The sequence below is a fragment of the Xanthomonas sp. 3793 genome, from assembly GCF_024806835.1.
GTDB lineage: Bacteria > Pseudomonadota > Gammaproteobacteria > Xanthomonadales > Xanthomonadaceae > Xanthomonas > Xanthomonas arboricola_F.
In genome coordinates this window covers 1-57,156 of sequence record NZ_JANTYU010000006.1, presented here as the reverse complement: position 1 = coordinate 57,156, position 57,156 = coordinate 1, and the positions used below count along the sequence as shown (strand labels likewise).

The window sequence follows — 57,156 nt, the reverse complement described above, 5'->3', positions numbered from 1 at the left end:
TGTGCGCTTTTTCGAGCAGGACGACGGCCTGGGCCCGCATCCCATCGACGCCGACCCGCTGTCGCAGACACAGGCGCAACACGCATTGGGCGAGCTGTTGCAGCTGTATCGCCATGGCCTGCACATGCCGCTGGCGTTCGCGCCCTACAGCAGCTGGAAATACCACCAGGGGGCACGCAGCGATGATCTGGACAAGGCCATCAAGGACGCCGCCGGGCAGTGGCAATCCGGTTTCGGCTGGAGCGAATCGCATAGCCCGGAACTGCGCCTGGTCCACCGCGGCCGCGACCCGTTCGCCGATGCGCAGCGCTTCGCCGAGTTCGCCATCACCAGCCATCGCGTGTACGACTTGCTCGAGCGCGGCAACGCCGACGCCACGCTGGAGCCGGAGCGTCTGATCGAGAGCTGGCGCCACTGGCACGGCGCGCAGGAAGACGCCGAATGAGCGCCAACCCCGTCACCGACCCGTACCTGCACCTGCCGCTGCATGGCGTGCGCCTGATCGAGGCCAGCGCCGGCACCGGCAAGACCTTCACCCTGGCCACGCTGTTCACCCGGCTGGTGGTCGAGCGCGGCCTGCGCATCGGCCAGATCCTCGCCGTCACCTTCACCGAGGCCGCCACCCAGGAGCTGCGCCGCCGCATCCGCGAGCGCCTGGTGCTGGCCGCGACCCTGGTCCCCAACGCCCCCGTAGGAGCGGACCCGGCCGCGACCGACCAACCCACAACGCCTGCGCCTAATGGCGCATCGGCTCGTGTAGGAGCGGCCTCGGCCGCGACCGACCTCGCCAACGGCCCGTCGCAGCCAAGGCCGCTCCTACAGGAGCCGCCCGACGTCCTGCTCACCCGCGCTATCCTCGCCACCCACCTGGCCAACGGCACCGAAACACCCACCGCCCTGCGCCGCCGCCTGCAACAGGCGGTGGAAGAAATCGATCTGGCCGCGGTGTTCACCATCCACGGCTTCTGCGCGCGCGTGCTGCGCGAGCATGCGCTGGAAAGCGGCCAGGCCTTCGCCGCGCCAGAGCTGCTCGCCAACGACCGCGAACTGCTCGGCGAAATCGCCGCCGACCTGTGGCGCCAACGCGCGGCCGATGCGGTGATGGCCGAAGACCTGATCGCGTTGTGGTCGGGCGGCCCGCCGGCCTTGGCCACCGACCTGCGCGCCTTGGTGCGGCATCCGGCGATCATGCCGGCAGCGTCCGACGCTGGCAGCGACGATGCCGACGCACTGCTGCAGGCCGTGCACGATGCAAGCCGCGCGCTGGCAAGTGCGTTTCACGCGCAGGGCACCGCGTTTTTCGAATCCATCATGTCCGCCATCGACGGTGGCATCCTGAGCAAGGTCAGCTACAAACCCGAGTGGCTGGCCTCGCTGTGGCATTGGTTCGACAGCTTCGCCGCCGCGCCATCGGTCAACACCGCCCCGCACCCCAAACTGATCAAGTTGACCGCCGCGGAACTGGCCGCCGGCACCAACAAGAAGTTCGTCGAGCGCACCCCGGCCTCGCCGCTGAGCCACGAGATCGACGGCTATCTCACCGCGCTGGCGCGTGTCGAAGATTGGCGCACGCGCCGACGCATCCGCCTGCTGCACGCCCTGCGCGAGGATGCCATCGCGCGGCTGGCGCTACTCAAGCGCCAGCGCCGCGTGCAGACCTACGACGACCTGGTCGATGGCGTGGCGCACGCGCTGGAAGGCGCGCAGGCCGATGCGCTTGTCACACGGCTGCGCGCGCAATACGCCATCGCGCTGGTGGACGAATTCCAGGACACCGACGACCGCCAGTGGACGATCTTCTCGAACGTGTTCGGCGAGGGCCCGCTCGCACGTGCGGCCGGCCTGGAACCGGCGCTGTTCCTGATCGGCGACCCCAAGCAGGCCATCTACGGTTTCCGTGGCGGCGACGTGCGCACCTATCTGGCCGCCGCCGTCACTGCCGAACTCGCCCCGCCGCTGGGCCACAACTTCCGCTCGCGCCCCGGCGTGCTGGCGGCCATCGACGCGCTGTACGCGCAGGCCGGCTACGGTGACGCCTTCCTCACCGATGGCATCGCCTTCCACCCGGTGCGGCCCGGCACCAAGCGGGTGGATGCCGACCTGCAGCGCGATGGCGCCACCGCCCCGGCGCTGACGCTGTGGCGCGCGCCGGAACCGCCGCCGCCTGCGAAAGGCAAGCCCAAACCCTGGAGCGCCGGCCGCGCCCGCGAGCTGGCCACCGCCGCCTGCGTGGCGGCGATCCGCGGCTGGCTGGCCGGTGGCCGCGACGGCACTGCCACCGTCACTGGCCGCCCGGTGCAGGCCGGCGATATCGCCGTGCTGGTGCGCAGCCACGGCGAGGCCACGCGCATGCAACAGGCGCTGGGCGCGGTGGGCATTCCCGCCGTGGCGGCCGGCAAGCAGAGCCTGTTCGCCACCGACGAGGCGCTGGAACTGCTGGCCCTGCTGCAGGCCTTGCTCGACCCGGGCGACGACAGCCGCCTTCGCGCCGCGTTGGCCACCGTGCTGATCGGCGCGGACGCCGCCGCCATCGCCGCGCTCGCACACGATGGCGAGCGTCACCGCCGCTGGCAGCAACACGCGCTGGACTGGCGCGAGCGCTGGCAGCGCGGCGGCCCGCTGGCCTTGATCGGCGAACTGGGCGCCGCGCACGGGCAACGCCTGCTCGCGCTGGTCGATGGCGAACGCCGCCTCACCAACTACCTGCAGCTGGCCGAACTGCTGCAGGAGGCCGACGCCCGCGCACTCGGCCCGCACGGCCTGGTCGACTGGCTGTCGCGCCGCATCGCCAATGCCGACGACAACGACGAAGCCCAGCAGCTGCGGCTGGAATCGGACGCGCGCCGCGTGCAGATCGTCACCCTGCACAAGAGCAAGGGCCTGGAGTATCCGCTGGTGTTCCTGCCCTATATCGGCATCGGCCGCAGCGACAAGGGCGCCGGCCGCCATTGCGTGGTGCATGCGCCCGAGCTCGGCCGCCAGCTGCACTGGAAGACTGATAAAGAGGACCCAAGCTGGAGCGCCGCCGAAGCCGCCTGGAAGCAGGAACAACGTGCCGAAGACGCGCGCCTGCTCTACGTCGGCCTGACCCGCGCCGAGCACGCGCTGTGGATCGCCAGCGGCCCGTTCCACCAGCACGAGCGCACCGCCCTGTCCGGCATGCTGCGCGCGCTCGACGCGCTGCAGGGCGCGGCCGGCGAGGGCGCAGTGGTGGTCGACACGTCCACGCCGCCCACCAACCTGCCGCGCCTGCCGCCGCCGATCGAGGCGCAGGTGCCGCCCGCGCGCACCCCGCAGCGGCATATCGCCCCGGACTGGTGGGTCTACAGCTTCACCCAGCTGGCCAACGCCGATGCCGGCGCCGCCAGCGACCCGATGGCCAGCGCCACGGTGGTCGGCAGCGGCGGCAGTGACGAGCCGGCCGGCAGCGAGGCGGTGGCAGTCGCCGCTGCCACCGAGGCCGAACCGTTCGACCCGCGCTTTGCCGGCAATCGCTTCGGCGTGGTGATGCACGACGTGTTCGAGCGCTGCGACTTTGCCGCCTGGCACGCGTGGCAGCCCGGCCAACCCGCGCCCGAGGGCCAGGCCGCGCCCATCGTCGAGGCCCTGCAACGCGGCGGCTATGCCCAGGACGAACTCGACGACGGCCTGCGCTTGCTCACCGCGCTGATCGGCCACACGCTCACCGTGATGTTGCCCGAAGGCACCCCCCTGGCCGCCATGCCCGCGCCGCAGCGCCGCAACGAGATGGAATTCCATTTCGCCATGCGGCCCACCCGCGTCGAGGCACTGCTCGCGTTGCTGCACCGGTTTGGCGTGGTCGGCGACCGCCAGGCCTTCGGCGCGCGCCAGCGCCTGGAAGGCCTGATGACCGGCCTGATCGACCTCACCTACACCGTGGACGGGCGCTGGTACGTGCTCGACTACAAGTCCAACCGCCTGCCCAGCTACGACGCCGACGCTCTGGCCCGCGCCATGGCGCACAGCGAGTACGCGTTGCAGGCGCTGATCTACACGGTCGCGCTGCACCGCTGGTTGCGCTTCCGCCTGGGCGACGCCGCCGACGGTGGCGGCTACGACTACACCCGCGACTTCGGCGGCGTGCGCTACCTGTTCTGCCGCGGCCTGGACGCGGCGGCCTCCACCGATCCCGGCACCCCGGCCCCCGGCGTCCACGCCTGGCGTTTCGACCCGATCCTGGTCGACGCCCTGGACGCCCTGTTCGCCGGCAGCGCCCCGGAGCCGATATCCAGCAACCCAGGCACGCCCGATGCCCACTAGCGCACAGCTCGTCACCGCCGACGCACCAAGGCCGCGCTCGCACCGGGAGAGTGCACACCCGGTCAGCGCCGACGCACCAAAGCCGCTCTCCCCGCGGGGCGATAAGGCACTGGTTGCGCGCCACTGGCGCGCATGCCTTGGAGCGCCCGCACCGCTGGCGCGGGCTGGGGCGCGGAGCGGGGGTTGGGGTGAGGGTCCGTCCGCCCGTCAGGCCTCCACCTCATGAATCACCCAAACCTCTTCAGCGCGCTGATCAAGGCCGACGCACTGCGCACGCTGGACCTGGCCTTCGCCCAAAGCCTGCAACGCCTGGCCCCGGAGACCGACGCCCTGGTCCTGGCCGGTGCCGCCCTCGCGTCCCTGGCAGTCACCAGCGGCCATGCCGGGCTGGACCCGGCGCGCGCCAGCATGCTGCTGGACCAACGCGACGGCCCGGCGCCCCCCCTGCCAGACCCGGCCGACTGGCAACGCGCGCTCGCCGCCTCGCGCTGGGTCGACCAACCGAACCCGGAAGACCCCGCCGCTGCGGACTGCCCGCTGGTCCTCGAACACGGCCTGCTCTACCTACGCCGCTATCGCGAGTACGAACGCCGCCTGGCGCTGGGCCTGCAGCGCATCGCCGCCCAGTCGCCGCCGCCCTTTGACGCGGCCACGCTGGCCCCGCTGTTCGCACAGCTATTCCCAAACCCCTCGATCCCTCTCCCGCCTGCGGGAGAGGGTGCCCGAAGGGCGGGTGAGGGCACGGCCCCGCCCAAGCCATCCGTCTACCAGAAAGGCACGGGCCGACCCGAGCCATCCGTCTACCAGGAAGGCACGAGCCTACCCAAGCCATCCAACCATCAAGACGGCACGAACCCACCCGCCCCGTCCCACTCCCCAGACCGCCAGGCCCAGGCCGCCGCCCTGGCCCTGCGCCGCACTTTGCTGCTGATCACCGGCGGCCCCGGCACCGGCAAGACCACCACCATCGCGCGCCTGCTGCTGTTGCGCATCGCGCAAGCGCACGCATCCAACATCCCGGCCCCGCGCATCGCCCTGGCCGCGCCCACCGGCCGTGCCGCCGAGCGCATGGCCGAAAGCCTGCGCACCGCGGTTGCGCGCGCCATCGCCGACGGCATCCAACTGCCACCCACTCCCAGTGCAGCCCCGCACGGGCAAGTGCAGCAGTCACCAAACCCCGTCGTTTCCCCTCTCCCGCAAGCGGGAGAGGGTGCCCGAAGGGCGGGTGAGGGCCAGCCGCCCCCCTGGGAATCCCTCCTCCCCACCGGCGCCAGCACCCTCCACCGCCTGCTAGGCGTCATTCCCGATTCCCCGAACTTCCGCCATAACGCAGACAACCCGCTCCCATTCGACCTGATCGTGGTCGACGAAGCCTCGATGGTCGACCTGCCGCTGATGTGCAAGCTGGTCGAAGCCGTGGCCGACGGCACCCAGCTGATCCTGCTCGGTGACGCCGACCAGCTGCCCTCGGTGGAAGCCGGTGACGTGCTCGCCGCCATCCTCCAGGCCGCCGGCCCCGGCGACACCCTGCAGCCGCAGGACGTACAGGCGCTGCAAGCGCTACTCGGCAACGCGCCCAGCGATACCACGCCCGCCGCCACCCACAGCGGCGGCTTGGCCGGCCACCGCGTGCACCTGCTGCGCGGCTACCGCCAGGCGCACGACTTCGCGCTCGCCCCGTTGGCCGACGCCGTGCGTGCCGGCGATGCCGACACCGCCCTGGCCCTGCTGCGCAGTGGCGAGCTGGCCGGCGTGCACTTCCACGAAGACGGCGAAGACCCGCTCACCCTGGGCCGCGATGCATTGCTCGCGCACTGGCGCGCGCTGGCCGACGCGCACGACCCGGCCGCCGCCCTGCGCGATGCCGCGCGCCTGCGCCTGCTCACCGCCGTACGCGCCGGCCCGCAGGGCGCACGCGGCCTCAATGCCCGCATCGAACAACTGCTGGCCGAAACCGGCTCCGGCGCCCGCCGTCTCGGCAGCGCCTCGCCCTGGTTCCAGGGCCGCCTGCTGCTGATCACCGAAAACAGCTACCGCCACGGCCTGTTCAACGGCGACGTCGGCATCTGCCTGCGAAGCGATGCGAGTCCCTCTTCAGGGCGCAGCGACGAAAGCCCTCCTTCAGGGCCAGACCAGTCCGGCAGCACCACCAACCACCACACCGACAGCCGTGCCCAGGGCCCATTGGTGGCCTGGTTCGAAGGCGACGGCGACGGCCAGGTGCGCGGCTTCCACCCCGCCGCGCTACCCGCGCACGAAAGCGCCTTCGCCATGACCGTGCACAAGGCCCAGGGCAGCGAATTCGACACCGTCTGGCTGCAACTGCCCACCCGCGACGCCCGCGTGCTCAGCCGCGAACTGCTCTACACCGGCATCACCCGCGCCCGCCGCGCCCTGCACCTGGCCGGCAGCGAAGCGGTCATCCGCGCCGCGCTCGCCCGGCATGCCGCACGCATCTCGGGCCTGGCGTGGCGGCTGGGTGCGCAGCAGCAGGCGGCACCCGCTACGCAAGCAGCAGAACCATCCACTGTCATGCCCGTGCAGGGGTCGTTGTTCTGATGGACGTGAGCCGGCGCAATGGCAGCATCACTTACGGCAGAACGGCACGTTCGCCTATCACCGTCATCGGGCGCGCCCGGATAACCTCGTGGCCGAAGAACGCCTGGTTGTGCGGTATCGCCAGCATGGGAGGCATCGATGGCGAAAAAGCATGAAATTTCGCTCGTCCGCTCGTCCGCGGCCGAATACCTGACCTTCGTGGCCGCCGCAGGCGAGGGCGGCGTACAGGCGGCGTATGCCGACGAAAACGTCTGGCTGACGCAGAAGATGCTGGCCCAGCTCTACGATGTCGAAACCCACACCATCAACTACCACCTGAAAAAGGTGTTCGCTGACAACGAGTTGCAGGCAGATGCAGTTATTCGAAATTTTCGAATAACTGCCGCCGACGGCAAGAGCTACGACACCAAGCACTACAACCTCGCGGCCATCATCGCCGTGGGCTACAAGGTCAATTCAGAGCGCGCGGTGCAGTTCCGCAAGTGGGCCACCTCCATCATCGAGTCCTTTACGATCAAGGGCTTCGCGATGGACGACGAGCGCCTGAAGAATGATGGCACGGTGCTCGGCAAGCGCTACTTCGAAGAGCAGCTGCAGCGCATCCGCGAGATCCGTCTCTCCGAGCGCAAGTTCTACCAGAAGATCACCGACATCTACGCCACCGCCCTGGACTACGATGCCACCGCGCAGGCAACCCAGCGGTTCTTCGCCACAGTGCAGAACAAGCTGCACTGGGCCATCCATGGGCGCACCGCGGCGGAAGTCGTCTACCACCGTGCCGATGCCGGCAAGCAACACATGGGTCTGACCACCTAGGCCGATGCACCACGTGGGAAGATCCAGAAGTTCGATGTGGCCGTCGCCAAGAACTACCTGACCACCGGCGAGATGGCGCAGTTGCAACGCCTTGTATCGGCCTATCTTGACCTGGCCGAGGACATGGCATTGCGGCAAATTCCGATGACCATGCAGGATTGGGAAACACGTCTGAATCGCTTCATCGAAGCGACCGACCGGCAGGTGTTGCAGGACACAGGGCGCGTCACCGCTGAGATCGCCAAAGCTCATGCGGAAAGCGAGTTCGAAAAGTACCGCATCGTGCAGGACCAGCTGTTCGTGAGCGATTTCGATCGCGTGTTGCAGCAGCTTGATGCAGGAGACCGGGTGGACGGTACCAACGAGGACTTGCGCGAAACGGAGGCGGTGCAGGAAGTGCCGAAGCGTCAGGTCCCCAATAGAAAACGCGAGCCAAAGCCATAAATCGGTCGCGGTCCAACCATTTGTGCGTTATCGGGAGCAATCGGAATCAAAAAGTAAAAGCACCTCAGCCGATATGGTGTCTCTGAAGACTGCTACATCCAACATCCTTGAGATCACACCTCGATAGGTCAGCGATGTATAGGCGAACCTGGCCTCGCCCGGCCTATTGAGATGTGACTGATGATTCCGCGTAGATCGGCTTCGCCTGCGTCGGTAAGGACTTAGCCATGCATCAGCCGCGACGGCTCTCGGCCAACTCTTCATCCAGGATGGCGCTGACGCTCTTGGTGGAAAACTTGCCGGCAAGGCCTTCCTCGACGCGTCCCTCAAGCAGGTTTTCCAACTCCCGCCATGCCTGATCGGCGCTCGCTTCGCCAGGAAAGAGACGTTCAAGCGCGTATTGTCTGATGGTCTTGCCCTGCAGAGTGGCCAACGCCTTGAGGCTCTGGTGCTGCTGGGCGCTCAGAACAATGATCAAACGGCCCATGACGAGCTCCTAAATCCACAAACCCACATTAGCGCATCTGGGCTGGTTGACCGATTGCAGAGCTTTGGGACGCCAGCGCGGGTGACGCTGTGCCGTGTTTTGACGGAAACTGCGCTCCCGGAACAGGACCGCACCGATGGACCGACGTCGCCACAAACGGATGGAACGCTATTGGGCGCGTGCAGAAGCCAAGGCACGTGCAGCGGTCGACCGGTTGGATCCGGAGAGCTGGTTCGATCTGTGGCATACGCATCTGGACTGGGACGGTCGCGGCCGCGGCTCCGCGGAAGATCGGCAGATGGTGAACGCGGTTGCAGTGCGTGTGCTGTGCTACCTGGAGGAACGTCTGGCGCATCGTGGGGCAGCGGGGCAGCTGTGGGCAGACCTCAATTCGGACACGATGGACACGGGCATCTACGCGCACTCTGCCAATCCGAACGGCACGACCTTCCCTGCAACCTTCCCTAACCTGGATTGGCAGCAGGCTCTGCCTGTCGAGGTTGCAGCGATACTGCCCGCCACGCATCAGGCTGGCACCGCGTCATGCGATGGCAGTACTTGGTATGTCGTGCAGCGTCAGCCCGCCATGGTCGGCGCGGAGGTCCGCCAGTGAGTTCCACCGACAAAGCGCATCGCACCGCATTGCGTTACGCAGTCGGTGCCCGCCAGCCCCGTCTCGCCAAGGCGCCCGTCACCGGCGCCACCTATCGGCTGGCGCACGCCTGCTTCGGTTGCCGCAGAAGTTTCAAGATCGCTCCGCGCGAGCAGATGGCTCCGTGTCCCGGCTGCGGTAACGCGCTGTGCGTGATGGGGCGTTCGTTCAAGGCACCCGCGGCCCGCAACCAGGCGCAATGGCGCAAGGTCGAGCGCCTGTATCGCGCAGGCTTTCGGTTCTTCAGTTACCGCAGCCACCCGTGCGCCGCGCTCCCGGCCAAGCTGTCGGAGGTCGATCGCTTCATCCGTGAGAACCCTGAGCACCCATTACGCCTGGGGGGGCATTGAGGTTGGCACGGCGCCACACCGCGAGGCCAGGCCTGCGCCTGACCTCGTCTGCCGTCTGGCAGGCCGGGCGGCTTACTTGCCCTTCTTTTCCTGCTTGGCCGCGCGCTTTTCCTTCAGCGTCTTGGTCGGCTCTTTCTTCTGGCTCTTCTTCTGGTCCATCCCCTTGCTCATGACACCCTCGTAGTTGCTGGATTGATCGGTCGGGCAGCGCCATGACCCTGGCGTGCCTGCGCACTGTAAGGCACGCGCGGGGTGGAAGGCAGCGGCAGCGCCGGGCCGGGCGACGGGCGCTGCGCCCGGCCCGGCGTTTGATCAACGTAGCAAGCGCCAGCAGCCCCTCGGCGCGGCCGGCAGGGCCGCAAACGCAAACGCCCGCGTGCGACCGGCAAGGTCCACACGCGGGCGCTGGCGGCAGCAGCGGCCCTACTTGGCGGCCACGCGTTGGTACTGCTCGCCGCCGGTGTTGAGGTGGCCGTTGGCCGCGTCGATGGCGAAGTTCACCGTCTCGCCATCGTTGGTCACCTGCAGTGCCCCATTCTTGTAGACCGCCGGGTAGCTCTCGGTCTTGGGCTTGCGGCTGAAGAACTTCGGCGTGGTGCTGCGGACCATGAAGGTCTCGCCATTGCGCTCGATGTCCATCGTCTCTTCCTGCGTCTGCACATTGACCCAGTGGCCAACGAACTTCTCGCCCTCCTCCTTGGCACAACCGCTCACCAGCAATGCCGCGGCCAGCGCGGTGCCCATCCACTTCATCATCGTGTGTCTCCAGTTGAGTCTGCGGCGAGGATGGCGGGTGGGGGATGTACGGCAGGTCAAGAGCCAGGAGTGCTCCCAGGGAAAAACCACCGCCGTCTCGAATGTTTTATTGGCAACGACGCTCCGCCCGGTCTGATGACGTGCCAAAACCGATCTGACTTGCCAACCCTTCAGGAGCGAGCGGAAGCTAGCGGTGCCCTCGCGAGCCTGATGACGTTCGCCAAGCCGTTGCAAAGACATGCTGTTTCGACCAATCCCCTACGAAGAACAACCGGTGACCTCTCAACTACCGCCACACGAGTCGAAACAACACAAAATGTCGAAGGAGTATCCCTTCAACGACACTCACCCTGCGCATCCATCGTCACCAGCCGACCTGTCGCCAAGGCGGATGAGCTGGCCTCGCATCCTGCGTGTTTGTTTACTTGTTGCATCGTTGCTCGCCATCGTGCTGTTGGCAAAGCCGATCACTTCCTCCATTACAGGATCTGCCGAACAGTCAGCATCACCGTCGCCGCCTGCAGCTCTATCGAAGCAGGACGTGATCCTGATCTGGACAGCAGTCGCTGAGCAGCGGTATCCCGTCTATGCTGGTGCGTCAGAGGTGGACACGTCTCGCATGCGTGCAAAACGCAAACCCGTGGTGTTGCTCGATCGGTCTACCCAGACCTGTCCTGTTGAGAGGCCAGAGCAGGCGTGCGGCTCGAATCTGGATCAGAAGTTACTTTCGTCCACCGCTGCACATAGGTTCGTATCAGCAAAGGCGCGACAGGCGCTATTGCTGGCAAATGCAGCGCAGGTGCAGGTACGGCTGCCCGAGAGCACTTACGTCCGCGGGGCATCTACCGATCACGTCGACGCACTGCTGACGGATATCAACTGGCCCGCCTTCTATCAGGCTTACCCGGGCACAGCCGGATATCTGCAACTCAGTGTGCCGGTCGTCGTCGATGGATCCCACTCCCTGGTGTATGCGGAACAGCGTTGCGACGGACGGTGCGGCACGGGCATGCTCTATCTGCTTGCGCGCACCGGGAAAGGATGGAAGATCACAAAACGGCTTGAGCTATGGGTAAGCTGAGGTGGTCTTGAAGCAGCCGCCGAGACGGGCCTCTCAGATGCCACAGCCATGAATAAAGGAAGAATGATGAGCATGGGTGCCTACCACTTGAATCCATCTATCGCCTTTGCTGCGGTGCTTTGTCTCTCTATGGCGGGATGCACGTCGCCCGCCCAGGCAGTCGCCCCGCAGCGCGAGCATCCGAGGCAGAACGGCAAGCAAGCGTCGGTCGCTTGTCCCTCGAAGGATTTCAGCACTTTCCTTCAGCGCTATGCCGATGTTGCAAACGATGACGTACGTCGCCGTTTCACCAATGATCCGCTGGAGTATGAAGTCCCGACTCACACGGTCGAAGAAGAGACCGCGTCATCACCGGACACGCATATCTCCAGGCAGAAAGGCCCGTCTCGGCTTGAGTTGTTCTCTTACCGATATTTCAAGGATGCAAAAATTTTCGACCAACTAGCCGCTGGAAGAAGCAAGCCTGAGCCAAAAAGTGAGGTTGGTTCACAGCTCTCCGTAGAGGCGACTACTAACGAGGGGCGCAGGGTAAATTTCGGCATGGAATATGAAGTTGATACTTACGTGTTCGAGAAGCGTCAAGGCTGTTGGTATTTAACACGGGCGATTAATCTCAGGGACTGACAAGGAGTAGGGGAGTGGGGCAAGACAGGAAGCTAAGCGGCGAGTGCACACAGAGTTATTAACCTTGCGTGGAGTGCGGAAAGGGAATATTAATAACTCATGCCGTCGGGTCTTCGCTTTAAGGCTGGTGCGAATGATCGGCCATATCGGTGACATGCATCGCCGATCGCAAGCAACTGAGAAATAAGGATGAGCATGGGTGCATACCCCTTGAACACATATGCAGTCTTCACCGCAATGCTTTGCGTCACCATAACTGGATGCACTTCGCCTTCGCAGGCAATTGCGTCGCAGCGCGAGCCGACTCAGCTTAAAGACCAACCTGCCACTGTTGGTTGTCCTGCCAAGGATTTCGCAACATTCCTTGAGCGTTACGCCGATTCTACAGATGATAGTGTGCGTCGCCGCTTTACGGATGACCCGCTGGAATACGAGGTACCAACGTACACAGTGGAGGACATGACCGATTCGTCCCCTCTTACGCACATCTCGAAAATAAAAGGGCCTTCTCGCTTTGAGCTATTCTCCTATCGTTATTTCAGGAATGCCAAAGTCTTCGACCACATCGATCCCGGGGAAGCAAATCCGGAGCCCGAAGGCGACGCCGGATTCCCCTTCACCATCGAGGCCGGGATAGGGGGTGATCACACCGTCTCTTTCGGCATGGAATATGAAATAGATTCGTATCTATTCAAGCGCAGCAAGGGCTGTTGGCGCCTAACGCGTGCGATCAATTTAAGAGACTGACAAGGAGTTGGCACATGTCTGGACAGGAGGCGACGCCCCAGATTCCCTATCGGCTGATGCAGCTCGAATGGGACAAGAATAAGGAATATCACAACGAGGTCGTCGACAACTTCGACGACCTTGTCACTCATCATCCCTACGGCAATCGTGGCGCTAAACTGGAGAACGGTAGCGCTGTTGGTGGTCAACGAGGCCGAACGCTTGGCCTGGTGGGGGGGGAGTTTCAAGAAATCGAGGTTGCCGAGCCTGGAAAAACGCATGGCCTTCGTCCTGACCAAATTCCGCTTATGCCACCCCCATGAATAAAGGAAGAATGATGAGCATGGGTGCCTGTCACTTCAACCCATCTACCGCCTTAGCTACGGTGCTTGGTCTGTCTATGGCGGGATGCACGTCGCCCGCCCACCCAGTCGCCCCGCAGCGCGAGCATCCGAGGCAGAACAACGGGCAAGCGTCGGTCGCTTGTCCCTCGAAGGATTTCAGCACTTTCCTTCAGCGCTACGCCGATGTTGCAAACGATGAAGTGCGTCTGCGTTTCACGGATGATCCGCTGGAGTATGAAGTCCCGACTTACACTGTCGAAGACGTAACGCCATCATCGCCGGCCACGCACATCTCCAAGCGGAAAGGACCTTCTCGCCTCGACCTATTCCCTTTTCGTTATTTCAAGGATGCAAAAGTCTTTGATCAAACTATTCCAGGGGCAAAGGGGCCCGAGCGACAAAGTGAGATTGGATATCCAATATCCATTGAGTCGACAGCCGGTGACGGGCGCAGGGTGGACTTTGGTATGGAATATGAGATGGATACTTATGTCTTCAAGCGAAGCAGGGGCTGCTGGTACTTGACTCGCGTAATCAACCTCAGGGACTGACAAGGAGTTGGTCCATGGCAGCATCAGATGCTAACCAGCAGGTCCCGTATCGCGTCATCCAACTCGAATGGGAAGCTAAGAAGGGACATGTCAACGAGCCTGGGCGCCCTTTACTCACCCTGGCCCCTCATGTTGGTGATCTCAATAATCTCTGTAACTGCAAGAACATGCTTGCAGCGACCGAGGCCACCAAAGCTACCTCTTGGGCCGAGCTTGCCCCGCACGAGAACATGCGAGGTGCCCCACGGACCACTTGCATCTTTGGCAGGAAGCTCAGCCTTCTGCATGGATAAGCCACTGAGGCACCAATCTTCCTCTTTATCGTCCGGAGTGAAGATGGCGTTTTCGAAATTGTAGAAATACTCGCCGCTATAGATAGGACCTTTGGTCTGCCCCGACGTGCAGGATGCCAGCGATGTACCGACCACTATTGCTAGAAAAGCGAATGTCTTCATTGCTACGCCCTAACGCCTGAATTAAGCCCACCCGTGAAGTGGCTTATGTCGCCAACGCTGTATTTATTGGACATCTCAAAGCCCTCATCTAAGTTGCGAAAAGCGGGGTCAGGTTGGTCAGGTTCACCTATGCTGTCCCTCTGCACTCCTGGAACTGACTGCAGCCTAGGAAGCTATCGCCGATATGCCGATTTCTTCTCTGCACAAGCGCGCTGCTGCAGCGCGGGCAGCTTCTGGTGACGGTGGCTGCGGGGGCATTGGACCCAGGTGAAGCAAAGACAGGTTCGACATGTACTGGCGCCGGCGTTGCCTGCGATGTGGCTTGTCGTTGCACCGCTCGAATCATCCTCAATAACTGTTCGCCGCCAATCAATTCAATTGGCTTGCCTTCGGCGAAGCGCTCTGCGTCTTTCGTATAAGTTCCGATACAGGCGATCTTGACTGCGTGGGCTTGGTGATGCGCGAGCAGGCCGAACATTTCGCGCACGACGCTGACGCCAACTTGCTGGCGCTTCCACTGCTTGCATTGCACCAGCGTGCGTCGGCCGTCCTTGCGCAGGATCAGGTCGATGCCGCCGTCGGCACCGCCCAGGCCGGTTTCTTCGACGCTGTATCCCTGGCGGCGAAACGCTTCACCCACCAATAGTTCGAATTGGCGCCAGCCGCCGGCGGCCAGGCTCTCCAGGCTTGTGCGTGTTTCCAGAAAGCGCCGCCGGCTGCGTGCGCCCAGATAGGAGAACAGCGCAGCAAGCCAGCAGACGCCGAGCAGCGTCCACGCCAATGGCGCGAACATTCCACTCGATTGCTGGGCGAAGCCCTGGGACAGCATTCCGCCCTGATGAGAGAACCACCAGCCGATGCCGTAGCGCACCACCAGATAAGCAGCGACTCCCATAACGAAGCCAACCGGCCACGGCAATGCGGCCATCGCTTCAAACGCGCTCTGCTTCTTTCTGCGTCCCATGCAAGAACCCCCGTTCCAGGTTCGAACATAACCGCTGGAACAAGGCTTGTCAGCAAACCAACCGTCGTTGCGATCCGCATCCCATCAAATGTGCCGCATTAAGCGATACGAAGCGGTAGAGCTTGCCGTTACGCTAATGGTTGAGTTTGCTTGTGTCGCTATAGCCACTCTTCGAGGGCCGCAGACTGGGAGTGCCCTGAGCAACAGTGGGATTCTTTGCAACCCATCATTCGCCAGGCTCACGACAGCGCCCAGCAACTTTTCGGTCCGCCACAAACTCCGCAACCGTACTCGCAAAACACTTAGGCGCAGCAAACGCCAGCCAATGCGCACCACGCTCAACGGTGCTGAAGGTCATCGGGCCTGCGGCTTTCAGCAATGTGGCATGCGTCTGCGCGCCGGCATACGGGGTGTTGGGGTCTAGCGTGCCTTGGATGACCAGGGTGCGCGGCAGGGTGGTGGGGCTGCGGCCGAACCAGGCGTCGCGCGGGTAGGTTGGCAGGCTGGCGTCCACCAGCAGGCCGGGGATGGGGCTGACGAACAGGGCGTCCTTGGCTTCGGCCGCGACGGTTTCGCGGGTGAGTGTTGGCCGTGCATTGTTTTCGGACGCGGCGATCAGCATGACCAGCGGCAATGCGGGCTGGTTGTCGCCACCTTGGCCCATCGCTGCAAGCGCTGCCTTCAGATCGGCGATGGTGGTAGTGAGCAACGTGGCGTCGTCGCGGGCCAGGCCATCGATGATCGCGGGGATCCGGTCGCGCAGGGCGGGGAAGTTGAGCAGCATGCCGAGAAAGCGCTTGAGGTCGTTGCCGGGGATTTGCGTGCGCCATGCGGCGCTGTCGCTGCGATCGAGCACGCTGCGATAGGTGGCGATGTGTGCGTCATCCAGCAGCGCGCGCCCAACTGCATCGACCACCGCAGTGCGGTGGCTCAAGTCCCATTGCGTTGCAGTTTCCGGCGGCACCAGTCCATCCAGCACCAGCCCATCTAGCGGCACGGACGCCACTTGCAGGGTGCGCAGTGCCAATTGCGTGCCATAGGACACGCCGTACAGCAGCACCTTGCCCTCGCGTCGCTGTTGGCGGACCAGCAGTGCAAGATCCTGCGCAGCTTCGGTGATGGTGAAGTCCTTGGTGCGTTGCGCGTCGGCATACAGCGCGCCGATGCACGGGCCCCATTCGGCACCAGCCAGGCCCACGCCGTCTGCGCTTTGCGGCGCTTCCTGCACAGGGCACAGGCGGGTGGAACGCCCGGTGCCGCGATGGTCTGGAATGACCAGGTCATAGCCGGGAAATGCCCGCCGGTAGGTGCTGATCATCGGGTACAGCGAGGCGCCGGCTTCGCCCGGCCCGCCCGCAATCAGCCAGACTTCGCCGCGTCGCTTGCGCTGGTCCGGTGTTGGCAAGCGGCGGACGAACAGGTCGATGGTGCCGGCATCCGGTGCTTCGTGACGCAGCGGCACCTGGGCGAGCAGGCATTCGCTACCGGCCAGCGGTGTGTGCGGCGCTGCGTCGGTGCAGGCGGTGAATGACGACGGCGGCGTCTGCGCTGCGGTGGCAAGCGGCGCAAGGAATGCAGCAAGGCAGGCAAGGGCCGCGTAGAACGTAGGACGGCGCATCGAGTTCCCTCTCTCGGCAAAGAGCCGCAGCATTGCCTAACGCGGCGTCGCGCGTATCGCCCGAAAGTCATTCTTCGCCGCTAAGGTGCGCATGTCCTTGCGCAGATTGCGCAACAGTCCAACGCGGGCAAGGTACGATCCAGCCCTATCTGTTTGAGTGCACATCGCTGCCGCCATGGTTCCACCACGCCCGATCCTTGATGGCATGGCCGCTAGCCAGTTCCAGCTCCCGGTGGGAAGCTGGGCGACGGTACTGGAGGCGCTATGCGCGTGTTTCCCAAGCATCGATGCGGCCACGTGGCATGACCGCTTTGCGCGTGGGCGTGTGCTGGACGCGAATGCGCAGGTGCTGGATGTGTCGGCGCCGTATCGCTTGGGTGCAGAAATCTATTATTTCCGCGAAGTAGCGGGTGAGCCGATCATCACGGCGACGGAAACCGTGGTGCATGCCGATGCGCACGTGATCGTTGCCTGCAAGCCGCACTTCCTGCCCGTGGTGCCAGCCGGCGCTTTCGTGCGCGAGACGCTGCTGACGCGATTGGTGCGACGCTTCGATAATCCCGCACTGGTGCCGTTGCATCGCATCGACCGCGATACTGCGGGGCTGGTGCTGTTTTCTGCCAACCCGGCAACACGTGGGGTCTACCAGGCGCTGTTTCGCGAGCGGCGTATCCGCAAGCACTATCTGGCAGTGGCGCCGCCGCTACCTGGGCTGACGTTTCCGTATGTGCATCGCAGCCGGTTGGAGCCGGGCGAGCCGTTCTTCCGCATGCGCGATGGCGTGGGCGAACCGAACAGCGAGACGGTGATCGATGTGGTCGCGCGCGGCGTAGACACGTGGACGTACCGGCTGGAGCCGGTCACCGGGCGCAAGCACCAGTTGCGCGTGCATATGGCCGCGCTGGGCGCGCCGATCCTGCATGACCGTTTCTATCCAGAGCTGGAAGACCAGCGGCCCGATGATCCGGAGCGTCCGCTGCAGTTGTTCGCGCATACGTTGGCGTTCGATGACCCGATCACCGGTGAGCCGCGGAGCTTCACCGCGACAGTCGAACCGACAAGATCGGCCTGAGACACGAGCCTCCGTTTCGCTGGAAATCCAGGCGAAATATCTGGTTTTCAGATATCCGAAAGAGCGCGTTACGCTGGCTTTGCGGACATCCCGTCCGCTCACGTCGAGGACGGACGCCATGACTGCTTCGAAAGCCCTTTCGACTACCGCTCGGCGACGCGCCACGCCAGCAGCCAAGCTGCAACCGCACGCAGAGCCCTTCACCTTCGGCGTCACCCTGCAGCAGATCGACCAGTTCCACACGCTGCTGCGCACCATCACCGCGCAGAGCGACATGGTGGCGGTGTGCAGCGGCAAGCCACTGGATGCCACCAGCTTGTCGGTTCTGGGCGAGAGCATCTTCAATGCCGCCCGTGCAGCGCGCAGTGTCGTGGACGAAATCTATGAGCAGCGGCTCGGCGGCGAGTGGCGGGACCCGGTGCCGCATGACGTGCAGCGGCACGCGTAAGCCTTCGTCCCGCATCGCTCCCAGGATCTGCGCCAGCGCTCCCGCAGCGTGTCCATGCTAGCGTGCCGCTGCCGAGAGCCGGCTGGCCGAAGGAGCGGGGCATGCGGGTCGATCCAATGCGCGACGGTGTTGCGGTTGCTGGTGGCAGGCCGGTCGCCCGCGTGGCGTGGGCGTTGTTGTGGCTTGCGCTGGCCGCATTCGCGGCCGAATTCGTGCGTCACGTGTATCTGAAGTACGCCGCGCTGGAGTCGCCGGCATACGCCATGTTCCTTACTCGGCGCGGCTGGCTGTGGTGCCATCTGGGTGGTGGCGCCGCCGGCATCGCACTGGGCACGCTGCAGTTCCTCACGCAACGCTGGCGCAGGCACGCATGGGTGCACCGCTGCGTGGGGCGTGCCTATTTCGCCGGGATGCTGGTGGCGATGCTTGGCGCCACGGGGTTGATTGCCAGCTCGCCAGCGCCGATGGTCATCCGCGTGGCCTTCGCGGCGACGGAAGCGGCGTGGCTGCTGATGGCCTCCGTCGGCCTGGTGGCCATCCGTCGCGGGCAGGTTGGCCAGCACCAGCGCTGGATGGTGCGGGCGTATCTGGTGACCCTGGCGCCAGTGATATTTCGCATCGCGCTCTATGCGGCGGTGGGGGCCGGCATTGCGCCGTCGCCGGGCACGATCGCGGCGCTGCTATGGGCCAGCTGGGCGGTGCCGTTGCTGATCCATGTGGTGGTGAGCGCAATCGCCAACGCCGCGCGCCGACACATGCGTCTGTCCGCAGCCGCGGCGGGTGCCGGCGTCGGCATGGACGCCGGCTGAAACGGCCCCGGTGCGAGGCGCAGGCGCGGCTTAGCGCACCTTGTACAACACCGCCGCACCCGGCCGGGGCTCGAACATCGGCACGGTCTGCTGCTTGAGCGCGGTGCCCTTGGCATCCCACACCAGCGTCTCGACCGGGTAGTCGTCGTTGCGGGTCATGCTGCCGATCTGCTTGACGATCACCGTCGTGGCGGCGGGCACTTCCGGGTTCCAGGCGAAGACGCCCAGGCGGCCGTAGAACACTGCTGGCGCAGCGGCATCCAGGCGGCGGTCCGGGCACATGACCAGGCCGCGCTCCAGCATCACCCGCAGCGCGCCCACGGGCACGGCCTTGACGGTGGGGCTGGTGCGGTCGGTGCTATGGCCGGGGCAGACATTGGCCGAGCGGGTGATCATGTCTTCGGCGACCTGCCGGTCGGGCTGGGCCAGCGCCGGCATGGCGGCGCTGGACAGGGCAAGCAGGGTAACGGCGGACTTCCAGTTCATCGGCGACTCCTCATGAGATGGCACTCCAGATCCGGCGGCCCGGGTCACCCGGTGCGCCGCCAGCAACGCGCCCAGATGCTAGCAAGGCGTTCGTTAAAGACCGCCGATGGCAATGCCGGCTGACTGACGCCGCGGCTGTCGGGAGACTCCCGATTGAGCGCGGTCATCGGCACCGTTAGCGTGCGCGCAACACCCTGCCGGACTGCACCGTGGAACGCGCCGACCTGATTGACTCCCTGCTCATCGGCATGCGCCGGGCCGAAGCGCTGCGCGCGCAACCGTCCAGCTACAGCACCGCGCACAGCGCACAGATGGCGGCCGACCACGGCAAGGCCGCCGATGCCGAGCTGGTGCTGTCGCTGTTCAAATTCACCCCGGAGCATCTCAAGTTGCTGGGCAGTGCCGGGATCGAGGCGCTGGGCGAGATCGTGTGCCACGCCTGGGCACTGCACGGCGGCAACAACGAGGCGCTGATCCGCTGGTTTCGCGAGCCGATGAACGCGCTGGATGGGCAGACCCCCGCCGCATTGGTGCGCGCCGGCAGCCTCAAGGTATTGCTGCTGGTGTTGCGCCAGCAGATGGAATGGGAGTTGCCCAAGCGCTCGGCGTAGGGGGCGCGGCGATGCTGCGCCGTGGCCAATGCCGCGCTGCGTGTACGTCTGCCCCGGCGCGTTGCGCAGTGGGTTGCAGGCATTGCGATGCGGATGCGCGTTAACGCATGCAGCGGCCGTGCATGCGCTTGCACGAACGCGATGCTGCGCCTGCGGCGTTGCATCGCCGGCACCGGGAGTGCGTCAACTGCCCATGCGAAACTCCTGCGCGTACCGCCGGCACGTCACCGCCGGTACGAAGGTGCCTGGAGCGGCCCATGAACGACTGTGTTCACCGCCAGACGGGTGCGGCCGGTGCTCGGCGCGGCATGTACCCCTCGCACACGCCGGTACCTCCGCGTTGCCTACATCCACCTGGCCACTGTGCGCGACGTTGTAGTAGCCGCTCTTACTGCTTCGGTCGCGCCACGGCGTACATTTCCGCGGCGATCTTCTTCATCAGCGCGCTGCTGTCGTCGCCTTCCTTGTACAGGTCGAAGTGGCTGCGGCCTTCCAGATAGCGGAAGTCGCTCCTGGCGCCCAGCCCGTCCAGCACCGCCTGGAATTTACGTGCCGCGCCATCCAGGTAGAACGTGTCGGCGGTGCCGACGATCAGGTGGATCTTGCCGTCCAGGTCGGGCTTGAGCGTGGGCCACTGCGCAGCCACGCGCGCCGAAATGTCGTAATGGGTGCGCCAGTAGGCCACCACGGCCGGGTCCACTTTGCCGGTGTCGCGGTCGAACATCGGCAGCGGGCGGCCGTCGGGCCCGCGCGGGGAAAACACCCACTCGAAGGAAGTGAGCTGGCCGCCGTACGGGCCGAGCACGCGTTCGAGCTTGGCGAAGGTTTCCAGCTCGGCCACCACCTTGCCCCCATCGCGGACCAGCGGGAACTGGCTGCCGTCCGGGCGCCGGTAGACATTGGCGTTGGGTGCGTACAGGTCCGGCCCGGTGAAGTCGTGGAAGTCGCTCGAGTCGGGCGAGGTGGACCAGGTGCCGCCGAACAGCTTGGGGTAGCGCGTCTGCAGCCACAGCGTGGCCCAGCCGCCGGACGAGTGCCCGGTGAGGAACCGGCCGCTGGCCTTGCCGTCCATCCGGTACTGGCGCTCCAGCGTCGGGATCAGCTCTTCGGTCAGCGCCGTGCCCCAGGGGCCGTTGTTGACCGAGTCGGCGAACTCGTGGGTGCCGGTGGGCGTGGCCTGGTCCAGGAACACCCAGAGCATCGGCGGCATCTGCTTGGCCGCCATCGCGCTCCAGGTGGCGGCGATGCTGCCGGCAAAGCGGTCGTAGTTGCCGCCAAAGCCGTGGGTGACATACACGGTGGGGTAGCGCGTGCGGGCCTTGGCGTCATAGCCGGGCGGGGTGAGCACGCGGGCGCGCAGCGACACCGGCCGGCCCCAGAACGCGCTCAGCGACGGGCTCACCATCGAGGCATCGGTAGTGTGCAGCTTGGCCTCGGGCACGGCATCGCGCACGGCCTGCGGCGCGCGTGGCGACACCTGCCACGGGTCGTCCGAGACAGGCAGCTGCGTGCTGAGCGTCAGTGCGGGTAGCGCTGCGCCTTTGCCCAGGGTGACCGGCGTCACCGCGCTGAGCAGGTCGCCGCCATCGCGGCCGCTGTAGCCGTAGCTATGGTCCGGGTCCAGCACGGCTTGAAACAGATAGGCGCCGGCCGGCAGCGCGGAAAACCCGCTGGGGTAGGCGATGTTGTCCAGATCGATCTGCACGCTGGCCCCCGGCGCAAGCCCGGCGACCTCCTGCGCGGCCACCGCGGTGTCGCTGGGACGGAACGGGTTGGTGTCCACCGCCTCCACCTTGCCGTCCTTGGCCTGCGCCTGCGCGTCCTTGGCCAGGGTGGCGAACACCAGCAGGCGCCCGGAGGCGGGCTGGTCGGTGGCGCCGCCCAGGGTGACGCGCAGCAGGCGATGCGCGGCCGCCGGCTCGGCGGCATGTGCGGCGCAGGCGCACAGCAGGCCAACGGCCAGGCCAAGGCGAGGTGCAAGACGGTACAGGGACATGCAAATCCTTTGGAGCGCAAGTGGATGGAGTGGGCGCGATGGCCCTGGGCCGACTGTAGCCACTTTCCTGCCTGCCGCGCGCCAGCGGCGCGAGATGAGGTTGCTCCATGCGACCTGCCCGCAATGCGCGACCGGCAACGCACCGCCCGTGGAGCGCCAGCGTGGCGGTCATTGCTGCGCTGGTTTGGGTGGCGCGGCGACCTGCACAGACATCCAGCGCCGTCGGCACGGGCGCGCCGGCGGCGCGAAGACCCGCCCGTGCCTGGCGATCGGCGCGGTCAGCGGTGCGCGGAAGGCTCGGCCTTGATGAAGAGCAAGCCCGACGCGAAGTCGATCACCGCCCGGTTGGCGCGCATGAAGTCGCACCCCAGGTAGCCGCTCTTCCAGGTCGAGGTATCGGCCGGGCGGGGCTCGTCATCGTAGTTGTACAGGTCCATCACCGATCCCTTGGCGGACCGAAGCGGTTGCCCGTCGAGCACCATGCCGAGTTCGCCCTGGGTGCTGCGGACCTCGCCGGTGGCTCCGGTCGGCCCCCCGAAGCTTTCCGCCGGTGGTGCCAGTGCGATACCGGCCCGTTTTGCGCATGGGGCATCATCTAGAGCCTGATTTGGATCCGCTCACTGCCATGCGCGTCCCGATCGACCAGGCATTGGACGGCGGTGCCTGTGCCCGCGCAGTCCGCAAAGAGCTTGTGATGCTACGCCTTGCCAAGCGCAGACCCGATGTCGCGATATCCAACTTCAGTGTTCTCGTCCAGCACGTCCCCGTTGGCTCACTGATTCTTGATATGGACGGCGTCGACGTGCGTCACCTTGCCATCGGTATCCAAGGAAAACGTCATCACGATGGAACGTGCATCTGGATCAAGCATTGCCTGCCCCTTATCGTCCCTGACGACCACCTTGCCTATGGTGTCTTCAACAATCTTTGACGTTGGAGAGTTGCCGAACCTCTCCAGCACCACCAACTTTGCCGTTCCCACCGGGACGTACTTGGCAACGATGCGACTAACGTCGACCTGTTCGAATCGAACGGGTTGTCTGGATGCATAGATTTCGTCAAGCATCTGGCCGGCTCCCGATTTCATGGAGTCCTGCCGTGACGAAGCTGTACGTGCAGCATCTGCAGTCGCGCAGGATGAAAGCGGAGCCATCGCAAGCCCGGTAAGTGCAAGTGTTGCAGCCAAGCGTTTCAGTACGATGCGGGGCATGGCGCTCTCCTGATAACCACTCACTTGAATGGAATGTCCGCGAGGTCTTGAGCCTTTCCGGGCAGGCTGGCACAGCAACACTGCTTCCATGCAGACGATACCAGCGTACTGCGGGCTCCTGAGGGTTGCCGAATAGCTCAACTGGATCGTCAGGGTTGCCTTGGCGAGAACCGCTTTGCGCCACGTCCAGGTGTGCGCATTCAAGTGTGTGCATTGGGATCTTCCTGCACTCCAATGCCTCTTCAAGTAGGCGACCACACTTCAGTGGCATTACTGGAAACTGCAAGCCCCCAGGCACTTCAGATGGTGGCTTGCCTCCACTGCTGCTTGGTGTGAGCGATGGACATCGCCTTGTTCGCTTTCAAATGCCTAACTGCATCACGCAGCGACGTCGTTGAGACGATTTGACGGGTTTGCGAGGTGTGGGTCTTCAACGATGAACACACCAGCGGCGCAGCCAGCTGGGTGGCGTAGGTGTGGCGCTCCCACACAGACGCATGTCGTCATCGAACGCAATCGATCATCTGCCGCTTGGCGGTATGCACAGGTGCCGTTGCGATTGTCCATTCAAGGCGCAAGCGGCAGCCGCGCGACTAGCGGCTGTCGGCACCTTGCATCACAGATGAAGGAGTGATCGAAATGACACCTAAAACCAGCTCTCGCGCTGCACTTGCGGCCTGCGGCCTCTCACTCGTCGTCGCCGCGTTGTGCATGGATGCTGCCGTTGCAGCACCGGTCACCGGGACGGACAAGGTCACGCTGACCCATGTCTTTGCCACGCTGCAGACCGGACAGCAGGATCAGAAGCCGGAGGACATTGCGGCGTGTCGCAAGCAGGTCTCGGCGCCGAGTTCTAAGTACCTGGGAGTGACAGTTACGACCAAGTATTCGATCGACGTGCAGTCCAAGATCATGTCCGCTTCCTCGTCGCTGCCCTCTCCTGTGGCCACACAGCCGCTGATGCTGACGGTGCCGCTGCCGCCGTTGGGCGTGGCGGGGGAGTATGCCTTTGGCGCGTTTCGGCCGAGCGCGCTGCCCAACACCTATGTGCTGTTCTCGGTCGGGCTGGATTTCAAGGGGCCGCAGTCGTCCGTGCTGGTTCTCAACAGCGACAAACCCTACAACTGCCTGGTGACCAGCAATCCGGCGCCGTTCAAGGGAGCACTGGGTACAAAGCTCGGAAAAGACCAGGGGAGCTGATGTCTGCGACCGCCAGGTGATCGACGAACGAGCCGAAGCCAGCGTCGGCTCGTGCGGTCGCTGCTTTCAACACGGCACTTCAGGGGGGGGACCGAAATGGCGGTTTCGGCACGCGTGCGTGGAGGGGAATCGGGATACACCGCTACCAGACAGCCCCCACCTCTCACCGATACGGCCCCGGCCCACGCCAGACCGGTTCGCCTTGGCGATAGACCTCCATCATGTTGATGACCTCGCGGGCATCGCCGATGGATTTCAGTTCCGGCGAATCCGGCGGCAGCAGGCGGCATTTGCTGGAGCCGCGCTTGAGCGCGACATCCAGCGGGCAGACCATGCGTTGCTGGGTGCCAGGCAGGATGATGGCGATCTCCTGCATGCCTTGTTCCTTCCACGCGCGCAGCTGGGTTTCGCTGCGCACGTCGTAATAGACCTGGAAACCGCCGATATCCATGCTGGGCTGGGCATTGCTGCGGTCGCGGCGACGGCCTTCGCTGATGGTGGGCGTGTTGGCGCTGCCGTTTTCGGCGGCGTCGGCGGGTTCGTCGAGCATGCCCGGCGGGCGGCCGGTCCAGGTTTCCGGGCGGCGTTGCGGTGGCGATGACGGTTCGGCCGGCGGCTGCGGCGGGGTGGGGCGCTGCACCGGTTGGGCACGGCGTTGCTCGGCCAGGCTGCCGCGGCGGGTATCGCCCTGCGGCGGCACCGGGTTCCTGGCGTTCTGGACCAGCGTCGATTGCAGCGGCGATGCGGCCGGCGGCGGCTGCACCGGCGCGGGGGTCTGCGAGGGCGGGGTGGGCGTTGGCGAGGGCGTGGGTTGCTGCGGCTGGTCGGTGTCGCCGACAAAATCCACCTTGGTCCGCCCACCGCTGGCCGAGCCTTGCGGCGGGGTCATGCTGGGGGTGGAGGCGGAGAGCAGGATCAGCAACATCAGCACATGCAGCAGCGCGCTGATCAGCGCGGCAATCCACGGCTCGATGCGTTCGATCAGCGGCTCGCTGCGGGGTAGCCAGTCGCCGGGGTCCAGATGGACGTGCAGCAGTTGCAGCGCGTCCTCGCGCACGCGGTAGACCAGCACGTAAGGCGTGTGCTTGACCACCCACTCGCGGGTACCCGCCACGCGGCCGGCATGGCCACGCCCCGGCTGCTCGGCCAGCGTGCGGGTGGCTTCCAGCACATGCCGCGCCATCGCCGCGGCAATGGTCGGGTTGAGCGCGTGGTAGTGATCCTGGGCGTGGGCGAGCTGCTTGGCGGCCGGGACAGTCCAGTCACGCCGCAACATCAACGCCCCATCTGGCGAACAGTGCGGTGACCTGGGCCGGTGCGGTGATGGCGCCCTGGTCGGCTGCGGCAATCCCGTCCAGCACCGCGGCCTGGAAGCTGGCGGCCTCCACGACGCGCACCACGTCCTGCCAGCCTGCCGTCTCGGGCAGCGTGTCGATCAGCGTCTGGGCGTGGTGCTTGATGGCGGACATGGCACTGCGGTGGGGGAGTACTGCCGGCAAGTCTACCGCCGCGGCCCGGATCCGCGTGTGGCAATGGCTGGCGCGCGTGCGCGGCGTTCACCGGATGCGATGGCACCGGCGGCCCGCAAGCGCCGGGCCGCAAGGGTGCCCGCCGCGGCGACAAGCGCCCGGCCGTAGAAAGTGACACTTGGCACCTTGTCCGCGGTGCGGGCGGGTTTCATCCTGCAGCGGTCACTTCACCCACAAAGGACTGGTCATGCCCGCTGCTGCCATCGCGCCGTTTACCCCGTACCTGTCGATGGCGGCCATCGCCTTCATTTACTACCGGCGTCTGCGCCGCAGCTTCGGCCGCCAGCAGTGGAAGCCGGTCAGCACGGCGGTGCGGGCGGTCGTGCTGGTCATCGCCGCCGCCGCGCTGGCGTTTGCGCTCTACGGATTGCCGCAGGTGCGGCCGGGCATCGCGCTGGGAACGGCGGCCGGTATCGGGCTGGGTACGTTGTCGTTGCGCCATACGCATGCCGAATGGGTGGACGGCCAGGGCTGGTACACGCCCAATCCATGGATCGGCGGCGCGTTGATGCTGGTGCTGCTGGGCCGGCTGGCCTGGCGCTGGGCGTCGGGCGCCTTCAGCGAGGGTGCGGCCGCTGCCGGGTCGCAGGCCAGCCCGCTGACCATGGGGATTGCCGCTGCGCTGGTGCTGTATTCGCTGGTGCACGTGGGCGGGGTGTGGTGGCGCCTGCGCCAGCTGCGGCTGCAGGCCGGGGTGTCCGCACGGGTATAAGAGGCCCCGGGCGAGGCGGATTACACCTGCGAGCGGAACGGGAAGACCAGCTTTTCGCCCAGCTTCTGCCGCAGCGGCCGCGCATGCCAGCGCTCCAGCGTGTACAGCTCGGCCCGTTGCAGGTCGCGCTCGAACACCTCGGTCATCTGCGCGGCCAGGTCACGGTCGTAGACGTTCAGGCTGGCCTCGTCGTTGAGGCGGAACGAGCGGATGTCGAAGTTGGTCGAGCCCACCGAGACCAGCAGGCCGTCGATGATAAGCAGCTTGGTATGCAGCATGGTGGGCAGGAATTCGTGGATGGCGATGCCGGCCTGCAGCAGCGGCTCCCAGCTGGCCTTGGAGGCCAGCCGCACCGAGACCGCATCGATGTGCTTGCCCGGCAGCAGCACGCGGATGCGCACGCCGCGCGCACGCGCTTCCAGCAGCGCGCGGGTGATCAGCGCATCGGGGACGAAGTAGGCGGCGGCCAGGTCGATGGAGCTGCGCGCCGCGGCGATGGCGATCAAGTACATCAGGTGCATGCTTTCGCTGCCGCCGGCCGGCGAGGCCACGAACAGCTGCGCGTCGCTGTCGCCGGCCGGCGACAACTCGGGGTAATACTCGGCGCCGTTGAGCACGCGGCCGGTGCTCTTGATCCAGTTGTCGTTGAAGGCGGCCTGCACCTGCGCCACCACCGGGCCTTCGATGCGGTAATGCGAGTCGCGCCAGTGCTCCGGGTCCTGCGCCTCGCCCATCCACTGGTCGGCCACGCCGACGCCGCCGGTGAAGCCGATGCGGCCATCGATCACCAGCAGCTTGCGATGGGTGCGGTTATTGACGCGATGCAGGTTGTACCAGGTCAGCGGACGGTAGCGGTGCACCTCCACCCCGGCATCGGTCATCTCCTCGACCAGCGACGGGTCCATCTTCAGGCTGCCGCCCCAGTCGATGGTGACGCGCACCTTGACCCCGGCACGCGCGCGCTCGGACAGCGCCTGGCTGAACTCGCGGCCGATCTCGCCCGACCAGTAGATGTAGGTTTCGAAGGTGATGGTCTGCTGCGCGCTGCGGATGGCCGCCAGCATCGCCGGGAAGATCTCGCTGCCGTTGTGCAGCGCCTGGATCTTGTTGCCCGGCAGGATCGCCGGGCCCAGCAATACCGACATCTCGCGTTTGAACTGCGGGTCGGAGACGTCGTAGCAGTGGCTGGGGATGTGCTCGAGCTTTTTCTCGGGCGTGGCGAAGTTGAGCAGCAGCAGCCCCACCACCAGTGTGGCGACGACCGTGGCCACGATGATCCATGTCATGCATCCAACTCCGGTTCCCCTGCCATCGACAGCCCCAAGCGGCCGGCATTCTGGCAAGGCGGGCGGCATGGGGGTTGTGAAGGCAGGCGCGTGTGCTGCGTTGCGAGGCACTGCCGCGGTGCTGTGACACACGCCGCTGCGAACAGCGGCAGTTGTCGGCGTGCGCGCGTCAGCTCGCGCGGGTCAGAAATGCCACCGGTACCGCGTCGGTGAGCCACACGCCGTTGTCGGCCTGAAAAAACTGCAGGCCCTGGTCGTGCATCTGTTCGGCCTGGACGATCAGCAATACCGGCGTGCCATAGCGTGCGCCCACGTCCATGGCGGTCTGCGAATCGGCGGACAGATGCACATGATGGCGTTGGCCAGGGCGCAGGCCTTCGCGCAGGATCGCATCGAGAAAACGCGTGGCGGTGCCATGGTAAAGCAGCGTTGGCGGTGCCTTTGCCACGTGCGCAAGGGCTACGCTCGCCGTCGAATGGCCCTGCACCGCACGCATGCGCAGGCCGTCGGCAGACAGCGCAAAGCGCTGCTTGTCGCTGCTGGAGATCACCGCGCGGATCAACTCCGCATCCAGCGCCTTGCCCTCTGCATTGGCTGCCGCAATCAGTGCGGCGATGTCGGCCCAGCCGTCGCGATCCAGCACCAGCCCGATGGACTCCGGTGCATGCCGCAAGACGTAGCTGAGGAATTTGCTGGTCTCGGTGTAGTGCTTGCTCATGCTGATTGCGCTGGACGATCCGTGTGCCCGGGACGCCGCAGTTTACAGGTAGCGATGGAGCGGTTGCCTGAGCGCCGGGCAGGCGCGTTCGGTGCTGATGTCCGGCGGTATGCAAGGCGCTGGTGCGGCTTCTGCGCGCGGCGTGCCTGGTCGCTGCGCGTCTGTCCGCGCGGTGCTATCGTCCGCGCGATGGTCAAGCCAGCCGCCACCATAGGCTTCAAGGCGACGCTGCTGCGACCGGCAGCGCCGGCCGACGCCACATGGTTGTTTGTGCAGCTGCCCGCCACCGCAAGCAACAAACTGCCGGCGCGCAGCATGGTCAGCGTGGCCGGCACACTGGCCGGTCATCCCCTGCAGGCGACCTTGCAGCCCGACGGGCAGGGTGGGCACTGGCTCAAGGTCGAACACGCATTGCAGCAGGCCGCAGGCGTTGCGGCCGGCGCGCAGGTTGCGTTGGCGATCGCGCCGGTCGCAGAAGAACCCGAGCCGGTGGTGCCGGACGATCTGCACGCCGCGCTGGCCGCGCACCCAGGCGCGCGTTCGACCTGGGACGACATCACTGCGGTGGCGCGGCGCGACTGGATCCTCTGGATCGTCTCGGGGAAAAAGGCCCAGACGCGCGTCACGCGCATCGCGACCGCCTGCGACATGCTCGCCTCCGGCAAGCGGCGTGCGTGCTGTTTCGATCGGTCGGGGATGTACAGCAAAGCGCTTGCCGCGCCGACGCCGAAAGCGGACTGAAGCGCTAAAAAGATCTCGGTAGATGTCGCCTTGGAGCGATACAGGCAAACGCTCCGGGTTGGTTGCCACCCAGGCACAAACCGGACGGACTAGCCGCTTGCACGACGCCTGCCTATGCGCCGAAATGCTTACATGCGTCACACAAGCGCGCACCTATACTCCAGGGCTGCCCCATCCATGAGGTTCTGACTGCATGAGCGCACCCCCATCGTCTCCGATCGCCGCCGGTTCTGGCGCAGCGCCCGGTAGCCTTCGCCGTTCGGTGTCCAATACGCTCAAGGGGTCGGCCGGCAATCTGGTCGAGTGGTACGACGTCTACGTCTACTCGGTGTTCGCCACCTATTTCGAATCGCAGTTCTTCTCCAAGGAAGACAAGAACGCCACGATGTTCGTGTGGGCGATCTTTGCGATGACGTTCTTGATGCGGCCGATCGGTGCGTGGTACTTCGGCCGCTTCGCCGACCGCTACGGCCGCCGGCTGGCGTTGACCATCTCGGTGTCGATGATGGCGCTGTGCTCGTTCGTCATCGCCATCACCCCGACGGTGTCCACGATCGGCATCGCCGCGCCAATCATCCTGCTGCTGGCGCGCCTGCTGCAGGGCTTTGCCACCGGTGGCGAGTACGGCACCAGCGCGACCTACATGTCCGAGGCGGCGATTCCGGGCCGGCGCGGGTTCCTGTCCTCGTTCCATTACGTCACGCTGGTTGGCGGGCACGTGCTGGCGCAGACCACCTTGCTGGTGATGCTGCATTTCTTCGATGCGCCGCAGGTGTCCGAGTGGGGCTGGCGCGTGGCGTTCGGCCTGGGCGGCATCGGTGCGCTGGTGGTGTTCTGGCTGCGCCAGACCATGGACGAGTCGCTGAGCTCCGAATCCATCGCCGATTCGCGCACCGGCAAGGCCAAGGCGTCGGGCTCGATGCGCGAGCTGTTCGTCAACCAGTGGCGCCCGCTGCTGCTGTGCTTCCTGATCACCGCCGGCGGCACCATCGCGTTCTACACCTATTCGGTGACCGGGCCGAAGATGATCCAGACCGCATTCGCCGGTGGCGACGTGATGGCCGGCACCATCATCAACCTGGTCGCGCTGACGGTGCTGATGCTGATGCAGCCGGTGGGCGGCTGGCTGTCGGACATCGTCGGGCGCAAGAGCCTGCTGGTGTTCTTCGGTATCGGCGGGGTGCTCTACACCTGGTTCCTGGTGATGGAACTGCCCAAGCAGACCGACTGGCTGACCGCGTTCGCGATCCTCACCGTGGGCTTTGTGATCCTGACCGGCTACACCTCGATCAATGCGGTGGTGAAGGCCGAACTGTTCCCCACCCATGTGCGCGCGCTGGGCGTGGGCCTGGGCTATGCGCTGGCCAACTCCGCCTTTGGCGGCACCGCGCCGTTGCTGTACCAGGCCTCCTTGAAGACCGGCCACGTCAGCGAGTTCGTGATCTACGCAACGGCGGTGATCGCGGTGTCGTTGGTGGTCTACATGCTCTTCCTGACCAACAAGGGCAGCAACTGGCTGGATGACGAAGCGGCGATGCATCAGCGCAAGCGCTGATGTGTTGATGCAACCGCAAGCTTGAGATCTAGCTACCTTCTCCCGTCGGGAGAAGGTGCCCCGAAGGAGCGGATGAGGGGCGCCTCCGGTGACTGGCACGCCGACTGTGGTGAGCGCGTCGCCACGCGCCGCCAAGGTGAAGCATCGATACCGCGGTCGTGGATTGGTAAACGTACCCTCACCCCAACCCCGCTCCGCGCCCCGGCCCGCGCCAGCAGCGCGGGCGCTCCAAGGCACGCGCACCCGTGACGCGCAGGCAGTGCCTTATCGCCCCGCGGGGAGAGGGGCCAAGGGCGGCTCAGCACCGGTGTTTCTCTGGGTGTGCGGCGCCGTCTGTGCAAACACGCTGTAACGCAAACCAATCAAACCCAATAGCGCCTCATCGCGATGCGCACCTGCCGGCACCTTGCCGACGCGCGCCAGCGACGCATCCAGACGATCACGCAGCGCATCCGGCCCAGGCAACGGCCGCTTGTGCGCGATCTGTTGCCGGTAATGCGCGGCGACATCGGCCAGAATCGCATCCACCGCATCAACGCTCGACTGCGGCAAGCCATGCCGCGCACTGCGCAGTTGCAGGATGTTCAAGCCCACGCGCACTTCGTTGAGCATGTCCATCGAGGCCAGGTCGCTGCCTTCCGGCGCCAAGGCCAACCGGGGTGCGAGCAGGCCAAGCAGGTCCAGCATGCGGGCGGCAAAGTGCTGCCGGTTCTGTACGCCGCGGCCCTCGGCGGCATCGGCCAGCGTGCGCCAACCCTGGCGCACCAGCCGGCGCGCGCTCCATTCGGCGCCCACCGAACGGAACAAGCGCGTCAGCACCACCGCAAATCCAATGCCCAGCACCATCGCCACCGCCGCGTTGACGAAGCTCTGGATATTGGCGTTGTAGGTGTTCTGCAGGCTGAGCAGGGCGGTGAGGTTTACCACCAGCGGCAGCGCGATCAACATGCTCTTGGGGCGATGCAGCAACGCGCCGATCGGCAGGAATACCGCCGCCAATACCAGCACCAGCATCGGGAAATCGTGGATGGCCGGGAAGATGCCGAACAGGTAAACGCCGGCGACCACGCTGGCGACTACCGCCCAGGTCAGGAACGACAGCATGCTCGGCGCCGGGTCGTCCTGCGCGGCGAAGAACGCTGCCGTCACCGCGGCCATCATCGCGCCGTTGCCGCCGCCTTCCCAACCGATGCCGATCCACAGCACGCAGTACGCCATCAACGCAAAGCCCGCGCTCAGCGCGGAAAACGCGGCCATGCCGAAGTCGATGTGCCGCGCGCCGCTGGCAGGTACCGGTGCATCGCTTGGGTCGCGCGGTGACCGGGTAAGCCGCTGCAGCAACGAGGGTTGCGTGCGCGAACGCGCGGCAGGCTCGCGTTGCGCAGCCTCGGTCCTTTCGGGTGATTCGGCCATTGCAGCATCGCGTCGTGACCAGCCCAGGCGCTGCAGCAATGAAGGCTGCATGCGCGAACGCACAGCAGGTTCGCTTTGTGCAGTGCCAGCCCGTTCGGATGATTCCGCCGTTGTAGCTTGTCTCGCCGCAGCCGGTATCGCACGCAGCACCGGCATCGCCGTGCCGTGCACCACCGCCTGCTGCAGCGCGCGGCAGTCCTGCCACAGGTCGAGCAGCTCTTCCAGCCGCAGCAGCAAACTCGCCAGCAGCAGATGCTCGATGTCCTGGTCCACCGCCGGGCGCAGTGCGGCGATGCGTGCACGCAAGGCGTCGACGTCCGCATCGCTGCGTGCGTCCTCGTCCTGATCCACCCAGGCCGCGACGTCCTCCATCAGCGCTGCAATCTCAGCCGGCAACGCCGACCCATCGCGCTGCAAGGCATCCAGCCGGTCGGCCATCGACGACAGCACCGGCAGCAGCATCAGCATGCGTGCGCGCAGTTGCTCCATGGCCGGTGCCGCGGTGGCATGCCGCGGGTCGTCGTGACGCACGAAGGCGATCAAGGCTTCGAACTGCACCAGGTCTGCCGCCAGGCGATTGCGCGGTGCCTGCGACGGGCCGCGCTGCAGCACCTGCCGGCACCATTGCGCGGCGTCGTGCATCCAGTTGCCGATACGCGCGGTCAGCATCGGCTTGACCGAGGCGGGGAACACCAGCGCGGCGAACAGCACCGCCATCACCGTGCCCAGGATGATCTCCTCGCTGCGCGCCACCACGGTGTCGAAGATGCCTTCCGGCGCGGTCACCGCCGGGAAGCCGATGAAGGCGGTGGTGTAGCCGGCCAGCAGAAACGCATAACCGCGCGGGCCGCGATTGAGCAGCGCCAGGAACAGGCAGGCCGACAGCCATAGCGCCATCGCCGCACTGAGCAGCAACGGCGTCTCCACCAGGTTCGGCAGCATCACCAGGGTGGCCGCGCCGGCCAGCAAGGTGCCGAGCACGCGGTACACGCCCTTGGCGCGGGTGGGGCCGAGCAGCGGCTGGGAGACGATGTAGACCGTGGCCATCGCCCAGTACGGCCGCGACAGATTGCCGGCCAGCCCCACGTACAACGCCGCGATCGACGCGGCGAAGGTCTTGGCCGAAAACAGCCAGGCCTGGCGATCGCGCAGCAGCGCACTCATCGCGCGGCAGTCGGGTCGGTGCGGCCGGCGGCCGCTTCCCAGCCACCGCCCAGCGCCAGGAACAGCTGCAGTTGATCCTGCGAGACCTGCGCCTGCGCATTGGCCAGCGTCATGTCGGCGGTGGCCAGCGTGCGCTCGGCATCCAGGCTGGACAGATACGGCGTGCGCCCGCCCTGATACAGGCGCCGGTTCTGCGCCGACGCCAGCTCGGCCTGTTGCTGCGCCTGTTCCAGCAGGTGCAGGCGGTCCAGATCCTGCGCGTAACGCGACAAGGCGGTCTGCACCTCGCGCAGCGCCTGCAGCACGGTGTGGTCGAACTGTGCCAGCGCCGCGTCCGCGCCTGCCTCGGTGGCGCGCACGCGTGCACGCGCGCCGCCGGATGGCAGCGTCCACGAGATCAGCGGGCCGAACGACCAGGCATGCGTGGCCGGCTCACCGAAGTCGGCCAGCAGGCCGGTGGCACCGATCGAGCCGCCCAGACGGATATCCGGATACAGCTCGGCAGTGGCCACGCCGATGCGCGCGGTGGCTGCCGCCAGCCGCCGCTCGGCCTGGCGCACATCCGGGCGACGCGCCAGCAGCGCGCGGCCGTCGCCGATCGGAATCGGTTGCTGCAAGGCCGGCGCGTGCGCACAGCTGTCCACGCCGGCCGGCACCTCGCCGGGGGTCTTGCCGAGCAGCGCGGCCAGTTGATACCCGGCGGCCTGGCGGCGCGCGCGCAGCGGCGGCAGTGCCGCTTCCAGCATCGCCACCTGTGCGGTGGCGCGGGCCAGATCGGGCGGGGTGCCGCGGCCGGCAGCGATCAGGCGCTGGGTGATGTCGCGGCTGCGTTGCTGCAACTGCAGCGAATGCTCGGCCACGTGCAGCTCGTGGTTGGCGTGGCAGATCTCCACGTAACTGCCGGCGACCTGCGCGGCCACGTTGACGCGCGCCAGATCGATCGCGGCCTGGGCGACCTGCGTATCGGCCTGCGCGGCCTCGGCGCCGCGTTGCAGCTTGCCGAACAGGTCGAACTGATACGACACCCCGAGCTTGCCATCGGCCAGGTTGAACACCGGCAGCTTTTCCTGCTGCAGGAACGCCTCGGCCGAGACCTGCGCGCGGCTGACGCCGGCGTCCACCTCGTAATCGAAACCGCCCGCGTCCAGCGCCTGTTCGTACACCGCGGCGGCGCGGCGCAGGTTGGCACCGGCCACCTTCAACTCGACGTTGTCGCGCAAGGCCTGTTCGATCAGGCGGTCCAGCATCGGGTCCTGATACAGCGCCCACCAGCGTGCCGGCAGCGGCGCGCCGGCCTGCACCTGGGCGTTGCCGGTGTCGACAAACGCCGCGTTGGCGGCCGGACGCTGGTAGGCCGAATCGTCCGGCACGGCGTAGTTCGGGCCGACCGTGCTGCATGCGCTCAGGGCGCTCAGCAGTGCGGCCAATCCCACAGGACGCAAGACGCTGCGGTTCATGGCGCGGCCTTGGCCTGCACGCGGGCAGGCGCGCTGGCGGCTGCGTCACGCACGGCGTCCGGCAGGATGCTCACGGTGGCGGTGCGCCCGGCGATCAGCTGCACATGCGCCGGCACCTGGTCCAGCACGATGCGTACCGGGATGCGCTGCGCCAGCCGCACCCAGTCGAACGCCGGGGTGACGTTGGGCAAGGCGCCGGCGCTGCCGCTGCGGTAACGGTCCTCGATCCCGGCGGCGATGCTCTGCACATGCCCGTGCAAGGTGGCCGGCTCGCCCATCAAGTGCACGTCCACGCGCTGGCCGGCATGCACGCCCTGCAGGCGGGTCTCCTCGAAATAGCCATCGACGCGGAACGAGCCGGTATCCAGCACCGCCACCACCGGGCGCCCGGCACTGACGTAATCGCCCACGCGCACGGTGCGGTCGCTGATGTGGCCGTCGGCGGGGCTGCGCACCTGCGTGCGGTCCAGATTGAGCTGGGCCAGGTCTACCGCCGCTTGCGCGGTGGCCACCGCCGCCTGCGCCTTTTGCACATTGGAGCGGCGTACCTCGGCATCTTCGGCGGCCACCAGGTCCTGCAGGCTGCGGTCGCGCGCGATCTCGCGGCGCAACTGGTTCAAGGTGGCCTGGCGCTCGGCCAGCGCGGCGCGCGCCTGTTCCAGCGCGATCGCATAGCGTGCGCGGTCCACCACGAACAGCAACTGCCCGCGCCGCACCGCCTGGTTGTCGGCCACCGCCACCTGCTCCACCAGCCCGGACACATCCGGCGCCACCTGCACCACATCGGCGCCCACGTGCGCATCGCGCGTCCACGGCGCCTCCATGTAATAACGCCACAGGTGCTGCAGCACCACCGCAGCCACCACCACCATCGCCAGGGTCAGCAGCGCCGGCCCCGCGGTCTTGATCAGCTTTTTCACGATTGCATCCAACGGGTCAGGGAAAACAGGCCACCCAGCAGCGCGATGTACAGCGCCAGGTTGAACAGCGCCGGGTGCCAGATGTGCCGGTAGGCGCCGGCCCGGGTCAGCAGCGCACCGATGGCGCTGTTGAGCAGGTAGGCCAGCGTCATCAACGCCAGCAAGGTGGGAACGAACACACCGTAGAGACTGAATTCGCCGTACATCGGGCACATCCTGGGAAAGGAAAACAACGACGCCCGGCGCCGCGCGCGCCAGGACATCGGCAAGGCACTACACGCGTCGCAGCACGACGCCTTACAACTGGCTCAGTCGGACCCACTCAGCCGCGCATGCGCCTGCGCGATCTGCTCCCACAGCGTCAGCACCACCTGCACCTGCGCTTCGCTGAGCGTGCCGAACACCTCCGCACGCAGCGCATCCAGGCGGATCTCGATGCGCCCGACCAGCGCCTGGCCTGCGTCGGTGAGCCACAGCTGGTTGGCGCGGCGGTCGCTGCTGTCGGCCTGCCGGCGCACCAATGCCTGCGCGCACAGCTTGTCCAGCAGCCGCACCAGGGAGGGGCCTTCCATGCCCAGTTGCTGGGCCAGCGCCACCTGGCGGATACCGCCGCCGGAGCGGCCGATCATCAGCAACGGCCCGGTGCAGGCGCTGGACAGCCCGAAGTCGGCAAATGCCTGGTCGGCCAGCCGCTGCCATTGGCGGGCGGCGACCAGCAGGCCGGAGCTGAGCTGGGCACGGGGGGAGAGAACGCTGTTCGTCATAATAGATAGGATGCTATCAATTCAACAATGAATCAATAGTCACTGAACCCGCGCAAGCCGGCGCAACCGCCACTGGGGCCGCCGGCCCGTCCTCGGGTACCATGCTCGCCCCCTTTGGGTGCACCTGCGCATGAGCCAGTCCGACCAGCCCGATTCCCCCGTCACCCAGGCCCAGGCCGAAGATGCCGTGCGCACCCTGCTGCGCTGGGCCGGCGAAGACCCGGCCCGCGAAGGCCTGCTGGATACCCCGCGCCGGGTTGCCGAGGCCTATGGCGACTGGTTCAGCGGCTACCGCGAGGAACCGCGCGAGTATCTGGAACGCACCTTCGAAGAGGTGGCCGGCTACGACGAGCTGATCGTGCTGCGCGACATCTCCTACGAAAGCCATTGCGAGCACCACATGGCGCCGATCATCGGCAAGGTGCACGTGGGCTATCTGCCGCGCGGCAAGGTGGTGGGCATCAGCAAGCTGGCGCGCGTGGTGGAAAGCTATGCGCGGCGCTTCCAGGTGCAGGAAAAGATGACCGCGCAGATCGCCCAGTGCATCCAGGACGTGCTGCAGCCGCGCGGCGTCGGCGTGGTGGTGGAAGGCGCGCACGAGTGCATGACCACCCGCGGCATCCACAAGCGCGGCGTCAGCATGGTGACCTCCAAGATGCTGGGCAGCTTCCGCGAAGACGCGCGTACTCGCGCCGAATTCCTGCAGTTCATCGAAGTGGGCGGCAAGCGTTGAGGCAGCCGTTGCAGTCGCCATGAAGCATCAGGCACGGATTGCCGGCTACCGCCAGTTGCGCGAGCAGCCGGTGTGGAAACTGCTGGCCGCCGACCACGCGCCGGAGCTGATCGGCCTGCTGCAGACGGTGTTGCTGGACGGCGAACGCCGCCTGCCCTCGGCCGTGCTGCACGAGCGCCTGCAACGCCAGCTCGACGCGCTGCGCGCCGACGAACTCTCGCGCGAGCTGCCGCGTACCGCGCAGGCCTATCTGGCGCATTGGCTGGCGCAGGGCTGGCTGGAACGCCGCCTGCCCGAAGGCGCGGCCGAAGAGGAATACGAGCTGTCGCGCGCGGCCACCCAGGCCATCCGCTTCATCGTCGGCCTGCGCGAGAGCAGCAGCAGCGCCACCGAAAGCCGCCTGTCGCTGGTGATCCAGCAGCTGGTGCAGCTGGCCGGGCAGACCGAAGCCGACCCGGAGCTGCGCCTGGCCGCTTTGCGCGAAGAACGCGCGCGCATTGATGCCGAGATCGAACGCGTGGCTTCGGGCCGCGTGGCCGCGCTGGACGGCAAGCGCGCGCTGGAGCGCGCCCGCGACCTGATCCATCTCTCCGACGAGCTGGCCGAGGACTTCCATCGCGTCCGCGACGATTTCGAACAGCTCAACCGCCAGTTCCGCGAGCGCATCATCGACGACGAGGGCGCGCGCGGCGATGTGCTGGAGCAGCTGTTCAACGGCGTGGACGTGATCGCCGACAGCGAGGCCGGGCGCACCTTCGAAGCGTTCTGGAGCCTGCTCAACGACACCCAGCAAAGCAGCCAGCTCGATCAGGCACTGGACGCGCTGCTGGCACGCGGCTTCGCCCGCAAGCTGGACCGGCGCGAACGCGCCTTCCTGCGCGGGCTGACCGGCACGCTGCTGGAGCGCGGCGGCGAGGTGCACACGGTAATGCAGCACTTCGCGCGCAGCCTGCGCGGTTTCGTGCAGAGCCGTGGCTATCTGGAACAGCGCCGGCTCAATCAATTGCTCAGGCAGGCGCAGGGCGAAGCCTTGCAGCTGCGCGACAGCCTGCACGCCACCACCGCCACCGGCTACACCCAGGCGTTGAGCGCGGCCCGCCTGCGTTCGCTGTCGCAATGGCGCCTGCACGACCCGCGCCTGACCCAGGTCGATGGCCGCGTGCAGGCCGCCGATGCGGCGGACATTTCGCTCGACAGCGTGGGCGATCTGGTCGCGCAATCGGAGATCGACGTGCGCACCTTGCGCAACGATCTTTACGTACTGCTTGGCCAACAGCCGCGGCTCACCATCGGCGATGCGCTGCAGCAGCGCCCGGCCGCGCAGGGCCTGGGCAGCGTGATCGGCTACCTGTCGTTGGGCACGCGCCACGGCGTGGTGATCGACGGACAGATGGAAACGGTGCAATGGGAAGGCGGCGACGGCGCCCTGCGGCGCGCACGCATTCCCTTGGTGTGGTTCACCCGGGAGAAACGCAATGAACTGGTCTGAGGACACCCGCCTGGATGCGGACGAGGACACGGGCGCGTCGGCCGATGCCGGCCGCACGCCCCTGACGGAGACATCGCCTGCACAGCCGCGCGGCGAGCTGTTTCTGGGCGACACCGGCACGCTGCCGTTCGACGCGCGGCGCGCGCTGTGCCAGCTGCTGGCCGGCCCCAGCATCGACGCGCAACGCCACGGTGCGTTGTGGCCTGCGCTGTTGCGCCACGAAGCGCCGATCCGCCAGGTGTTGTGCGAGCTGTTCCTGGAACTGGTGCTGGACCGCGAGGGCGGGGTGGCCTTCACCCGTCAGGCCGATACCGCCGAGCTGGAATCGCCGACCCTGCTGCGCAGCGCGCCGCTGACCTTTATCGAGTCGGTGCTGCTGCTGTTCCTGCGCCAGCAACTGGCCGAGGCCGATACGCGTGGCGAGCGCGCAGTGGTGGACGAGGCGCAGCTGGTGGAGGCGTTGTCGGTCTACGAGAAGAACCTGTCCACCGACCGCGCAGGATTCGCGCGACGGGTGATGACGGCGATCGGCAAGATGCGCGACAACCAGTTGTTGTCGCGCTTGCGCGGCAGCGAGGAGCGGTATGAAGTGTCGCCGGTGCTGAAATTGTTGTTCTCGGCCGAGGACGTGCAGGCCCTGGTGATGGCGTATCGGGAGTTGCGAGAAGGGGAGGTTGCGTTGGAGTGATCGGCGTCTGCACCCCGGGCGCCATCCCTTCTCCCACCGGGAGAAGGTGCCCGAAGGGCGGATGAGGGGACGGCCTATCGCGATGCCTGATAGACGACGCCTGGAGAATGTGTAGCCCCGCGTCATACGTTGCGCGACGGCAACCACCAGCACTCACGTCCCGAAGAAAGCGAGCAACCTTCTTCCCGGGCGGCAGTAAGGCATCAGCGTCCCGCTCATCGACCAGCACCCGGTCCCGCCACTCACCCGTGTCCATCCAGCGCATCACGCCCCGTAGGAGCGGCCCAGGCCGCGAAGGGCCGTCCCCGTACCACCGCCAGACCACCGCCCCTCCAGCAACACCCAACACCCGATACCCCGCTTCGAACATGCGTGATGTGATTCGTCTTCAGCGTTACCCGTCATCCCGTTTTGGTGAGTGAGCCATGAATTCCCAGTCCAACCTGTCGCCGGCGCAGCCGGGCGCGTCCCTGTTCACTGATTCGCTGGCCGAGCAGCGCGCGCAGCAGTTCCGCATGCGGCGGTTGCAGGTGCACAACTGGGGCACGTTCAATGGCTTGACCGAGGTGCCGATCGCCGAGAAGGGCTTCCTGTTCGTCGGGCGCTCCGGGTCGGGCAAGTCGACCCTGCTGGATGCGATGTCGGCACTGCTGACCCCGCCCAGCATCGTCGACTTCAACGCTGCCGCACGCGAGGCCGAGCGCAGTGGACGCGATCGCAGCCTGGTGTCGTATGTGCGTGGTGCCTGGGCCGATCAGCAGGACAGCGCCTCGGGCGAGATCGCCACCCAATACCTGCGCAAGGGCGCCACCTGGTCGGCGCTGGTGCTGGAGTACCGCAACGCGCACGGCGAGGCGGTCAGCCTGATTCGCCTGTTCTGGATCGCCGGCAGCGGCAATGCCGCGGCCGATGTGCGCCGGCATTACATGGTCGCGCCGCGCAGCTTCGACGTGGCCAGCGAACTGGATGGCTTCGATCTGGATCTGCGCAAGCTCAAGGCGCGTCTGGGTGAGGAGGTCGCGCATTTCGACGGCTTCGCCGGCTACGCGGAGCGTTTCCGGCATGTGCTGGGCATCGGCAACGAGATGGCGCTGCGGTTGCTGCACAAGACCCAGTCGGCCAAGAATCTGGGCGATCTCAATGTGTTCCTGCGCGGCTTCATGCTGGACGAGCCGCGCACGTTCGAGGCGGCCGACCGGCTGGTGGAAGACTTCGCCGAACTCGATGGCGCCCATCATGCGGTGGTCACCGCACGGCGCCAGGTGGAAACGCTGAGCCCGGCACGCGAACACCATGCGGCACTGATGGCCTTGCGCCACAGCGTCGGCGAGCTGCGCGAGCTGCAGCTGGGTGTGGACAGCTATCGCGAACAGCAGCGTCTGGCCTTGCTGGAGACGCGCCTGCACGAGCTCGACAGCCAGGACCGTGGATTGGCCGGCGAAGAAGGCCAGCGGCGCGAGTCGCTGGACAATCACGAACAGAAACTGGCCGGTCTGGAACGCGAACAACGCGCCGCCGGTGGCGAGCAGATCGAGGAACTCGAACGCGAGCGCGCACGGGTCGAGCGCGAGCGCGACGAGCGTCTGCGGCGGCGCGCGCAAATCGAACAGGCCTGTCGCCAGCTCGGCACGGCCCTGGCCGCAGGCGCCAGCGGCTTTGCCGCCCAGGTAGAGCATGCCCAGACCGTACTCGAGAACGGCAAGCACGACGCCAGCGCGCTGGATGAGGCGATTGCCGAGCGCATGGGCGCACGCCGCGACGACGAGCGACGCTTTGCCGAGATCCGCGCCGAACTGGACGCGTTGAAGCGCGCGCCATCGAGCATGCCGGCACCGATGCAGGCCTTGCGGGCGCGCCTGTGCGAGGACACCGGCATTGCCGAAGCGGCGCTGCCGTTCGTCGGCGAGCTGGTGCAGGTGCGCGAGGACCAGGCGGCCTGGCGCGGTGCGATCGAGCGCGTGCTCAGCGGGTTTGCGCAGTCGCTGCTGGTGGACGACCGGCATTACGCGCAGGTCAGCGAGTGGGTCAACCGCACCCACATCGGCACGCGGCTGGTGTACTTCCGGGTGCGTCGCAACGATGCGCTGCATGCGCGCGCGCCGGATGCGCGGGCATTGCCGGGCAAGCTGCAGCTGCGCGAGCACGCCTTCACCGAGTGGTTGCGCAACGAGCTGATGCGTCGCTTCGACTACGAATGCGTCGACAACGCCGCCGCGCTGCGCAATGCCGACCGCGCCATCACCCGCGAAGGGCAGGTCAAGCATCCGGGCGATCGCTATGAGAAGGACGACCGCCACGCGGTCAACGACCGCAAGCGCTGGTTGCTGGGTCACGACAACCGCGACAAGCTCAAGGTGTTCGAGCGCGAAGCGCAGACGCTGGCCCAGCGCATCGCCGGTTGCGATGCCGACGTGGCCGCGCTGCGCAGGCAACGCGAGCAGGACCAGGAACAGCAGCTGGCCGCGCACACCCTGGTGGAGCGCGACTGGGACGAGATCGATGTCGGCCCCAAGCTGCAGCGCCTGAGCGATATCGACGAACAGCTGCTGCAACTGCGCGAAGGCAACAGCGGCCTGCGCGCGCTCGGCCAGGCGATCGAGACCGCACGCACCCTGCGCGACCAGGCCAAGCGCACCTACGAGGAGGTGCGGCTGGAGCGCGCGCAGCTCGCGCGCGAGCGGATCCGGCTCGAACAGCAGCACGCCGCCTGCGCCAGCCGTGCCGGCACCGCCGCACTCACGCCCACCCAGCTGCAGGGCCTGCGCGAACGCCTGGCGGCGCTGGCCCCGCTGTCGCTGGACAACCTGGAGGCGCATTTCCGCGTGGTCGAGCGCGGCCTGGCCGAGCAACTGGCCGAGAGCCAGGGCCGCGACAGCCGGCTCAGCGCGCAGCTGCTCGATTGCTTCCGCAGGTACTGCCAGCAGTGGCCGGAAGACAGCGGCGATTTCACCGTGAGCCTGGCCAGTGCCGACGATTTTCTCGCGCGCCTGGATCGCCTGGAAAGCGATGGCCTGCCGCGCCACGAGCACCGCTTCTTCGACCTGCTGCAGACCCAGAGCAAGAACAATCTGCTCGCCCTGCAGCGCCACACCGCCGAGGCCCACAAGGGCATCAAGCAGCGCATGGACGAGGTCAATGCCAGCCTGGAGCAGGTGCCGTTCAATCGCGGCACGCTGCTGACCATCGAGGTCAGCGACCGTCGCCTGGGCGAGGTGCAGGAATTCCAGCAACAGCTGCGCGCGGTGCTGTCGCATCAACAGACCGAAGACCGCGCACTGGCCGAAGCGCAGTTTTCCACCCTGCGCGCGTTGGTGGCACGCCTGGGCGCGCAGGAACCGGACGCACGTCGCTGGCGCGAGCAGGTGCTGGACGTGCGCCTGCATGTGGAATTCATCGGTGTTGAACTGGACGCGCAGACCCGCGCGCAGGTGGAGATCTACCGCAGCGGCGCCGGCAAATCCGGCGGTCAGCGCCAGAAACTGGCAACCACCTGCCTGGCCGCCGCGTTGCGCTACCAGCTCGGTGGCGAAGACGGCGAGCTGCCGCGCTACTGCGCGGTGGTGCTGGACGAGGCCTTCGACAAGGCCGACAACGAATTCACCGCGCTGGCGATGAACATCTTCGAGAACTTCGGTTTTCAGATGGTGGTGGCCACACCGCTGAAATCGGTGATGACGCTGGAGCCGTTCATCGGCGGTGCCTGCTTCGTGGAAATCAGCGGCCGGCACAACTCCGGCGTGCTGTTGATCGAATACGACGCGCAGGCGCAGCGACTCCAGTTGCCCGAGCGCTCGCGCGGGGACGAGGCTGGTCCTGCAAGTGCGGAACAGGCTGCGGGCGTTACGCAGCGCGAGGATGCAGCGCATGCGACTCAGCGCCAGGCGCCGGTGGACAGCGTCGGTCCCGCTTCTGGCGAAGAGGCTGCGGTAGTGCAGGATGCCCCTGCCCAGGACGACGTGACGGCCAAGGCGAGCAAGCGCGCCACCACAGCGCTACGTGGCGAAACCAGGCCAACCGCGGCGCGCGCTGCCAGGCCCGCGCCGGCCAAAACCACGACAGCCAAGGCGCGTCCTGCGTCCACGCGCGGATCCGCCAACGCCCCGAGCAGAAAACGCTAGGTGCGACGCCGGCGATGCCTGCGTCACCGCCCTGCGGTCGCAGGCGTCGCGGGGCAGGCCCATTGCAGGGCGGCGCACGTAGATAAGAATCGTTATCATTAGCGGCCAGATGTGCCCGCCAGTGCGCGCATCGCCCCGCTGAAGATCCTGATGACCCCTCTGCCTGCGCCTCGCCACCTGTTGTTTGTGTCCCTGTTTGCTGCATTGCCGGCCTCCGCCCAGGAGGCCAGCCTGCTCGACGCCATCGTGGTCAGCGAAAAACGCGCCCTGTACCGGCCGGAAAAAGCCGCCGGTGCCACCCGCACGCAGACGCCGGTGGAGCGCATTCCGCAGGCGATCCAGGTGGTGCCGCGCTCGGTCATCGACGAACAGCAGCTCACCCGGCTGGTGGATGTGGTGGCCAATGTCTCCAACGTGCAGCCCGGCGGCACCCAGGGCAATCGCTCGGAAACCTTCGTCATCCGCGGCTTCGAGGCGTCTTCGTATGCGGTCGACGGCATCCTGCTCAACCCGGCGCAGAACTTCACCGAGACCGTGCGCGATCTGGCCAATGTCGCCCAGGTGGAAGTGCTCAAGGGCCCGGCGGCGGTGCTGTACGGGCGCGGCGAACCCGGCGGGGTGATCAATCTGGTCACGCTGCGCCCGGACGCGGTGTTCGGCGGCAACGCCTCGGTGCAGGTGGCCGAACACGGCCTGCGCCGCGTGCAATCGACCGTAACCGGCCCGCTGGGCCCGACCGTGTCGGCACGGCTCAGCGCCGCCGCGCAGGACACCGGCAGCTTTCGGGACGCGCAGGCCGATGGCGATCGCGTGTTCGTCTCGCCCTCGTTGGCGTGGCGGCCGTCCGCGCAGCTGCGCGCCGATCTGGATCTGGAATACACGCGCCAGACCAGCCCGGGCGATCGCGGGCTGGTCGCCATCGACGGGGTGGTGCGTGGCCCGGCGGAGCGCAGCTTCGGCGAACCGTGGTCGCGCAATCACGGCACTTCGCGCAGCGCACGCGGGCGCATCGAGTATGACGCCAACGGCTGGCTGACGCTGCGCCAGATCCTCAACCACCAGGACGGTGACAGCGGCCGCGACGTGGCCGACTTCACCGGCTTCAGCGCCGACCGTGCGTTTCTGCAGCGCCGCGCCGTGCGCCAGGACCAGCAGGTGCGCGCCACGACCTCACAGACCGAAGCGCTGGCGCGTTTTGCCACCGGCCCGCTGCGCCATCAGGTGCTGGCCGGTGCCGAGTACGTCGATGCGCATCGCCACACCGACGAAGCGCGCGCGCCGCTGGCCCGCATCAGCCTGCGCAACCCGGTGCAGGGCGCCTTGCCGGGCACCTATGTGCCGGCGCGCGAGATCGACGTCGATGCGCGCTATGCCGCGCTGTACCTGCAGGACCAGATCAGCATCGGCGAGCGTTGGGACGTGCTGGCCGGCGTGCGCTGGGACGATGTGCAGCAGACCACCATCGACAACGGCGCGCGCACCCGCGAGGACGGCCGACGCGCCTCGCCGCGCATCGGCGTGGTGTGGAAGGCTGCGCCGCAGTTGTCGCTGTACGCCAACACCTCCACCTCGTTTCGGCCGCGCAGCGCCACGCTGTTTTCCGGCGGCAGCGCACCACCGGAAACCGGCCGCCAGTACGAGCTCGGCCTGAAGAGCGCGCTGTTGGACAACCGGGTGCTCGCCACCGCCGCCGCATTCCAGATCACCAAGGACAACGTCGCCAGCAACGATCCGGACAACGATGGCTTCGTGCTGGTCACCGGCCAGCAGCGCGTGCGCGGGCTGGAGCTGGACATCACCGGCGAGCTCACCCAGAACTGGCGCTTGATCCTGGGCGCCGGTTATCTGGACGCCCAGGTCACCCGCGACACCGTCATCCCGGTCGGCAATCGCCTGCGCGGCGTGCCGCGGGTCAGCGCCAGTCTATGGAGCACCTATCACGTCGTCAGCGGACCGCTGTACGGCCTGACCCTGGGCGCCGGCGCGGTGCATGTGGGCGAGCGCGAAGGCGATCTCGCCAACAGCTACCGCATTGCCGGCTACACGCGCTTCGATGCCTCGGCGGCGTACCGCTTCGGCGGCCGGTACCAGCTGGCGCTGATGCTGCGCAATGTCGCCAACCGGTTCTACATCGAGCAACCGGTGACGCAGACCACCAACTATCCAGGCGCACCGCACACCTTGTCGGCGACGCTGAGCGTGGATTTTTAAATCCTGTCGGTGCGGCAGCAGGCGGTTGCCCGATGTGCGGCCGGTGCCCTGCCGCCGCAACGGACGGATGCAACCCCGTGATTCCGAACAATCGCCATCGCATGGGCAGCGTGTTCGATCGGTTCCATGAAGCGGATGACAGCGCGCACCGACGCTGTCTTTTTGTTCGCCTGAGGCATGCGTGTGCACCATCGGGTTGCATCAGCGGTCACGCATCACGCGTCACGTGTTCGCCTGCGGCCTCAGTGCAGCAGATCCCAGCCCATCTTGCCGATCAGCACGATCACCAGCACCAGGAATAACTTGCGGATCAGCGGCGTGCCACCGCGCAGCGCCATCCGCGTGCCGGCGACCGCACCGGCCACGTTCGCCACCGCCATCGGAATGCCGATCGCCAGCATCACCTGGCCGCTGGGCAGGAAGAACGACAGCGCTGCCAGGTTGGTGGCCAGGTTCACCACCTTGGCCGCGGCCGAGGCGCGCAGAAAGTCCAGCCCGAAAAAGCGGATGAACAGGAAGATCAGGAAACTGCCGGTGCCGGGGCCGAAGAACCCGTCGTAGAACCCGATCGCCGCGCCCATCGCCAGGGCAGTGATCAGTTCGCGCCGGCCGATCTGGCGTGGGCGATGCAGCGCACCGAAGTCCTTCTTGATCAGCGTGTAGACCAGCATCGCGATCAGCAGCGCCAGGATCAGCGGCCGCACTGCCTGCTTTGGCATCAGGCTGACCGCAGTCGCGCCCAGAAAAGAAAACGTAAACGCCGCCACCGTCGCGTACAGCACCGGCCGCCACGGAAAGCGCACATTGCGCGCATAGCGCCACGCCGACGCACCGGTGCCGAACATCGCGCTGAACTTGTTGGTGCCCAGAATCAGCGACGGCGCCTGCTGCGGCAGCGTGGCGAACAAACCCGGCAACTGGATCAGGCCACCGCCGCCCACCGCCGCATCCACCAGCCCGGCGACGAAGGCGATGCACAGCAGCCACGGCAACTCGGTGGGAATCAGGTCCAGCAAGGCGGCGCTCCGCACGACGGGGGCGACAGCATAGCCGTCGCACCGCGCGGCGTAATCCCACAGCAAGGGCGGGGAGTGGGGCGCAAGCAAGCGGCCTTCAAAAGCCCCTCTCCCCCCGGGAGAGGGGTTGGGGTAAGGGTACGGGGAGCCAAGCACCAGCTTCCTCCCCAATTCCCAATTCCCGCACAATTGCCCGATGCCGACCTCCATCCCCACCGATCCCTGTCCCTGCGGCCGCGCCGCCGACTACGCGCAGTGCTGCGGGCAATACCACGCCGGCGCGGCCGCACCCGACGCCGAAACCCTGATGCGTGCGCGCTACAGCGCCTACGTCCGCCGCGATGTGGATTACCTGCTCGCCAGCTGGCACCCGTCCACGCGTCCGGCCGAACTGTCGCTGGACGAGGGCGGCCGAACCACCTGGCTTGGCCTGACCGTGCAACGCGCCATCGTCACCGGCACCGACACCGCCGAGGTGGTGTTCCTGGCCCGCTACCGCATCGGCGGCGGCAGCGCGGTGCGCATGACCGAACACAGCCGCTTCGTGCGCGAACACGGACATTGGTACTACCTCGACGCGCGCTGAGCGCAGCCAGCCGCGCCGGAGTGTGCGCAGGCAGGAGCTGCCCGATGCGCGGACCAGCGCTGGCGCTCCACGCCAACCCAGGCATATTCCCCAAGCCGTCGGCGGACCGCAGCCTCCAGCTCTGCCGTTGCCCCCCGGCCTGCCGTCTTCCAGCCGGGCCCCGCCGCCTCCAGCCGTCGCCGTCGCAAACAGGCATCGTGCACCTCGCCCATCGCCACGTTCCCCGACCAACGGCGCCCATAGCGCCACTTTGTCGACACGGCGTTCGCAGCCGATCCAGGAAGCTTGCCGCGCGGCGGAGCTCGCCGCGGGGGCGGACAGCGATCATGGGAACCTTCAACTTCTGGCAGTGGGCGCTAATGGCCGTGGTGGTCTTTGCAATCGTGTTGCCGGCGTTGCTGGCCACCTGCATGGTCCGCTTCGGGCCGCGCCACGATGCGCCGCGCCACGATGCGCCGCGCCGCGCACGTCCCCGCCGCGTCGCCGAGTCCGGCACCTCCACGCCGGCGCTGTCGCTGCTGAGCGGCATCACCGGCGACCGCAGCTGATACGTCACCGCTGAGGCGCGCTTTACCCCAGCCGCAATGGCAAGCAGGCCGCAGCCAGCACACTCCTGAGTGGAGCGGTTGCCCGGTGGACAGGTCCCGGTGCCGAGCGTTTGTCGTTATTCGGTGGCAGCAGACACCCGGCGCCAGCCCCGCAGCCGCCGAGCCAGCCCACCGGTCTGGCCTCCATCACGCTCGCAGCGCCTCGCGCGACAGCCACCGCATTGCTCCCGGCACCGCCGCTTGCACGCCTGGATCCAGCCAGGTTGGCTATCCTCGCGGATCGACTCACCGCTGGAGTGCAGTACCGCATGACCTCCGTCCACCCGCCGGCCACCGCGCCATGACGCCGACCCGGCGCGCCTTGCCGCTGTTGATGGCCTTGCTGCCGCTGGTCGCCTGCGCCGATCCGGGCTTCGACCGTTGCCTGGCGGGGTTGCAGACCCAGGCCGCCGCCAAAGGTGTGGACACCGCAGATTTCCAGCGCTTTACCGCCGGGTTGGCGCCCGATCCCAGTGTCCTGCCGCTGCTGGACGCGCAACCGGAGTTCACTACGCCCATCTGGGATTACCTGGCCAGCCTGGTCGACAGCCAGCGCGTCACCGATGGCCAGGCCATGCTGGTCACCCACCGCGACTTGCTCGCCCGCCTGTCCGAGCAGACCGGCGTCGACCCGGCCACCATCGTGGCGGTCTGGGGCGTGGAGAGCGACTACGGCCGCGTCACCGGCAAGCGCCCGCTGCTGGTGTCGCTGGCCACGCTGTCGTGCGAAGGCCGCCGCCAGTCGTTCTTCCGCGGCGAGTTCCTGGCCTTGCTCAGCCTGTTGCAACGCGGCGACCTGTCGCCGGATGGCCTCACCGGCTCCTGGGCCGGCGCCTTCGGGCAGACCCAGTTCATGCCCTCGACCTATGCCCGCATCGCGGTGGACGGCGACGGCGACGGCCGCCGCGACCTGGTCGCCAGCATTCCCGACGCGCTGGCTTCCACCGCCAACTACCTGGTCAAGGCCGGCTGGGAGCGCGCCCGCCCGTGGGGCATGGAAGTCACCCTGCCGCGCGGCTTCGACGCCAGCAAGGCCGGCCGTACCCGCCGCCAACCGTTGCAGGCCTGGCAGGCCGCCGGCCTGCTCGGTACCGACGGCAAGCCGCTCGCCCCGTCCGGGTTGCCCGCCGAGACGCCTGCCGCGCTGCTGCTGCCGGCCGGCGCCACCGGCCCGGCGTTCCTGGTATTCCGCAACTACGATGCGATCTACGCCTACAACGCCGCCGAAAGCTACGCGTTGTCGATCGCGCTGCTGGCCGATCGCCTGCGCGGCGGCCCCGGCCTGCTCGCCGCCTGGCCCACCGACGACCCCGGCCTGGGTCGCCCGGAGCGCCGCGACCTGCAACAGTTGCTGCTGGCCCGCGGCCACCAGATCGGCGAGGCCGACGGCATGGTCGGCAGTGCCACCCGCCGCGCCATCCAGGTCGAGCAGACCCGGCTGGGCCTGCAGCCGGCCGATGGCCGCCCCGGCCAGCGCATCCTCGCCGCCTTGCGCGTCGCGCCGCCGCTCACCGGCATGGCGGCCGTGCGCGGCACCGCCTTCAAGCTGCCGGCCGCCTATCCCGCATTCGCCCAATCTCCCATCGTCCACAAGGCATCCCCCATGTCCGACACCACCGGCCTGACCACAGGCGACTTCCACGGTTTTCCCTCGCTGCTGATCGACACCCCGTTCTCCACTGCGGCGATCAGCCTGTTCGGCGGCCAGCTGCTGTCGTTCGTGCCCAAGGGCGGCCAGGACGTGATGTGGCTGTCGCCGCTCGCCAAGCAGCCGCCCACCCCGATCCGCGGCGGCGCCCCGGTGTGCTGGCCGTACTTCGGCCGCCAGGACCAGACCGGCGAGGTCCCCGCGCACGGCTTCGTGCGCACCGTGCCCTGGCAGCTCACCGAGAGCCGACGCGAGGACGACGGCACCGTGGCGCTCACCCTGGCCCCGCCCAGCTTCGACGACCTGGCGCTGCGCCTGCGCATGACCCTGCGCATCGGCCGCACCCTCGAACAACGCCTGATCACCGAAAACACCAGCCCCGCTCCGGTGCGCTTCACCCAGGCGCTGCATAACTATTTCCGTGTCGGCGACGCGCTCAAGGTCAGCGTGCAGGGCCTGGACGGGCTGGACTACCTCGACAAGTACGAGAACTACGCCAGCGCCCACCGCCAGCAAGGCGACTGGAGCCTGCGCGACCCGCGCGATCCCGGCCGCAGCGACCGCATCTACGTCAACGCCGGCGGCCGCTATACCCTCACCGACCCGGTGCTCGGCCGCCGCATCGTCATCGCCACCGAGGGCAGCCGCTCGCTGGTGGCCTGGAACCCGGGCGAAGAGGCCGGCAAGAAGATGGCCGACGTGGGCGAGGGCTGGCGCGACTACGTCTGCCTGGAAGCGGCCAACGCCGGCCCGGACGTGATCGAACTGGCCCCCGGCGCCAGCCATACCCTGAGCCAGACCATCAGCGTCGAATAACCCATCGGTCGTTGCCGCCGCTGCCACCCAACCGGGCGCGCAGATCGTCTACCGACGGCGGCTGGTCAATGGATGCTTGCGCGTTGATGTCGCATCCAGTCGATCTGGAGCGGAGCGTTGCGACCGAGCGCGCTCCGTCTGATCGTCGCGCAGTGTCTTCAACCTGCTCAATGGGTGTAGCCGGCGAAAGCCGGCAGACTTCAGACGGGCGAAAGATCCAGATCGTCAGCGCGGCCTCCCGACGGGGGTAAAGCAGCCCAGCTTCACCACACGCGCCGCCGCACCCTCACCCCAAGCCCTCACCCGGCGGGAGGAGGGGCACGAACAACAGCTCGCACGCCCACCTTCCTTCTCCCACCGGGAGAGGGTGCCCGAAGGACGGATGAGGGCACGGTTTCTGCAACTGCCCAGCCGAGTCCAGCAGGTTTTCGAATCTTGTCTCGGGGTCGGCAGGCGAGGGGCACTAGAAACACCTCGCACGCCCAACCTCCTTCTTCCATCGAGAGAAGGTGCCCGCAGGGCGGATGAGGGTACGGTTTCTACAACGGCTCCAGCCAAGCGCACCCGCATCCTTCAACGCTGCTCCCAGCCAAAACGCTCAGCTGACATCGCCCTTCAGGCATTACTTCACTCAGGCACGGCTTGCGCGAGCCGCGCTAAACCCCAAACGATCTCCAGCAGAGCGGTGGCACGGATCTGCTGCGGTCGAGCTCAGTCCAGCCGAGTGCACCGATCACAACGCCCTTGAGCCTCGTGCTGCCCACGCCGCGTCACGCATCCAGGTCCGATCCGACCCAATCGGCAGCTACACTTCCCGCCTCGCTACCCTGGGCCGCGCGATGTCTCCCTCCGCCGATTCCGCTCCAGCCCCGGGGCGTCGCCGCGCCGCGTTGATCTTCATCTTCATCACCGTGCTGATCGACGTGCTGTCCTTCGGCGTGATCATCCCGGTACTGCCGGATCTGGTGCGCCATTTCACCGGTGGCGACTACGTGGTCGCCGCCGGCTGGATCGGCTGGTTCGGCTTTCTGTTCGCTTCCATCCAGTTCGTCTGCTCGCCGCTGCAAGGCGCCCTGTCCGATCGCTTCGGCCGTCGCCCGGTCATCCTGCTCTCGTGCCTGGGGCTGGGGCTGGACTTCATCCTGATGGCCATCGCCCACAGCTTGCCGATGTTGCTGCTGGCACGGGTGATCTCCGGCATCTGTTCGGCCAGTTTTTCCACGGCCAATGCCTACATCGCCGACGTCACTCCGGCCGACAAACGCGCCGGCGCGTTCGGCATGCTCGGCGCCGCGTTCGGCATTGGCTTCGTCGCCGGCCCGTTGATCGGTGGCTGGCTGGGCGGCATCGGCTTGCGTTGGCCGTTCTGGTTTGCCGCAGGCTTGGCCCTGTTGAACGTGTTGTACGGCTGGTTGGTGCTACCCGAATCGCTGCCACCCGAGCGTCGCACCGCGCGGCTCGAGTGGGCGCATGCCAACCCGCTGGGCGCGCTCAAGCTGTTGCGGCGCTACCCGCAGGTGTTCGGTCTGGCGGCGGTGGTGTTTCTGGCCAACCTTGCGCATTACGTCTATCCCAGCATCTTCGTGCTGTTCGCCGGTTACCAGTATCACTGGGGCCCGCGCGAGGTGAGCTGGGTGCTGGCCGGGGTCGGGGTCTGCAGCATCATCGTCAACGCGCTGCTGGTCGGCCGCATCGTGCGGTGGCTGGGCGAACGTCGCGCCTTGTTGCTCGGCCTGGGTTGCGGGGTGGTGGGCTTCGTCATCTACGGGCTGGCCGACAGCGGTACCGCCTTCCTGATCGGCGTGCCGATCAGCGCGTTCTGGGCGATCGCCGCGCCGGCCGCGCAAGCCTTGATTACCCGCGAAGTCGGCGCCGATGCGCAAGGCCGCGTGCAGGGCGCCTTGAGCGGCTTGGTCAGCCTGGCCGGTATCGCCGGGCCGTTGTTGTTCGCCAACGTGTTTGCCTGGTTCATCGGCAGCGGCGCGCCGTTACACCTGCCCGGCGCGCCGTGGTTGCTGGCCGGCGTACTGCTCGCCGCCGGGTGGTTGATGGCATGGGCAAGGGCGGGGCGCAACCGTGGTCAGGCCAATGCGGCACTTGGCTGATGGCAACGCATTCATATAATGCTCGCGCCCGCTTTTTCTGATTTGCGCGGGCACTGCTAGGCTGGTGTCTCCCGTGCTCCGGCACCGCCTCGATTTCCTATGCGTTCCGACACCCTGGCCGTCCCCGCTTCGGCTGCGCGCGCGCTGCGCCATGCCACCCAGGACACGCATCGTCTGGTCGAAGCAATCCCGCTGATGCAGGCGCTCGGGCAGGGGCAGGTCGAGCGCGCCGGCTACGCGCTGATCCTGCGCCGACACCACGCAGTGCTGGCCGGTTTCGAAGACCGGTTTGGCGACTGGCTGGACACCTTGGTCGGCAACGGTTGGCATTACCGCCGGCGTGCGCCGGCCTTGCGCGCGGATCTGCGCACGCTCGACCAGGCACCGGATACGCCGCTGGCTCCACCGGCCGGCGCCGACGCCGCCACGCGCTGGGGCATGTTGTACGTGATCGAAGGCTCGCAGCTGGGCGGCCGCATGATTGCCCGCAGCCTGCGCCGGCATCGCCCCGCGCTGGCCGACGCCCTGAAATATTTCGAGCTGGCCGACGACGATACCGCCGGCTGGCGCCGTTTCCAGACGGTGCTCGATCACTGCCTGGACAGCCCGCGCGCGCGCGCTGGCGCCATCGAGGGCGCGCAAGCCATGTTTGCCCACTTCCATACCTGCCTCGCAGCGGAGCCGCGCCCGTGAATCAGCCCACCGAACCCCTGGACATGGATGTCTGCGCGCGCGAGCCGATCCACATCCCCGGCATGATCCAGCCTTACGGCGTGCTGCTGGTGATCGAACCGGCCGATGGTCGCATCGTGCAGGCCAGCAGCACCGCCGCCGACCTGCTCGGCGTGCCGCTGCAGACGCTGTTGGGCATGCCGTACGTCCAGGTGCTGGAGGTGCCCGAGGCGCAGCCATTCGCGGTGGATGCGCACCCCCAGCATTTATTGCACGCCGAGGCGCGCTTTCCCGCGCGCGCCGTGCCGCCCGAGCACGCCTGGGTGGCTGCCTGGCATCTGTATCCGGAGCAATGGCTGGTCGAAATCGAGCCGCGCGACGCCCGCCTGATGGATGTCACCCTGCGCGAAGCGCTGCCGCTGTTGCGCAGCATCGAACGCGATCCCGGCATCGACGAAGCGGCGGTGCGGGCGGCCAAGGGCCTGCGCAGCATGATCGGGTTCGACCGGGTGATGATTTACCGCTTCGACGAAGAGTGGAACGGCGAAGTCATCGCCGAAGCGCGTAACCCCGAGCTGCTGGCCTATCTTGGCCAGCGCTATCCCGCCACCGACATCCCGGCGCAGGCGCGCGCGCTGTATTTGCGCAACCGCGTCCGCCAGATCGCCGATGTCGGCTACCAGTCGTCGCCGATCGTGCCCACCCTGCATCCGCGTCTGGGCACTCCGGTGGATCTGAGCGATGTCAGCCTGCGCAGCGTTTCGCCGGTGCATCTGGAATACCTGGCCAACATGGGCGTGAGCGCCACCCTGGTCTCTTCGTTGGTGGTCAACGATGCGTTGTGGGGGCTGATCGCCTGTCACCACTACAGCCCGCACTTCACCAGCCATGCCATGCGCGATGCCACCGATGCGGTGACCCGCGCGCTGTCCGGTCGCATCGGCGCCCTGCAGGCGGTCGAGCGCGCGCGCATGGAATCGGTGTTGCTCACCGTGCGCGAAAAGTTGATCACCGACTTCAACGACGCCGCCCAGATGACGGTAGAGATGCTCGCCGACATGGCACCGGACCTGATGGACGTGGTCGATGCCGATGGCGTGGCGATCTTCCATGGCAAGGAGATCAGCCGGCACGGCAGCGTGCCCGATGCAGCCGCGCTGCGGCGCATCCGTGACCATATCGAATCGGCGCATCACGATGCCTTGCGCGAGGATGCCGTCGGCGCCCTGCATGTGGAGGCGATCGGCGAGGTATTCCCTGAACTGGCCGATCTCGCGCCGCTGGCCGCCGGCTTCATCTTCGTGCCGTTGATGCCGCAGTCGCGCAGCGCCTTGCTGTGGACCCGCCGCGAAAAGGTGCAGACGGTCAACTGGGCCGGCAATCCGCAGCTGGCCAAGCTGGCCGACATTCCCAACTCACGCCTGTCGCCGCGCAAGAGCTTCGATCTGTGGCAGGAAACCGTGCGCGGCCGCGCGCGGCGTTGGTCGCCGCTGCATCTGGAATCGGCGCGCAGCCTGCGCGTGTTGATCGAACTGATGGAGCGCAAGCGCTTCCAGCAGGACTTCACCCTGCTCGAAGCGTCGCTGTCGCGTCTGCGCGATGGCGTGGCCATCATCGAGCGGGGCGCCGACACTGCCGCGCATCGGCTGATCTTCGTCAACCCGGCATTCGCCGACCTCAGCCAGACCGAGGTCGCCGACCTGATCGGGCGCGACATCCTGACCCTGGTGGCCGACGATGCCGCCAGATCTAAGGTCGAACTGCTCGAGGACGCCTTGCGCCTGGGGCGCGCCGCCTACGTCACCTTGCCGTTGCGCGTGCACGATGGCTCGCCCATCTACCGTCAATTCCACCTCGAACCGCTGCCCAGCCCCAATGGCGTCATCGCCCACTGGCTGCTGCAGCTGCGCGATCCGGAATAGGCGCAGCGCGACACACCGACGTGGAGATGGGGGTGCATGCTGGCGCCGTCGCCGCATCAGTCGTTACGGGCCGCATCACCAGTGATGCGCCGCGTCGAGATCATTGAGCATCTGCGTGTCGATGAGTGGACGTACTACTCAAAGCCGGAGAGAACACAGCAAAGCACATCGAGCGCCGGCATCGCCGCCGTCGCCGGGAGGCAACCGCTTCGTCAACTGCGTGGCCGCAGCAGCAACAAGGTGATGGTTCCGGCCACGAGCCCCCAGAACGACGCACCGATCCCGCCCAAGGTCAGCCCGGAGGCCGTCACCAGGAAGGTGATCAATGCCGCCTCGCGTTCGCTGTCTTCGCGCAAGGCGGCCGCCAGACTGTTTCCAATGGTGCCCAGCAGCGCAATTCCGGCAATCGCCATCACCAGCTCGCGCGGGAACGCCGCAAAGACCGCCGCCACGGTCGCCCCGAACAAACCGATCACCAGATACAGCACGCCTGCGCTCACCGCAGCGGCATAACGCCGGGCCGGGTCTTCATGCGCCTCCCTGCCCATGCAGATCGCAGCGGTGATCGCGGCCAGGTTCAATGCAAAGCCGCCGAACGGCGCCAGCAATGCATTGACCGCCCCGATCCAGCCGATCGTCGGCGAGATCGGCACCGTGTAGCCGGACGCGCGGATCACCGCCACGCCGGGCACGTTCTGCGAGGCCATCGTGACCACGAACAACGGGACCGCCAGCCCGACCACCGCCGCCCACGACAGTGACGGCACCACCAGGACCGGATGGGCCAGCTCCAGCTGCACGCCGTTCCAGTGCAGCAGCCCACTGCCCGCCGCAATGGCGATGCCGGCCAGCAGGGTCGCAATCACTGCGTAGCGCGCAAACCAGCGCCGGCCCACCAGATAGGTTGCCAGCATCGCCACGGCCAGCACCCGCTGGCTCTGCATCGCCACGAACAGATCCAGTCCGAAGCGCAGCAGCACCCCGGCCAACATGCCCGACGCCAGGGATACCGGCATGCGCTTGATCGCCCGCTCGAACAAGCCCGAGAACCCGGCCACCAGTCCGAGTACCGCCGCGACCACAAACGCACCGACGGCCTCGCGCAACGGAACCCCTGCAGCGCTGCCGATCAGCATCGCCGCACCCGGCGTGGACCAGGCCGTCACTACCGGCACCCGATAGCGCAGCGACAACCCGATGCAGGTCACGCCCATGCCGATGCCCAGCGCCCACATCCACGATGCGATCTGTGCCTGATCGGCACCCAGGTGACGCGCTGCCTCGAACACGATCACCGCGGAACTGGCAAACCCCACCAGGACGGTGACAAAGCCCGCTGCAATCGCAGACAGGGACAGATCGCGGAACAGGTTGCGGGCTGGCGGCATCGAATGGCTCCTCCGGGCCATGCATTCTTACCGAGCCATCCCATCGGCGGTACTGCAGCGCGCTTCTATAGAGCGAACCCTGGAGGGTGGTTTCGTTGGAGCGTGCTTGTGCTCTTGCCATAGCGAGGCACAGACACGCAAAAAACGCGCTGCTGTCATGGCCGTGTCAAAAAGTGCTTGCACTTCTGCGCAGGCTCGATAAACTGCGCGGCCTCGCTCAGGACGGCGGCGCTTCTTCAAGCACCGCAACAACGAACGGGTCGAATCGAAAACATCACAAGGTGTTGACGAAACGAAAAAGCCGGCTATGATGGGCGGCTCGCTACACGGAAAGACGCTACGGCGGATTGAGGTGCAGCGGCGGCAACTTCCTCTTCA

Annotated in this window: 47 protein-coding genes, 1 other RNA gene and 3 pseudogenes (1 of these 51 only partly in view); 31 read left to right on the top strand and 20 right to left on the bottom strand. The window is 66.8% G+C overall.

Annotation, left to right across the window (positions count from 1 at the left end):
• The 4 genes and pseudogenes from recC to FHY18_RS18525 all read left to right on the top strand — a co-directional run.
• A protein-coding gene (gene recC, locus FHY18_RS18540) for an exodeoxyribonuclease V subunit gamma (RefSeq protein WP_259158682.1) crosses the window boundary here: on the top strand, window positions 1-445 show its 3' end. It extends 2,960 nt beyond the left edge of the window; the window shows 445 of its 3,405 coding nt (coding positions 2,961-3,405); its start codon lies beyond the left edge, outside the window; its stop codon occupies window positions 443-445.
• The gene (recB, locus tag FHY18_RS18535; RefSeq protein WP_259158670.1) at window positions 442-4,281 is read left to right on the top strand and encodes an exodeoxyribonuclease V subunit beta; all 3,840 of its coding nucleotides are present in this window, start codon (window positions 442-444) and stop codon (window positions 4,279-4,281) included. The genes recC and recB overlap by 4 nt, the downstream gene beginning before the upstream one ends.
• Before the next feature lie 222 nt (window positions 4,282-4,503).
• A complete protein-coding gene (gene recD / locus FHY18_RS18530) occupies window positions 4,504-6,840 on the top strand; it encodes an exodeoxyribonuclease V subunit alpha (RefSeq protein WP_259158661.1) in 2,337 nt (778 codons plus the stop codon).
• 138 nt (window positions 6,841-6,978) lie between these two features.
• Window positions 6,979-8,100, top strand: a pseudogene (locus FHY18_RS18525) (virulence RhuM family protein).
• A 232-nt stretch (window positions 8,101-8,332) separates the two neighbouring features.
• On the opposite strand, the gene FHY18_RS18520 reads toward FHY18_RS18525, so the two are convergent.
• Window positions 8,333-8,587, bottom strand: coding sequence for an antitoxin (locus tag FHY18_RS18520; protein WP_184627005.1), 255 nt, complete (start codon window positions 8,585-8,587; stop codon window positions 8,333-8,335).
• A gap of 136 nt (window positions 8,588-8,723) precedes the next feature.
• On the opposite strand from FHY18_RS18520, the gene FHY18_RS18515 reads away from it, so the two are divergent.
• Window positions 8,724-9,200, top strand: coding sequence for a hypothetical protein (locus FHY18_RS18515; protein WP_259158644.1), 477 nt, complete (start codon window positions 8,724-8,726; stop codon window positions 9,198-9,200).
• Window positions 9,197-9,589, top strand: a complete 393-nt coding sequence (locus FHY18_RS18510) for a hypothetical protein (RefSeq protein ID WP_259158643.1) — start codon at window positions 9,197-9,199, stop codon at window positions 9,587-9,589. Before FHY18_RS18515 ends, FHY18_RS18510 begins: the two co-directional genes overlap by 4 nt.
• A gap of 423 nt (window positions 9,590-10,012) precedes the next feature.
• On the opposite strand, the gene FHY18_RS18505 is transcribed toward FHY18_RS18510, so the two are convergent.
• Complete coding sequence (locus FHY18_RS18505; protein WP_259158642.1) at window positions 10,013-10,345, bottom strand: hypothetical protein; 333 nt, start codon at window positions 10,343-10,345, stop codon at window positions 10,013-10,015.
• A gap of 316 nt (window positions 10,346-10,661) precedes the next feature.
• Between FHY18_RS18505 and FHY18_RS18500 the strand changes: the two genes are divergently transcribed.
• The 5 genes from FHY18_RS18500 to FHY18_RS18480 all read left to right on the top strand — a co-directional run bounded on the left by FHY18_RS18500 (window position 10,662) and on the right by FHY18_RS18480 (window position 13,671).
• Window positions 10,662-11,426 carry a hypothetical protein gene (locus FHY18_RS18500; protein WP_259158639.1) on the top strand — a complete coding sequence of 255 codons (765 nt, stop codon included), beginning with the start codon at window positions 10,662-10,664 and terminating at the stop codon, window positions 11,424-11,426.
• Between the two features lie 48 nt (window positions 11,427-11,474).
• Window positions 11,475-12,050 (top strand): hypothetical protein, encoded by a 576-nt coding sequence (locus tag FHY18_RS18495; protein WP_259158637.1) that lies wholly within the window; start codon window positions 11,475-11,477, stop codon window positions 12,048-12,050.
• 195 nt (window positions 12,051-12,245) lie between these two features.
• Window positions 12,246-12,797: a hypothetical protein gene (locus tag FHY18_RS18490; protein WP_259158635.1), complete on the top strand. Its 552-nt coding sequence runs from the start codon at window positions 12,246-12,248 to the stop codon at window positions 12,795-12,797.
• Between the two features lie 14 nt (window positions 12,798-12,811).
• A complete protein-coding gene (locus FHY18_RS18485; protein WP_259158634.1) occupies window positions 12,812-13,099 on the top strand; it encodes a hypothetical protein in 288 nt (95 codons plus the stop codon).
• Entirely contained in the window at window positions 13,096-13,671 is a 576-nt protein-coding gene (locus FHY18_RS18480; RefSeq protein ID WP_259158632.1) for a hypothetical protein, read from the top strand. Before FHY18_RS18485 ends, FHY18_RS18480 begins: the two co-directional genes overlap by 4 nt.
• 110 nt (window positions 13,672-13,781) lie before the next feature.
• On the opposite strand, the gene FHY18_RS18475 is transcribed toward FHY18_RS18480, so the two are convergent.
• The 3 genes from FHY18_RS18475 to FHY18_RS18465 all read right to left on the bottom strand — a co-directional run bounded on the left by FHY18_RS18475 (window position 13,782) and on the right by FHY18_RS18465 (window position 16,708).
• The gene (locus FHY18_RS18475; RefSeq protein ID WP_259158631.1) at window positions 13,782-14,126 is read right to left on the bottom strand and encodes a hypothetical protein; all 345 of its coding nucleotides are present in this window, start codon (window positions 14,124-14,126) and stop codon (window positions 13,782-13,784) included.
• Window positions 14,127-14,253: 127 nt separating this feature from the next.
• Window positions 14,254-15,090, bottom strand: a complete 837-nt coding sequence (locus FHY18_RS18470; protein ID WP_259158629.1) for a restriction endonuclease — start codon at window positions 15,088-15,090, stop codon at window positions 14,254-14,256.
• Window positions 15,091-15,316: 226 nt separating this feature from the next.
• Complete coding sequence (locus tag FHY18_RS18465) at window positions 15,317-16,708, bottom strand: alpha/beta hydrolase (protein ID WP_259158621.1); 1,392 nt, start codon at window positions 16,706-16,708, stop codon at window positions 15,317-15,319.
• Between the two features lie 175 nt (window positions 16,709-16,883).
• Here FHY18_RS18465 and FHY18_RS18460 point away from each other — a divergent pair, with 175 nt between their 5' ends.
• From FHY18_RS18460 to FHY18_RS18450, 3 genes and pseudogenes are all read left to right on the top strand, one after another.
• Window positions 16,884-17,780, top strand: a complete 897-nt coding sequence (locus FHY18_RS18460) for an RluA family pseudouridine synthase (protein WP_259158619.1) — start codon at window positions 16,884-16,886, stop codon at window positions 17,778-17,780.
• A gap of 118 nt (window positions 17,781-17,898) precedes the next feature.
• A complete protein-coding gene (locus FHY18_RS18455) occupies window positions 17,899-18,228 on the top strand; it encodes a hypothetical protein (protein ID WP_259158617.1) in 330 nt (109 codons plus the stop codon).
• 116 nt (window positions 18,229-18,344) lie between these two features.
• A pseudogene (locus FHY18_RS18450) lies at window positions 18,345-19,071 on the top strand (DUF2306 domain-containing protein).
• On the opposite strand, the gene FHY18_RS18445 reads toward FHY18_RS18450, so the two are convergent.
• Window positions 19,068-19,499 (bottom strand): hypothetical protein, encoded by a 432-nt coding sequence (locus tag FHY18_RS18445; RefSeq protein ID WP_259159298.1) that lies wholly within the window; start codon window positions 19,497-19,499, stop codon window positions 19,068-19,070. The pseudogene FHY18_RS18450 and the gene FHY18_RS18445 sit on opposite strands and share 4 nt — an antisense overlap.
• Window positions 19,500-19,732: 233 nt before the next feature.
• Here FHY18_RS18445 and FHY18_RS18440 point away from each other — a divergent pair, with 233 nt between their 5' ends.
• Both FHY18_RS18440 and FHY18_RS18435 read left to right on the top strand, forming a co-directional pair.
• Window positions 19,733-20,134, top strand: coding sequence for an antitoxin Xre/MbcA/ParS toxin-binding domain-containing protein (locus FHY18_RS18440; protein WP_259158615.1), 402 nt, complete (start codon window positions 19,733-19,735; stop codon window positions 20,132-20,134).
• Between the two features lie 308 nt (window positions 20,135-20,442).
• Window positions 20,443-20,518: non-coding RNA, sX9 sRNA (locus FHY18_RS18435), on the top strand.
• 4 nt (window positions 20,519-20,522) lie between these two features.
• On the opposite strand, the gene FHY18_RS18430 is transcribed toward FHY18_RS18435, so the two are convergent.
• From FHY18_RS18430 to FHY18_RS18420, 3 genes are all read right to left on the bottom strand, one after another.
• Window positions 20,523-22,130 (bottom strand): alpha/beta hydrolase-fold protein, encoded by a 1,608-nt coding sequence (locus FHY18_RS18430; RefSeq protein ID WP_259158613.1) that lies wholly within the window; start codon window positions 22,128-22,130, stop codon window positions 20,523-20,525.
• 278 nt (window positions 22,131-22,408) lie between these two features.
• Entirely contained in the window at window positions 22,409-22,567 is a 159-nt protein-coding gene (locus FHY18_RS18425) for a hypothetical protein (RefSeq protein WP_259158606.1), read from the bottom strand.
• Window positions 22,568-22,902: 335 nt separating this feature from the next.
• Window positions 22,903-23,544 (bottom strand): DUF6393 family protein, encoded by a 642-nt coding sequence (locus tag FHY18_RS18420; protein WP_259158604.1) that lies wholly within the window; start codon window positions 23,542-23,544, stop codon window positions 22,903-22,905.
• 507 nt (window positions 23,545-24,051) lie between these two features.
• On the opposite strand from FHY18_RS18420, the gene FHY18_RS18415 reads away from it, so the two are divergent.
• On the top strand, window positions 24,052-24,540 hold the full coding sequence (locus FHY18_RS18415) for a hypothetical protein (protein ID WP_259159296.1): 489 nt from the start codon (window positions 24,052-24,054) through the stop codon (window positions 24,538-24,540).
• 163 nt (window positions 24,541-24,703) lie between these two features.
• Here the strand turns inward: FHY18_RS18415 and FHY18_RS18410 are convergent, their stop codons facing one another.
• Window positions 24,704-25,816 carry a type II toxin-antitoxin system RelE/ParE family toxin gene (locus FHY18_RS18410; protein ID WP_259158596.1) on the bottom strand — a complete coding sequence of 371 codons (1,113 nt, stop codon included), beginning with the start codon at window positions 25,814-25,816 and terminating at the stop codon, window positions 24,704-24,706.
• A complete protein-coding gene (locus FHY18_RS18405; protein ID WP_046965129.1) occupies window positions 25,803-26,009 on the bottom strand; it encodes a hypothetical protein in 207 nt (68 codons plus the stop codon). The genes FHY18_RS18410 and FHY18_RS18405 overlap by 14 nt, the downstream gene beginning before the upstream one ends.
• A 247-nt stretch (window positions 26,010-26,256) precedes the next feature.
• On the opposite strand from FHY18_RS18405, the gene FHY18_RS18400 reads away from it, so the two are divergent.
• On the top strand, window positions 26,257-26,781 hold the full coding sequence (locus FHY18_RS18400; protein ID WP_259158589.1) for a hypothetical protein: 525 nt from the start codon (window positions 26,257-26,259) through the stop codon (window positions 26,779-26,781).
• A gap of 20 nt (window positions 26,782-26,801) precedes the next feature.
• Here the strand turns inward: FHY18_RS18400 and FHY18_RS18395 are convergent, their stop codons facing one another.
• Both FHY18_RS18395 and FHY18_RS18390 read right to left on the bottom strand, forming a co-directional pair.
• Entirely contained in the window at window positions 26,802-28,067 is a 1,266-nt protein-coding gene (locus FHY18_RS18395; protein ID WP_259158587.1) for a phospholipase D-like domain-containing protein, read from the bottom strand.
• 169 nt (window positions 28,068-28,236) lie between these two features.
• Window positions 28,237-28,785: an RNA 2'-phosphotransferase gene (locus FHY18_RS18390; RefSeq protein WP_259158578.1), complete on the bottom strand. Its 549-nt coding sequence runs from the start codon at window positions 28,783-28,785 to the stop codon at window positions 28,237-28,239.
• A gap of 189 nt (window positions 28,786-28,974) precedes the next feature.
• Between FHY18_RS18390 and FHY18_RS18385 the strand changes: the two genes are divergently transcribed.
• Both FHY18_RS18385 and FHY18_RS18380 read left to right on the top strand, forming a co-directional pair.
• A complete protein-coding gene (locus FHY18_RS18385) occupies window positions 28,975-29,526 on the top strand; it encodes a YdeI/OmpD-associated family protein (RefSeq protein WP_259159295.1) in 552 nt (183 codons plus the stop codon).
• A gap of 193 nt (window positions 29,527-29,719) precedes the next feature.
• Window positions 29,720-31,081: an MFS transporter gene (locus FHY18_RS18380; protein ID WP_259158571.1), complete on the top strand. Its 1,362-nt coding sequence runs from the start codon at window positions 29,720-29,722 to the stop codon at window positions 31,079-31,081.
• Window positions 31,082-31,345: 264 nt separating this feature from the next.
• Here the strand turns inward: FHY18_RS18380 and FHY18_RS18375 are convergent, their stop codons facing one another.
• The 5 genes from FHY18_RS18375 to FHY18_RS18355 all read right to left on the bottom strand — a co-directional run bounded on the left by FHY18_RS18375 (window position 31,346) and on the right by FHY18_RS18355 (window position 36,799).
• Complete coding sequence (locus tag FHY18_RS18375) at window positions 31,346-33,658, bottom strand: FUSC family protein (RefSeq protein WP_259158563.1); 2,313 nt, start codon at window positions 33,656-33,658, stop codon at window positions 31,346-31,348.
• Window positions 33,655-35,115 carry an efflux transporter outer membrane subunit gene (locus FHY18_RS18370; protein WP_259158560.1) on the bottom strand — a complete coding sequence of 487 codons (1,461 nt, stop codon included), beginning with the start codon at window positions 35,113-35,115 and terminating at the stop codon, window positions 33,655-33,657. The genes FHY18_RS18375 and FHY18_RS18370 overlap by 4 nt, the downstream gene beginning before the upstream one ends.
• The gene (locus FHY18_RS18365) at window positions 35,112-36,035 is read right to left on the bottom strand and encodes an efflux RND transporter periplasmic adaptor subunit (RefSeq protein WP_180707968.1); all 924 of its coding nucleotides are present in this window, start codon (window positions 36,033-36,035) and stop codon (window positions 35,112-35,114) included. The genes FHY18_RS18370 and FHY18_RS18365 overlap by 4 nt, the downstream gene beginning before the upstream one ends.
• Window positions 36,032-36,250, bottom strand: a complete 219-nt coding sequence (locus tag FHY18_RS18360) for a DUF1656 domain-containing protein (protein ID WP_024939640.1) — start codon at window positions 36,248-36,250, stop codon at window positions 36,032-36,034. Before FHY18_RS18360 ends, FHY18_RS18365 begins: the two co-directional genes overlap by 4 nt.
• 93 nt (window positions 36,251-36,343) lie before the next feature.
• Window positions 36,344-36,799 carry a MarR family transcriptional regulator gene (locus tag FHY18_RS18355; RefSeq protein ID WP_259158545.1) on the bottom strand — a complete coding sequence of 152 codons (456 nt, stop codon included), beginning with the start codon at window positions 36,797-36,799 and terminating at the stop codon, window positions 36,344-36,346.
• A gap of 130 nt (window positions 36,800-36,929) precedes the next feature.
• Between FHY18_RS18355 and folE the strand changes: the two genes are divergently transcribed.
• The 5 genes and pseudogenes from folE to FHY18_RS18330 all read left to right on the top strand — a co-directional run bounded on the left by folE (window position 36,930) and on the right by FHY18_RS18330 (window position 46,038).
• Complete coding sequence (gene folE / locus FHY18_RS18350; protein ID WP_104543982.1) at window positions 36,930-37,532, top strand: GTP cyclohydrolase I FolE; 603 nt, start codon at window positions 36,930-36,932, stop codon at window positions 37,530-37,532.
• A 19-nt stretch (window positions 37,533-37,551) separates the two neighbouring features.
• Window positions 37,552-39,021: a DUF3375 domain-containing protein gene (locus FHY18_RS18345; RefSeq protein WP_259158508.1), complete on the top strand. Its 1,470-nt coding sequence runs from the start codon at window positions 37,552-37,554 to the stop codon at window positions 39,019-39,021.
• A complete protein-coding gene (locus FHY18_RS18340; protein WP_259158506.1) occupies window positions 39,008-39,709 on the top strand; it encodes a DUF4194 domain-containing protein in 702 nt (233 codons plus the stop codon). Before FHY18_RS18345 ends, FHY18_RS18340 begins: the two co-directional genes overlap by 14 nt.
• 425 nt (window positions 39,710-40,134) lie before the next feature.
• Window positions 40,135-43,761: pseudogene (locus FHY18_RS18335) on the top strand (SbcC/MukB-like Walker B domain-containing protein); the annotation flags it as partial.
• Window positions 43,762-43,977: 216 nt separating this feature from the next.
• A complete protein-coding gene (locus FHY18_RS18330; RefSeq protein WP_259158505.1) occupies window positions 43,978-46,038 on the top strand; it encodes a TonB-dependent siderophore receptor in 2,061 nt (686 codons plus the stop codon).
• A gap of 242 nt (window positions 46,039-46,280) precedes the next feature.
• On the opposite strand, the gene FHY18_RS18325 is transcribed toward FHY18_RS18330, so the two are convergent.
• Window positions 46,281-47,054, bottom strand: coding sequence for a TSUP family transporter (locus FHY18_RS18325; RefSeq protein ID WP_259158497.1), 774 nt, complete (start codon window positions 47,052-47,054; stop codon window positions 46,281-46,283).
• A gap of 196 nt (window positions 47,055-47,250) precedes the next feature.
• Between FHY18_RS18325 and FHY18_RS18320 the strand changes: the two genes are divergently transcribed.
• The 6 genes from FHY18_RS18320 to bphP all read left to right on the top strand — a co-directional run bounded on the left by FHY18_RS18320 (window position 47,251) and on the right by bphP (window position 55,390).
• The gene (locus FHY18_RS18320) at window positions 47,251-47,640 is read left to right on the top strand and encodes a YchJ family protein (protein WP_259158489.1); all 390 of its coding nucleotides are present in this window, start codon (window positions 47,251-47,253) and stop codon (window positions 47,638-47,640) included.
• Between the two features lie 326 nt (window positions 47,641-47,966).
• Window positions 47,967-48,188 (top strand): hypothetical protein, encoded by a 222-nt coding sequence (locus FHY18_RS18315; protein WP_259158488.1) that lies wholly within the window; start codon window positions 47,967-47,969, stop codon window positions 48,186-48,188.
• A gap of 340 nt (window positions 48,189-48,528) precedes the next feature.
• Entirely contained in the window at window positions 48,529-50,691 is a 2,163-nt protein-coding gene (locus FHY18_RS18310) for a lytic murein transglycosylase (protein ID WP_259158486.1), read from the top strand.
• Between the two features lie 839 nt (window positions 50,692-51,530).
• Window positions 51,531-52,796, top strand: coding sequence for a TCR/Tet family MFS transporter (locus FHY18_RS18305; RefSeq protein WP_259158479.1), 1,266 nt, complete (start codon window positions 51,531-51,533; stop codon window positions 52,794-52,796).
• Window positions 52,797-52,895: 99 nt separating this feature from the next.
• Window positions 52,896-53,489: a biliverdin-producing heme oxygenase gene (locus FHY18_RS18300; protein ID WP_259158478.1), complete on the top strand. Its 594-nt coding sequence runs from the start codon at window positions 52,896-52,898 to the stop codon at window positions 53,487-53,489.
• A complete protein-coding gene (gene bphP / locus FHY18_RS18295; protein ID WP_259158476.1) occupies window positions 53,486-55,390 on the top strand; it encodes a bacteriophytochrome BphP in 1,905 nt (634 codons plus the stop codon). Before FHY18_RS18300 ends, bphP begins: the two co-directional genes overlap by 4 nt.
• 212 nt (window positions 55,391-55,602) lie before the next feature.
• On the opposite strand, the gene FHY18_RS18290 is transcribed toward bphP, so the two are convergent.
• A complete protein-coding gene (locus FHY18_RS18290) occupies window positions 55,603-56,778 on the bottom strand; it encodes a benzoate/H(+) symporter BenE family transporter (RefSeq protein WP_259158469.1) in 1,176 nt (391 codons plus the stop codon).
• Window positions 56,779-57,156 lie beyond the last annotated feature (378 nt).

What these genes read in the sequence shown, in the direction of transcription:
- FHY18_RS18485 (WP_259158634.1), top strand. Translation starts at nt 12,812, where the DNA reads ATGTCTGGACAGGAGGCGACGCCCCAGATTCCCTATCGGCTGATGCAG.
- FHY18_RS18310 (WP_259158486.1), top strand. Translation starts at nt 48,529, where the DNA reads ATGACGCCGACCCGGCGCGCCTTGCCGCTGTTGATGGCCTTGCTGCCG.
- FHY18_RS18330 (WP_259158505.1), top strand. Translation starts at nt 43,978, where the DNA reads ATGACCCCTCTGCCTGCGCCTCGCCACCTGTTGTTTGTGTCCCTGTTT.
- FHY18_RS18400 (WP_259158589.1), top strand. Translation starts at nt 26,257, where the DNA reads ATGCCCGCTGCTGCCATCGCGCCGTTTACCCCGTACCTGTCGATGGCG.
- FHY18_RS18360 (WP_024939640.1), bottom strand. Translation starts at nt 36,250, where the DNA reads ATGTGCCCGATGTACGGCGAATTCAGTCTCTACGGTGTGTTCGTTCCC.
- FHY18_RS18415 (WP_259159296.1), top strand. Translation starts at nt 24,052, where the DNA reads ATGGATGCTGCCGTTGCAGCACCGGTCACCGGGACGGACAAGGTCACG.
- FHY18_RS18405 (WP_046965129.1), bottom strand. Translation starts at nt 26,009, where the DNA reads ATGTCCGCCATCAAGCACCACGCCCAGACGCTGATCGACACGCTGCCC.
- FHY18_RS18425 (WP_259158606.1), bottom strand. Translation starts at nt 22,567, where the DNA reads ATGGACCTGTACAACTACGATGACGAGCCCCGCCCGGCCGATACCTCG.
- FHY18_RS18390 (WP_259158578.1), bottom strand. Translation starts at nt 28,785, where the DNA reads ATGAGCAAGCACTACACCGAGACCAGCAAATTCCTCAGCTACGTCTTG.
- FHY18_RS18340 (WP_259158506.1), top strand. Translation starts at nt 39,008, where the DNA reads ATGAACTGGTCTGAGGACACCCGCCTGGATGCGGACGAGGACACGGGC.
- FHY18_RS18410 (WP_259158596.1), bottom strand. Translation starts at nt 25,816, where the DNA reads ATGTTGCGGCGTGACTGGACTGTCCCGGCCGCCAAGCAGCTCGCCCAC.
- FHY18_RS18380 (WP_259158571.1), top strand. Translation starts at nt 29,720, where the DNA reads ATGAGCGCACCCCCATCGTCTCCGATCGCCGCCGGTTCTGGCGCAGCG.
- FHY18_RS18465 (WP_259158621.1), bottom strand. Translation starts at nt 16,708, where the DNA reads ATGCGCCGTCCTACGTTCTACGCGGCCCTTGCCTGCCTTGCTGCATTC.
- FHY18_RS18395 (WP_259158587.1), bottom strand. Translation starts at nt 28,067, where the DNA reads ATGACATGGATCATCGTGGCCACGGTCGTCGCCACACTGGTGGTGGGG.
- FHY18_RS18355 (WP_259158545.1), bottom strand. Translation starts at nt 36,799, where the DNA reads ATGACGAACAGCGTTCTCTCCCCCCGTGCCCAGCTCAGCTCCGGCCTG.
- recB (WP_259158670.1), top strand. Translation starts at nt 442, where the DNA reads ATGAGCGCCAACCCCGTCACCGACCCGTACCTGCACCTGCCGCTGCAT.
- recD (WP_259158661.1), top strand. Translation starts at nt 4,504, where the DNA reads ATGAATCACCCAAACCTCTTCAGCGCGCTGATCAAGGCCGACGCACTG.
- FHY18_RS18455 (WP_259158617.1), top strand. Translation starts at nt 17,899, where the DNA reads ATGACTGCTTCGAAAGCCCTTTCGACTACCGCTCGGCGACGCGCCACG.
- FHY18_RS18505 (WP_259158642.1), bottom strand. Translation starts at nt 10,345, where the DNA reads ATGATGAAGTGGATGGGCACCGCGCTGGCCGCGGCATTGCTGGTGAGC.
- FHY18_RS18495 (WP_259158637.1), top strand. Translation starts at nt 11,475, where the DNA reads ATGAATAAAGGAAGAATGATGAGCATGGGTGCCTACCACTTGAATCCA.
- FHY18_RS18470 (WP_259158629.1), bottom strand. Translation starts at nt 15,090, where the DNA reads ATGGGACGCAGAAAGAAGCAGAGCGCGTTTGAAGCGATGGCCGCATTG.
- FHY18_RS18305 (WP_259158479.1), top strand. Translation starts at nt 51,531, where the DNA reads ATGTCTCCCTCCGCCGATTCCGCTCCAGCCCCGGGGCGTCGCCGCGCC.
- FHY18_RS18520 (WP_184627005.1), bottom strand. Translation starts at nt 8,587, where the DNA reads ATGGGCCGTTTGATCATTGTTCTGAGCGCCCAGCAGCACCAGAGCCTC.
- FHY18_RS18475 (WP_259158631.1), bottom strand. Translation starts at nt 14,126, where the DNA reads ATGAAGACATTCGCTTTTCTAGCAATAGTGGTCGGTACATCGCTGGCA.
- FHY18_RS18460 (WP_259158619.1), top strand. Translation starts at nt 16,884, where the DNA reads ATGGTTCCACCACGCCCGATCCTTGATGGCATGGCCGCTAGCCAGTTC.
- FHY18_RS18375 (WP_259158563.1), bottom strand. Translation starts at nt 33,658, where the DNA reads ATGAGTGCGCTGCTGCGCGATCGCCAGGCCTGGCTGTTTTCGGCCAAG.
- FHY18_RS18300 (WP_259158478.1), top strand. Translation starts at nt 52,896, where the DNA reads ATGCGTTCCGACACCCTGGCCGTCCCCGCTTCGGCTGCGCGCGCGCTG.
- FHY18_RS18370 (WP_259158560.1), bottom strand. Translation starts at nt 35,115, where the DNA reads ATGAACCGCAGCGTCTTGCGTCCTGTGGGATTGGCCGCACTGCTGAGC.
- FHY18_RS18500 (WP_259158639.1), top strand. Translation starts at nt 10,662, where the DNA reads ATGTCGAAGGAGTATCCCTTCAACGACACTCACCCTGCGCATCCATCG.
- FHY18_RS18430 (WP_259158613.1), bottom strand. Translation starts at nt 22,130, where the DNA reads ATGTCCCTGTACCGTCTTGCACCTCGCCTTGGCCTGGCCGTTGGCCTG.
- FHY18_RS18480 (WP_259158632.1), top strand. Translation starts at nt 13,096, where the DNA reads ATGAATAAAGGAAGAATGATGAGCATGGGTGCCTGTCACTTCAACCCA.
- folE (WP_104543982.1), top strand. Translation starts at nt 36,930, where the DNA reads ATGAGCCAGTCCGACCAGCCCGATTCCCCCGTCACCCAGGCCCAGGCC.
- FHY18_RS18290 (WP_259158469.1), bottom strand. Translation starts at nt 56,778, where the DNA reads ATGCCGCCAGCCCGCAACCTGTTCCGCGATCTGTCCCTGTCTGCGATT.
- FHY18_RS18345 (WP_259158508.1), top strand. Translation starts at nt 37,552, where the DNA reads ATGAAGCATCAGGCACGGATTGCCGGCTACCGCCAGTTGCGCGAGCAG.
- FHY18_RS18490 (WP_259158635.1), top strand. Translation starts at nt 12,246, where the DNA reads ATGGGTGCATACCCCTTGAACACATATGCAGTCTTCACCGCAATGCTT.
- FHY18_RS18385 (WP_259159295.1), top strand. Translation starts at nt 28,975, where the DNA reads ATGGTCAAGCCAGCCGCCACCATAGGCTTCAAGGCGACGCTGCTGCGA.
- FHY18_RS18315 (WP_259158488.1), top strand. Translation starts at nt 47,967, where the DNA reads ATGGGAACCTTCAACTTCTGGCAGTGGGCGCTAATGGCCGTGGTGGTC.
- FHY18_RS18320 (WP_259158489.1), top strand. Translation starts at nt 47,251, where the DNA reads ATGCCGACCTCCATCCCCACCGATCCCTGTCCCTGCGGCCGCGCCGCC.
- FHY18_RS18515 (WP_259158644.1), top strand. Translation starts at nt 8,724, where the DNA reads ATGGACCGACGTCGCCACAAACGGATGGAACGCTATTGGGCGCGTGCA.